The organism is Subsaximicrobium wynnwilliamsii (assembly GCF_007997225.1).
GTDB lineage: Bacteria > Bacteroidota > Bacteroidia > Flavobacteriales > Flavobacteriaceae > Psychroserpens > Psychroserpens wynnwilliamsii.
Genome location: NZ_VORM01000010.1, coordinates 1 through 57,671, shown reverse-complemented (window position 1 = coordinate 57,671; position 57,671 = coordinate 1). Strand labels below are relative to the sequence as shown.

Below are 57,671 nucleotides of genomic sequence, written 5' to 3'. Positions count from 1 at the left end.
CCTGGCCTCACGCGAGGAAATGGATACCCTTTTTAACAGAGAAGTGCCAGAAGACCCAACCGATTTTCAAACGGTTTTTGATTTGGTAACCCAAAAAGTCTTGCCAAACAGTAATATTGTCACGCATCCAAAATCCTACTCCTTTGTACCGGGTCCCAGTAATTATGTGAGCGTAATGGCCGATACTTTGGCGACTGGTTTCAACGTCTTTTCTGGAGGTTGGGCTGGCTCTCCCGCTGCCGCAGAATTGGAAATCGTAACAATGAACTGGCTGCTCAAACTTTTTAAATTTCCGAAGAAAAAAGGCGGCGGCATCTTTACCAGCGGTGGCTCCATGGCAAATTTGACTGCTTTAGTCACTGCAAGAGGCCAAAAACTGGGCGATGACTTTTCTAAAGCCGTTATATACATGTCAGACCAAGCGCACTCCTCAAACATTAAGGCCATACGCGTATTGGGCTTCAAAAAAGAACAGGTGCGCATCATCCCTACCGATATGGAATTCAAAATGGCCATCAATAAACTCAAAAGCGCCATAGCCATAGATAAATTGGAAGGTTTAGAACCCTTTTGCATCATCGCATCCGCGGGGACCACCAATACGGGTACGGTAGACCCTTTGTTGGAAATTGCGAAAATTTGTAAGAGCGAAGATTTATGGTACCACATAGACGGTGCTTATGGTGGAGCAGCAATTCTTTCAGAAAAAGGAAAACAAGAACTAAAAGGCATCGAAAAGGCCGATTCGCTTACCATAGATCCGCACAAATGGATGTTCCAACCTTATGAAATGGGCTGTCTTTTGGTACGTAACCACAAATGGCTCAGCGAGACCTTCAGCGAAAAACCCGAATATTTAAGAGATATTGAGGGCAATACCTCTGAAATCAACTTTTACGATCACGGCATTCAATTGACCCGACGTTTTAGGGCCTTGAAATTCTACATGTCGGTCAAGACTTTTGGTCTCAATGCCTTTAAGAGAGCGGTAAGCTACAATATAGAAATCACTGAACGTGTGGAAGATTTGCTGCGAACCAGTGCCAAATGGGAAGTCATTTCACCGGCGACGCTGGCCGTGATCAATTTTAGGTACAACCCGCTGGGCAAGAACTATTCTGAAAAAGAATTGGACCGCATCAACCAGCAGATTTCAGAAAAAGTCGTGGCCTCACGCGAAGCTTTGCTGGTCACTACCGTATTACAAAATCAAGTGGTTTTGAGAATGTGCCTCATCAACCCACGAACCACGATGGAAGATATCAAAGAAACCATCAATTTATGCGAGTCTTTTGCTGAAGATTTGTAGCTAAAAATAGCAGCAGCGTTAAAGCTGTTGTAAAGCCGCGGTATTTGAATGATTTTCGATTGAAAATACTATCTTTAGACCTGAAAAAAAAACCAAACTGCCATGAATAAAAGTGCCATTGTAAAAGACATCATGACCTCAAGAGTCATTACCCTACCGCTCAATAGTACTTTAGAGCAGGCGGAAACCGTGTTGAAAGAAAACAAGATCAAACACATCCCCATTGTTCATGAAAATAAAATTGTGGGAATTTTGAGCCATTCTGATATTTTGCGTATTAGCGTAGCCGATGCCATTGAAGATGAAAATGGCGATGCCCACGATATAGAAACAACGGTTTACGATATGTTCACCATCCACCAAGTCATGGCCAAAACTGTAGCGACCATCACTCCAGACACTACGGTAAAAGAAGTCGCAAAAATCCTGACTGCAAAAGAATTCAATGCATTACCCGTCATTGAAAATGATGAATTGGTGGGGATTGTAACCACTACCGATTTGATCAAATTTTTGCTAAATCAACTCTAGGCTTACCTAATAAATCTTAGATCAAAAAGGATAAAATTATTTGGAAATACATTTCGGATAAATTTGTCTTAATTAAGAACTTTGGTTATATTTGTACCACAAAACACACACTATGTTTTCTAAAGCTTGCGAATACGGCATCAAAGCCTCCATTTTTATTGCGATCAATTCGTATAATGACAACCGCGTGAGCCCCAAAGAGATTTCTGCGGAAATCAACTCACCACAAGCATTCACTGCAAAGATCTTGCAGGCGCTTGTCAAGCATAACATCGTGAATTCGGTAAAAGGCGCGTATGGCGGTTTTGAAATCAACAAAGAAGATATTGCCAAGATCAAACTTTCCCAAATTGTAACTGCCATAGATGGAGACCAATTGTTGCATGGCTGCGGTTTGGGCTTTAAGGTGTGTGATGAAGAACACCCATGCTCCTTACACGATCAATTTGTGTTCATTCGAAATGATTTAAGAAACATGCTAGAGAATACCACGCTTGAGTTACTGGCGAAGGATATTAAATCTGGTGTTTCCTTTTTGAAACTCTAGAAGCGCGCACGAAGCACTATCGAAAAAAAATTTGAACATAAAAAGGATAAATTTATCCGAAATAAAAACTGAGTACTAACATTTAAATTACCCAGAAAGATCCAAAATTAAAGACAGATCGGGACACATTATGGAAACCTTACAAAGAGACACCCAAAAACAGATTGGCCAATTCGTGGCTGAAGATTTTAGAACCGCAGCTGTATTCTCAAAACACAAGATTGACTTTTGCTGCAGAGGAAACCGAACGCTGGCTGAAGTCTGCGAGAAAAATGATATCGATTGCGACCAATTATTAGGGGAGCTTGATGCCAGCATGAACTCAAAATCAGACCAAAGCATTGACTACAAATCCTGGCCTTTGGATTTATTGGCGGAGTATATCGAGAAAAAACACCACCGCTACGTCGAGGAAAAAACACCGGTATTGCGACAGTTTTTAGATAAGTTGTGCAAAGTACACGGCGAACGCCATCCCGAGTTATTCAAAATCAACGAGCTTTTTACTGCATCTGCAGGAGAACTCGCAGCGCACATGAAAAAAGAGGAATTGATGTTATTCCCCTTCATCAAAAACATGGTCAAAGCCAAGTTGGCAAATACTGAAGTAAAAGCACCAGGATTCGGCACGGTCAAAAACCCGATTGCCACGATGATGCAAGATCATGATAATGAAGGTGTTCGATTTAGAGAGATTGCAGCCTTGAGCGACAATTATACGCCGCCTGCCGATGGATGCAACACCTATCAAGTGACTTTTGCCATGCTTGAGGAATTTGAAAAAGATTTGCAATTACACATTCATTTAGAAAACAACATCTTGTTCCCAGAAGCTGTGAAGCTCGAACAACAATTTGCTTAATTTTGTTTAGTTGAATGATCACTTCCCTTGGGATGCCTAACTGTATTACAAATGATTTTCGAGAGAAATCATCAAAAAACACAGCCAAAGCCATCGAGGGAAGTGATTTGTTTTTAACTTGTAAGCTCAAGCAGCAAATCGCTTTATAATGCCAAAAAGACTGGTCATTATCTGCCTTATCAATTTTCTTGTAGCCGCACTTATGGGGCTGGCTTTGCGCTATAGCTTTATTGCTCCCATTGGATTGAATTATCGTTTCTTGACCCACGCACATTCGCATGTGGCGATGTTGGGCTGGGTCTATTTGATGTTGTATTTGCTTATTGTACATTATTTCATACCCAATGAACTACCTCGATGCAAGCATACGAGGTATCAAATCCCAAAAAAAACAAATCCCAAATTCCAAAAAAAAAAGGAAAAACGATTCAAGCATCTGGGAATAAAACCCTGTGAGATTAATAAACCAGTTTTTACGCGCTTATTTTGGGTCACGCAATTGAGTGTGGTTGGGATGATGCTCAGCTTTCCGGTTCAAGGCTATGCGGCTATTTCAATCACATTTTCAACATTACATATTTTTTGCAGCTACTATTTTGTGTATTTAGTCTGGACACAGCAGCAAACCAAATCCAAAGCCACCCAATATTTACTTAAAGCAGCACTGTTGTTCATGGTCATTTCTACCATAGGCGTATGGTGCTTGGGACCTGCAGCCGCAATTTTAGGCCAAGCTTCGGCATTTTTTCAAATTGCCATACAGTTCTTTTTGCATTTTCAATTTAATGGTTGGTTTTTGATTGCGGTACTCGCCGTCTTTTTTCATCTTTTAGAAATCGAATATTCAACCGCTTTCAAAAGGTTTTTTGTGCTACTCATTAGCGCCACCGTACTTACTTTTGCGCTTCCGTTGCAGTGGTTTGCGCCTTTTGAAGGTCTCTTACTCCTCAATGCAATTGGCGTGATTTTACAGATGGCCACCTTGATCGCCTTCTTAAAATTGATTCGGCCCAAACTATATGCCTTTTTTCAGTTTAAACCACCCGTTATCACTAATCTCTATCGCTTTGCGTTGATTTGTGTGATTCTCAAAATTGTGTTGCCAGTGATTACCTTATTACCAAGTTTTGCGAACGTCCTTTTCTCCCATCGCAATTTCATCATTGGTTTCATCCATTTGGTCATGTTGGGGATCATCTCCAGCTTTCTGTTGGCATTTATTTCGCAGATGTATTTCCGGAAAATGGGCAAGACCCTGAATTTTGGGATTTACAGCTTTTTACTGGGTATTTTCCTAACCGAAATTCTTTTGGCGATTCAAGGGTATCAGTTTTATTTTGGTAAGGGAATCCTGTTAAATTACTATGCATTCTTATTCAGCTTTAGTATCTTATTGCCATTAGGGCTATTCCTATTCATTTACAAATTCATAAGCAGCAAAACCCATGAAAGACAAACCTCAAAAACGCCATAAAGCCTTACAACCTTTAAGTAGACAACACCATCACGGACTCCTTTTAAGCTGGAAAATACGTTCAGGATTCAACAAGGATGTCGCTCCAGCACGTATACGGGTCTATGCCGATTGGTTTTATGAAAACCATTTGATTCCGCATTTTGAAGTGGAAGAAAAATACATTTTCCCCATCATAGGCAACGATCATGAAAAGGTCAAAAGTGCTTTGGCCGATCACAGACGCATCAAGCGTTTATTTGCTGAAAAAAATGAGGATACTAAAACACTTAGTAAAATTGAAGAAGAGTTAGAGCAGCACATTCGCTTTGAAGAACGCGTGCTGTTCCCAGAGATCCAAAAGGTCGCCACTGAAGAACAATTGCGGTATATTGAAACCATTCATCAACCCGAAGACTTTGTGGATAAGAGCGACGATGAATTCTGGAAATAACCGTTCCCAACAAGTGAGATGATAAAAATCATTGTGTGCAATAGGAAGCTTGCTTATATTTAAACCGTATTTAAAACGCCTTCATCATGATAAAACCCTTAAACAAAAAACAGTGTGAGCTACTCTTGAACCAAAATTATATTGGCGATTTGAGTTATATCTATCAAAACAGACCCTTTGTGGTTCCAATTACCTATTTGTATAAGGATGACAGAATAATTTGTTATTCCGGCGAAGGCCATAAAATTACTGCCATGCGCTTGCATGAGCCAGTATCGATAGGCGTATCTGAAATCACATCAATCAAACAGTGGAAATCGGTCGTGGCGCACGGCAATTTCGAAGAACTGGAAGGGCCAGATGCCAAAGCCTTGCTGCACGAATTTTCGTTGGGTGTAAAAGATGCCATTCTTCAGGCAGAGCATAATGATCTCAACTTTATCAGTGAATTTTCTGCCAGGATTAAAGGCGACGACATCCCTATCGTCTTTGTCATCAATATCGACGAGCTTACTGGTAGAATGAGCAACGATTCTCAATAAACGAAACAGCATTTATGAGTGTTCACATTGAAGCGAAAAAAGGCGAGATTGCCGAAACCGTCTTGTTGCCAGGAGACCCATTAAGGGCTAAATGGATTGCCGAAACTTTTTTTGAAAACCCTATACTCTATAACGACGTTAGGGGCATGCTCGGGTACACGGGAACCTACAAGGGCAAAGCGGTTTCTGTGCAAGGTACTGGCATGGGCATTCCTTCGGCATTGATTTATTGTCATGAGCTCATCAATAACTTCGGTGCAAAGAACCTGATCAGGGTGGGCTCGGCAGGTTCTTATAATAAAGAAGTTAATATTCGCGATATTGTGATTGCCATGGCGGCTTCCTCTACTTCGGGCATCAATAACTCGCGGTTTTTCAATGCAGATTATGCACCAACCGCCAATTTTGAACTGTTTATGAAAGCTGCATCCTATGCCAAATCAAAACAGATTGAAATCAAGGCCGGTAATGTGCTGTCATCAGACGAGTTTTATGAAGATGATGTGAACACCTACAAAAAGTGGGCAAAATTTGGCGTGCTTTGCGTAGAGATGGAAACCGCCGGATTGTATACCATCGCCGCAAGACACCAAGTAAAAGCGCTCTCTATTTTAACCATTTCCGACTCTTTGGTCACTAAGGAAACCACCACTACTGAAGAAAGGGAATCTACCTTTGAAACCATGATTGAGATTGCCTTAAGTACATTGGAGTGATGTCACCTGCCACTAAAGGCATCTAAGTCTATAAATCAACTTTTTTAGGTTGAATTTTCAATTGTTGGCATCTGCAACTAAACGATCTCACTCAACCAGCTATTCTTTTTTACTGAAGCTGGTTTTAAACAAACTCGGATTCACGTTGATCATAAACCAGGCCCAATTATTAGTGGCATCGCTGTTGCCTCCCTTTAAGGTCTCCATACTTTCTGTAGCGAACAAATGCGAATAGCCTGCGTGAAAAGACAGGTCTTTTGTAAGGTGGTAGTCCAGGGTCAAATCAATTTCTGTGCCTAAATTATCGTCCACTTTTTGATTCGTGCTGTTGACAATAGTTGCTGCGGAAGAAAACAAATGTGGTACCAATTGTGCTGAAAATTTGGCGTTGTGATAGATTAATTTCGCATTCAAATCTATTAAACCCACAGAATTGATGTGGTTTCCCACGTAAAAATAATCCATCAACCCATTGAATTTGTGGTTGGTACCAAACAGCGGATTGAAAGATTCCAATTTACCGTTTGTTGCATCCATATCGGTACCAGAAATGTATTCCGCACCAAGACCTGCTGAAAATACTTTCGAAATGGAATAGGTTGCATTCAGTGATGCATTGTATGCACTTAAATCTGCATTGGCAAGCTGCCCAGTTTGATAATAAAGTGAGGCATCTGTTTTCATCCGATTTTTTCCGTAGTTGAGATGTGTGCCAAAAGTCTGAAAATAATCGATTTCCTGCTCGGCAGCATCATCTTCAAAAGCATAACCTGTATTGAGCGCGATTAAGCTAAGTTTGATGTTTTTGAGATTGGTGTGGTACCAAAGGTATTGCATTGATTTGTACTCATTGACCAGATACTCTTGTTCAAATATGCTTTCCCTTTCTGCGTTAATGGCGAGCCCCAAATCCAATTGATGCTTGGCACTTGGTTTAAAGCGAAACAACAATGCATCATGACTGCGGGCTTGTTGTGCCCAATCGACATTCCCAAAAAGACGCTCATCGTCGTACACCAATTCCTGGCGGCCAAATTTAAAAGCGATCTGGGAATTCAAATTGACCTCAGCCCAAGCTTCATGAACGGCGGTTCCGTTCACATCTGCAGTGGCCATGGTAGCCACTTCGCCCCAGATCCTCACATTTTGTAGGCTCAAATAGAGGTTTAATTTTTCAGTCGTATAGCCAAGATTCAAGCGGCTGCGTTGCGACACAAACACTGCCGCATCTTCGCTGTCTTGAAACAGGGTTTTAAAACCATGTCTGTACTCTAGACGTGGCCTTAACTGCGCCGAAATTTCAAAATTTTGGGCAAAGTTTTCCATGCCAAATCCTAAGCAAAGGATTATTGCGAGATATTTCATACTAAATCGTTTTTATGAGTTTAAGGCTTAGTAAGTCATTTTTCGACTTGAAATTTGTGAGACCAAACAGAATGGTCTGGAAAATAAACAGCATTGCATTCTACATTCTGCTTTCCGCCAGTTTGGTTCTCATTCTTAAGCACACGCCAATTAGGACTAGGCGTATTTAATTGGTAAGTTGCATAATGCTTTCAAGGGTTTCATCATTATTGACGCCCAAACCTTCCTGTTGGTGCACCAATTCCCCTCCTGGGTTAAAGACACTAATGATGTTGGAGTGTGAGAAATCTATTGGAGAAATTTCCTTGTATTTCATGGAAAGTACATTGGCAAATTCCCGCACACCACTCTCAGTACCTTGAAGGAAGGTCCATTGCTCATCATCCATATAATTTTCCTTGGCAAATGCTTTGAGACGTTCTGGCGTATCCACTTCAGGGTCGATACTTACCATCACAAACGCGATGTCCTTGATACGCACATCGGGAATTTTTTCTTCAATGGCGCGCATATCGGCCACCAATCTGAGGCAGGCTGCTTTGCAAGAGGTATAGATCATGACCATGACCAAGGTTTTTCCTTTTAAATCCTTTAGCTGAATTTCCTTGTCTTCTTCAGTATGCCATTGGGTAGTGAGGTTGAAAATGGATGCTTCGGAAATTTCAGTGGCAACTAGGGCTTTGGTTTCCAATTCTGAAACAGGAACCAAATCCATTTTACAAACCGGACAAGAGCCAGGTTCATCATAGGTTTTATCGCCTTCACAATGCATTGGGCATTCGTAAAGTGTTGCTTCCTCCTGCCCTTTTTTGGAGCTATTCGAGTTGCAAGACAGCATAGTGGCAATGATGATTATTGCGGTTATAACTAGTTTTATTGATTTCATTTTTTTAGGTTTTTACTGTGTTTTATGTCAAAATTGAAGTCTGTCGTACTACCAATTGATAACGACTTTGGGTTCAATGACTTTTACACAATTTTTAGGGTCAATTCCAAAAGCGACCTGTGAGAGCCTTTTAGAAGTAAGCGGTCTGGGTTCTTGTTTCTTAGTTGCCTATTGGTCAATAGCACTATCTTTCACACATCTAAACCCGAGGTTCTTCATGGCGTATTTGGCTTTCAGGCTTCCGCGAACGGCGTAGCGCATAAAGGCTGCATAGTTCATAAGGTCTGTGGCGTTGACTGCAGCACTTCCGCAGAACAAGTTATTGTCGAGATCCTTATCTTTTCTGGATTCGCCCGTGATCATTACCGAGTTGAAATCTTGGGTCCACTCCCACACCAAGCCATGGAGATCATAGACGCCATAAGCATTTTTTGGGGTTTGCCCAATGCTATTCTCATTAGATCTTGGCGCTTCGTACCAAGCTAAGATTTGTTCATTATAGGCCTTTTTTGATCGTGCATCTTTGGTTGTTTCATCGGCCATCCCTACATATTCCCATTCATCTACCGTTGGTAAACGCTTGTCTTGACAATCGCAATAGGCCTTGGCTGCAAACCAAGAAACAAAAGTCACCGGACTGTCAGCTCGTTCACTATGCTTGAGCTCCAGATCATTTTTCCAATTATTCAAATAGCTGTCATCGGCGAATAATTTGATGACTTTGGATTTGCGCCACTTTGGGTTATCCTTTACAAATTTTTCATAATCTGCATTAGTGACAGGATATTGGTCCATCAAAAAATCCTTGACCTCAACCACAGTGGAATCCCTCCCGTAGAGCGGCAAATACCGACTACCTTCAATGAAAACCATGCCATCAGACTGTGCAAAAAGCACGGTTTGAAACACCAATAAAACAAACACTATGCTGATGGCTTGGAACTTCATGTTTTTATTTTTGATTTTTAACTTTTAAGACCATTTCTTTCGTGACCACTGCACCAGAGTTGTCCCAACTGTTGTAAACGTAGGTCAATACATTGGCAATCTCATCTGGAGAAAGCATTTGCTTGGTCATGACGCTATTATAGGTATCACCATTAACAGTGATCTCACCGCTTAGACCGTGCAAGACAATGTCAATGGAGCGGTTGACATCGGCATTTAGGTAATCTGATTTTGCCAGAGGTGGGAAGGCATTAGCAATACCTTGTCCTTCCGCTTGGTGACAAGCCACACAGGTTTGATTGTAAGCTTGTTTTCCAAATTTCAACTGTTCTTCCAAGTTTTTTGCAGGAATCTCAGATTCAACGATCTCGTCGGTTGTTGGCATGGCTTGAATGGTTGGACCTTCAGGCAAATAAATGCCCTCCCGAATTTCGCCAGAATAGATTTTCTTTCTCTCTTCTCCTTCTACATTGAGCATCCCGAGTGCGCCTTTATTGAAGGCTCTAAAGATGGAGTGGTCCACCAAGATGAAAGATCCCGGCACGTCTACTTTGAACTCCACTATTGCAGCACCCCCAGCAGGTATTAATGTGGTTTGCACATTCTCATTGATCATATCTCCACCTTCAACATGCACCTTGTCAAAAATCTCCCCGATCACGTGAAAAGACGATACCAAATTTGGCCCACCGTTGCCTACGTACAATCGTATGGTCTCACCCACCTTGGCCGTAAGCGCATTATCTCCAGTTAGTGCATCCACACTACCATTGAACACTACGTAATCTGCATCTTCATCTATGGCTTTTTGCATATCAAACGGTTGAAGCCCACGCTCGCCATTTTTACCTTTGGTGTAGAAATCGCCTTGCATGATATAATATTCTTTATCCACTGGTGGCAAACCACCTTCTGGCTCTACCAAAATAAGACCGTACATGCCATTGGCAATGTGCATCCCCACGGGAGCGGTGGCACAATGGTACACATATAATCCTGGATTTAGCGTTTTGAAAGAGAAGGTCTTTTCATAGCCAGGCGCTACAAAAGAGGATTCTGCACCACCTCCAGGACCGTTCACTGCGTGTAAATCGATATTGTGAGGCAATTTGTTATCTGGGTGGTTTGACAATGTGAACTCAACCTCGTCACCTACTCTGGTCCTAATGAAACTTCCAGGAACGGTGCCTCCAAAGGTCCAATAGACATAGCTTACGCCATTTGTGATTTCACTTTCTTGTTCCAAAATCTCCATATTAACGATAAGTTTTTTGGCTTTGCGCTTACCTACTGGACGAGGGACATTTGGTGGTGAGGTTAACTCTGCCTGCATTTCCCTATTTACGGGGATCTCTTCAGCAGTTGCATATTCCTTTCCTTTGTTTTCCATGCAGCTAAACATAAATAGTGCTACAGTGAATGTGGTTAGTTTTAGTATCGTTTTCATTTTAATTTGTTTTAGTACGACAAAGATAAAAATAGGAATAGGAGAAAAATATGACATTTGTCATAATTAAGACAAATTTATCCGAATTATGATAAATGCAGGGTAAATTTCTTCGGAAAAATTTGCAGGTATCAATTAACCCTGCAATAGCCCATTTGATTTATTTTTATTAGCGCATTTATTGCAAGACTACCGATAAATTTGCATAAACATTTCGGCCTTGTCTGGGAATATTATTCCAATCGGCAAAAGTGCTATAATTGGTATCCAACACATTTTCAACACCATATTTAAAAACCACTTTATTGGTTTTCATATAAAACAGATTTCCAAAATTGAGATTTAGAACACCGTAGGCTGGCGTCTCGTCTTCTCCATAAAAACCACTGTAATTGCTTTGGTTCCCATTAGCTTCCAATTGAAGTGCTGCATTGAATTTTGGAGTGTTGTAGTTAAATTCAGCCATAAATGACAGGGGTTTGATCAAAGGCAAATTTTCATCGTTGCTTCCTCTACCCCGATTATACCCCAGGGTTGCGTTTACAGCTAATGCTTCAGAAAGTTTATAAGAGGAATTTAAATACACATCAAAAATTGAGGCATTTGATAAAGCCTTGTAAATCCTTACGCCAGTTGCTCCAATCGTCATTGGGCTAAGTGTTTCAGCAATATCACCAATAATATAATCCATAAGATGAAAGTAGGACGCCTCAAAGCCAATATGAAATCTATTCTTGTGATAATTGGCTTTTAGGTTCGCTTCAATGGCCTTTTCGTTTGCCAATGTGGGATTGCCTATGTAATCATAATTATCAAAACTATTGAAAAGAAAAAAGCCGTAGCCTTCACTTACTGAAGGCGCGCGTTCGCCATAGGCCAAGCCAAAAGACACATCATGTTGCGGTTTCTTAATAAGATAGTTTGCTGCAAAGCTGGAAAGCACTCTGGATTTAGAGGCCTTCAATTGCGGATAAAATATCTGAAGGCTTCCCAAACCGACCTCTTCGGCTATTTTGTTTCTATGGTATCCCAGCCGCGATGAAACGCTTAAAGTTTCGTTGTTGCTCATTTGAAAATCATCCTTAGCGTAGACACCGCTGTAAAGCGTTCTAATATCAGGCCAGGTGTACATAAACATGGCTGATTGATTGGGATCGTTTGGGTACATGGTCATTTCGGCCAAAGACCGGTTGTAAAAGCCATTCAAGTTAAGCGATATGTTATGTTTGTTTTCTTGAATGGAGGCTTTACTATAAAAACCATAGGTATCACTCCAACCAGGCATGTCCATACGAATTGGTACCTCAGGACGTTGAGAATCGTCCATGATGTGCGTGATGGTATTGAAGTAGAGTTTGGATTCTAAGCTTTTTATAAACGCTGAGTCTGCTTTAAAACTATGCGTGATGGATGTAATCAAAGCTTCAGCAAGCGACACATCCATAGGCAGCGCTGGATAGCCAACATTAGTGGCCTTGTCATAGATGGCATGTGCTTCTAAAGTTTGATGTTCAGAAAGCTTGTACCCTGTTTGCAAGGACAGATTGAATTTCTCAAATTGGGAATACAACACTTCCTTATCACCTCCGGCTTTATAGTTGTCTGATTTTCTATAGATACCGTCGAAATTGAGAAAAAATGCTTGGCCTGAATATTCAAGATCCATACCGCGTATTCTATAATTGCCGTTGGTTTCGTAACCCAAATCCACATTTGTTATTAAACCAGCGCCATGAAATTTAGATGCTGCAAGTTGCAGGTCGATGCCACCACCCACATTATGTCCATTTTCTGTGCCCGATTGCCCAGAGCCAATGGAGACTTTGTCTAGATTAGAGACATCTACATAGGAGGTAATGGGGTCCATTTTATCAGTACAAGCACCAAAAATTTGCATGCCATCAATGGTAATGTTCAAGCGTTCACTATTCATGTTGTTGAGTGCTGGTTCCCAAGCGTAACCGCCACGTTTGATCATGGTTACTTTATTTGATTTCTCTAAATAATCGTCAATACTGGATAATGTTTTTTCTTGTCGGTAATTGCTCAGTTTTCGTTGCCCAACCACAATAATCTCATTTAAAATCGTGGTGTCTTTTTTGACGTCGTTATTTTCCTGCTGCGCATAAACAAGGCCACAAAAAAACACGATAAAGCAACATAGAATGCCCTTTTTCATCTTTGAAAGTTTAGAACAGATCCACAAGATGTCTTGTGGATCTGTTTAAGTTATGGATTTTTTGGGTTTAGAATTCCAACTCCAGATAGAGTGAACTTTGCGTGTTTTCAACCGTGACATCCTTACCTTTCAGTAGTTCGCCTGCAGCATTGATCAATTTCAAATTCAAGACCCAATACCCAGTCATGGTCAGGGATAAATTGCCTTGATAACTGGCATCTGCCAATTGAAAAATCAAGTCGGTATTATTTGGCGAACTATGATTGCCCATACCGGGCATTCTTGGATCCAACTTAATGGTATAATCAGGTACTGCTGGAAATGCCATCATGCTTTCCATTTTATAAAGCCCCACTTCCATCGGGTTAATGCCTATAATTGGCTTCTCAGGGGCTATCAATGCCAGCACATAACGCATATCATCACTCCCCGTGAAGCTCGACACATTTTGACTTTCACTTTGAAATACGCTAATGGTATCACTAGCCATATAGTCCACCCCATCAAGGGTGTAATTTAAGTCAAGCGACCATCCAGAACCATCTGTATTGGTCATTTGGTAAATGATATTCCCTTGATAAAGAGTAGCCTTTCCCGCTACTTTGGAAATGGCAGATTTAGGACAAGAATGTTGCATGCTTGGCATCTGCATCATTGGCATCCACGAGATACTGGCTTCTTCAATGTAAGCATCTGTCACTTTATCCTTGAGTCTTAGACTGATGTCATTGAAGCCAGTCTCAAATAATCCGCTTTTATTGAAAAGTTCAATGGTATGGGTACTATTTGAGATTTCTTGGATTTTTATAAGACCTTCAACTTCATTGATCACTAGTGGCGCCTGATCATCGCTTGAGGAACAAGCCATGGTAAATAGCGCCAGCATAAGCACTGGCAATAGATTTGATAATTTCATTTTATTAATTTTTTTAGTTTGAAATAAAGTCAACCAACGCCTGCTCGCTTAGTATATTAAGCCAGAAACGGTTTGAAATCCTTAGGATTTTGTAATAAAAAAATTAAATGAAATTAGGTGGAGGCGTATCAATGTCTAGATACAGTTTGCAAAGTTTTGGTGTAGCTAATTTTATGTTTTCTTTTCTGGAGCGCAAGCAGAACACTTGCGAATCATGTAAGTTTTCTGAAAGATAGAACACGTCCAAGGTCAAGCGCTTATAGTCTTGGGCAGGAGCTTCAGGCTTGGAGGTTTGTGTGTTTTCCGATAGTTCTTTTCGCAATTGACATTTACCGTTACAGCCTTGCTGGTTTTCTTTCTGGACACACAAAGTTTTGGCAATAAGCGCTTGATTGACCATAAAATCGCCTACAATAAACAAAGTATTCACGTTTTGAAAGCACAACATGAACACTAAGATATAAGCGGTTATTTTATGAAACAATGCAAAGTTCATATTACGAATTTTAGGCGATTTTCTTATTTGAAGAACGAATAAAAGTGCAATAGCACTAAAAACTGAAATGTTTGAAATACTGCTGAATCAATTGTTCCAATCTCGAAACCGCAACATTGGAAGCCTCAGCATTGTTGCTTTCTTTTAAGATTGAGATTTCGTCCAGCATTGGCACCAACACCACATGCAATTGATCATGGGATTCCCCTTTCATTGAACATTTTTCAATGATGTAGCTGGTTTGTTTAGACAATTGCTTACCTAATTCAAGATAGTCCGTAGCATTGCTGTTCACAAATGCCTGCATGATAGAGTCCATGCTTTTAAGTCCTTCGTGGGTTTCGGTATTGGCGACCCATTTTTCGCCATTGTTCAATTTGAGCTCTAAATTATCTGCCATGGATAGTTCTTGTGCAGCACTATCTATTGGTGCTCGCTTTTTGTTTTCGGTCTTACAATTGAAGAGGAAAATTGAAAACATCATCATGACGATTATGCTGTATTGTGTTCTCATCATTAAAAGTCTTTTTTATTCGATTTAAATATAATTCTCAGCACGGGCAAAATTACCCAAACAGTGAGCATTGCAAAGGATACGATGAGGCCAAAACTGGTACCAAAAAATTGTTTGAACACGGCACCTGTATATCCCAACAAGGCCGATATATCCAGTTTTAAAAGAATGAGTGTTCGAGACAAATCGATTGGATTGAGCATCGTACCTATCAATGACAACTTATCTAAGGGATAATCTTCAAACATAATCAAGGTCATCAAAAACAAACCGTCGTAAATGACCGCGAGAAATAACCAGAGCAGAATGGCATAGCCAAAGCCTTTGATCTTATTTTCGTTTGATAAGGCGATATTAAAGGCCAGAGCCGTAAAAATCAAGGTTAAAAATGTGCCTGTAATCAGCAGCAATGAAAAGTCCCATATAGCACTACTCTCAAACAAGCCATAAAATACAAAGGGCAGTCCCAGTCCCAAGATCAAACTCATGGATAAGGAGATGGCTACACCTAAATACTGACCCATAAATATAGACGAACGCTTTAGTGGTTGCGCCAAGAGCAACTCTGTAAATTCTTTAGAATTATAATAGTACATCACGCCAAAAATGGTCCCGATCAAGGGCACCAAAACAATGATGACATTCATTAAGGTTATGACGGCTTTTGATAAATCGTTGTTCAAAAATAGCAGCACAATACCCAGCAAAAGGTAGAACGCAAAATAGACGTAACTCCAACGGCTGCGCATCAAATCGTAAAAACTGTATTTTAATATTTTAAGCATGGTTTTCGGTTAAGATGGACGCAATAGCATGTTCAAAATCTGGCTGATTGGTCTTGGTTTTCAATTCTAAAATACTGCCCTTGAAATAGATTTTTCCTTCTAGGATAAAAACAATTTCGTCGGAAACTTCTTCCACAAAACTCATGATGTGAGACGTGATCAAGATGGTTTTTCCTTTGGCTTTTTCTGCTTGGATCAAATCCTTCAGCCTAATGAGCGAAATAGGATCCAGACCAGAAGTGGGCTCATCCAGAATTACAATAGGGCTGTCAAACATAAAGGTCAACACCAGATTCACTTTTTGCTTGGTGCCACCAGAAAGCGTACCCAGTTTTTTGTCTAAAAAAGGGGTTAATCTGAAGAGCTCTATCAAACGCTCGTCTTCCTTGGTTGATTTACGCAAATCCTTGATCATCTTGATCAATTCCTTGACTTTCAAATTGCTCGGAAAATTGGCAATTTGAGGCAGATAATCGATTTTGTGTCGGTATTCGGAATTGACTTTGATGTTTTTGCCTAAAACCGAAATTTCGCCTTTATCGGGGATGACCATTCCTAAAATGGTCTTGATGAGTGTGGTTTTTCCAGAACCATTGGGGCCAAGAATGGCGAAAATGCCACCCTCGCTAATGCTCAAGTCCAATCCACTTAAGACCTGCTGCTTTCCAAATTTTTTATGTAAACCTTCTATTGTTACCATGTGACTTTTTTCATTAGGGGGTTATTGTCCAACAAATCATCTGGCGTGAACACAGGCGATACTTTTTCGGAAAAATCGATGATATCTATAAACATGCTTCGCAACAAAATAATGGTTTCTGGGGTGCGGTTCACGATATAGGTAAATAATTTAACCGGTCTATAAGGCACATCACCAACGCCGTCTTTATTCAAATCATAACCCGTGTAATTACTCCAATAATTGCGGTCAAAAGTATTGTCGTTGACGTTGCTGTTGTAAGCCATATCAAAAGAATTGTAAAGAAAATTATTTTCAGTATAGGTATTGGCATAACATGCGCCACGTACTTTGATGGCCCAACCGTTATTACTAAAATTGTTATGTTTATAGATGATCCTGTTAGAGCCTTCTATGTTGATACCTACGGTATTGTCCTCAAAGGTGTTTCCAATGATTTCAGAATCGTTTATTTCTTTTAGCAGCATGCCATAAGATGCACTTCCCCAGTTGTCTTTAAACAAATTATTGTACATCTTTATCCGTTTGGAAAACATGACCGCAACGCCAGCGCCATTATTCGAGAACTCATTGTCTTGATAGACATCGTCATTAGAGAACATAAAATGCAAGCCGTAGCGTACGTTTAAAGAACTGAGATTGTTTTTGATGGTGCAAAAATCGGAGAACTCCAAATAAATGCCGTCCCTAACGTGCTGAACGATATTGTCTTCAATGTCCACATGTTTACTATACCATAATTGAATGCCGTTACCGGAATTATATTCTTCCACCGCATCGCCAATGATCTTATTGTTGCGTATTTTTCCATGGTTTGATTTTTCGATATAAATTCCGAAGAACAATTTTTCAAGAATTAAATTCCGAATCACAAAATGCGCGCTGCTTTTAACACGAATTGCGGCATAATCTTCAGTATAACTAGTTCCAACATTAATAAGATGAAGCCCATCAACAGTAACACTATCTGAAACGATCGTGATAATTTCCCCTTTATTTTTACCATCAATCACAGGATGATTTTTTCCGATGATGGTAAGTGGTTTATCAATAACGACGTCATACTCATTATACCTGCCTTTTTTAACCACAACGGTATCAAAGGCCTTGGCCTTGGCTATGGCAGCTTTTAGCGATGAAATGGGACAGGTTGTGCAGACTTCCAAAGTTTGGGCAAGAGATGCACCCGTCATAAAAATGATCGTAAAAAAAACGACTAGCTTTTTCATGTTATTAATCTTTAAGATGCGCTAGTAATTCTTCCCATGAATAGAGGTCGCCACCTTTATCTGCTTGCATGTCTTCAGCCGCTGCTTTTTTCTCAAAAGCTGAAAGAAAGGCTCCCATAGGACTTGAAATGTTTTTGCTGATCAAAAATGTGGCCTTTTTAGCATCAATTAAAGTGCCTGGCTCTGAATAATCATTGGAGAGATACAGTTCAATTTCCGACGTGTCAAATTCATCCATAAAATTGATCATGCATTCTGTAGCATCAAATTTATAGACTTTATTTTTTTTGGTTACAATTTCTGCAGCGTGCGTTTTATCAACAATGGTCATACTGCAATACGCGCATCCATCATTGCCATAGTCAATGGGCTGTGGAGCTGCATTACACCCTAAGATTAAGGTCAATAATGCCAGAATTGATATGTGTTTTAGTGTTTTCATGATTTTAGTGTTTTTGTAAGTACAGCGTTTACTGTGTGGTCTTCTTTAAGCTCGCTCTTCTGCCTAACCAAAACGCAATAAGGGTCAAGATCATCCCAACAAACAGAAGGTAACCTCCTATATGAGGCCAAGAGTCCACATCAAAATTGAGGAGTTTTTGATAGCCGATTAAAGGCGGCTTGTAAGACATTGGTGAACCATCTGGATTAGTTACTTTGATAATGGCATTGGGGTCGAGGTTACTTCCGTAATCGGTCAACCAATTATTGAAGTCATACATTCCCAATACCCCTAAAACAGTCATTAATAAAAACCAACCTAAAAAGAACTTATAGTTTAGTTTTTTAAAAAACCCTAAAATTCCAATAATAACACCTAGAATGGCCATGCCCAGAATCACTTTAGGAAACACTGAAAACTCCCACATTTCTTCTGGTTTTGGTATGGTTTTCATACCGATATAGTGGTTTAAACCATCAATATTTTGGAGGTCAAATTCATCTACACCTTGAATGCCAGTAATATAAATATCCATTCCTAGAGGATCTGGATATTGAGGCGCTCCAAGCATGATGTTCCATAGCGGAAACTTGAAGAGTCCCAGTAAAAGCAATGAACCGATTATCATTATAATGCCAGCTGTTTTCATCGTATTAACTATTTAGAGATGATGTATTGAATGACGGTAATATTTACAAAGTGTTTAGTGATTATAAAAAAGAAAGGCGGGAGCGAAAAGACAACCCCCGCCTTATTTAGGAAAATAAACACTAAAACAAAACTTCCCTAATCTTAAATGTGTTTGAAACTATTCACCCAAAGACCATGAAAGATCTAGGTTGGAGTCTGCTGGAGACACACGCACATATCCTTGCATTTCTTGGTGTAATGCAGAACAGAAATCTGTACAATAAAACGGCCATACACCTACTTGTTTCGGCTCCCAAGTCAAGGTTCTGGTTTGACCTGGCATGACTAACAATTCAGCCGTATTAGCGCCAATTACCGCAAAACCGTGAGGGACATCAAAATCCTGCTCCAAGTTTGTTACGTGAAAAAACACTTTATCACCTACTTTGACACCTTCAATATTATCTGGTGAGAAGTGACTACGTATTGTGGTCATGTAAATATGTACATTCTTTCCTTCACGAACCACTTTTGTTTCTGATTCGTTGGTTGCTTTTCTAGGATGCTCGTTCTCGTCTAATCTGTAGATTTTTTTGACGTTATTCATGATGATTTCCGCTGGTATGGCAGCTGCATAATGCGGCTCACCGTGGGTTGGGAAATCTAAAAGCAATTCCATTTTATCTCCTGATATGTCATAGAGTTGGGCAGAGTGCTCCATTTCTGGTCCTACTGGCAAATAACGATCTTTTGTTATTTTATTCATGGCAAACATGTACTTACCAAAAGGTTCACGTGAGTTTCCACCAGGAATTGTTAAATGACCTACAGAATAGTAAGTTGGTTTTCTATCTAACACTTCCCAAGTGCCTAATTTCCATTTTACAACTTCAGAAGAGATAAAGAAGGTGGTATAGCCATTTCCTTTCCCATCAAACTCTGTATGTAATGGGCCTAATCCTGCTTGCTCTACAGAACCTGCCAAGACGTCTTCAAATTTTATGATTGGAATGCCATATGCATCACCATCAAATTCTTTGTTCTCAATAGCATCTATCATTTTAGTGAAGGAGTGTACTGTTAAGTTGGCCGATAACTTACCATTACCCACAATATATTCTCCAGATGGATCTACATCAACACCATGAGGTGATTTAGGCGTTGGCAGTAAATAAATAGCTCCAGGAACTTCAGAAGGATTTACCACACGTACTTCTTTTTTCATGGTAGATGTAGCCATATGCGTATCTTCGTCATATAAGTTGTGCGCATAATTAGCCGGCATCATCGTACCACCGCCATTATTGACGTATTCTTCAATTTTTTTCCAGTTGATCGCTGCAATAAAATCCTTATCATTTTGGGAGGCGTTTACCTCTAACAAACTGTTTGCTTCCTCTGTGTTATATGTTGTAAAGAAGAACCAACCGTGAGATTTACCACGTCCAGGGTGCGACAAGTCATAATTAAAGCCGGGCATTAGTATTTGGAATTTTATATCCATATGTCCTTCTTCTGGATCTACAGAAATAAAGGTTAATGCGCCTTTGAAGTTACCCTTATAGTCTTTGATAGGCATATCCCTTTGCGGCACTGGTACAGAAAAACGTGTTCCAGCTACAACATACTCGGTGTTTTCTGTAATGTATGAGGAACTGTGGTTTCCAGCACTATTTGGCACTTCAATAATCTCTTCCGTTTCAAAATTTGTCAAGCTGATGCGTGCAATACGCGGCGTGTTGTTTCCGTTGATAAAAATCCAACGCCCATCTAGCACTCCATCAGTTTGAGAAATGTCTGGATGGTGTGAGTCGTCCCAAGGCACAAAGCCATAAGAAGTTTCTAACATCGGTGTCGTTTCTTCTGTATACCCATAACCGTTTGTTGGGAATTGAGAGAATACCGGAATCTCTTTGAACATTCTTCCGGAAGGAAGTCCGTAAACGGTAAGGTTACCACTATAACCGCCCGACATAAATGCGTAATGCGAATCATACTCCCCTGGTGGGACGTACACTTTTTCTGCAACATTACTTGCCAATGCACCTGAGCCACCGTTAGATTTACCTGAGTTGTTACAACTTGTAAAACCTATCAAGATAGATACAAGAGCAACACTTGTTTTTAGTATATTTTTCATTGTTTATAAAATTTATGTTCGTGTCAATTATTATTCAGTTGGAGGCAACAATACTTTATCAATGACGTGCACAATTCCATTACCTGCAGGTACACTAGCAAGTATCTTGGCACCACCTACCATTGGCTCGCCATCCACAACTTCTACTTTCACATACCCGTTGTTGGCTTGTCCCAGTTTTTTGAATTTCATTAAAAATTCTTTAGAATAATTCCCAGGAGTTACATGGTACTTTAAGATATTGGCCAGCGCTTCTTTATTTTCTGGTTTCAATAAATTCTCGACTGTACCATCTGGTAAGGCCTCAAAAGCTGCATTGGTTGGCGCAAACACCATTAATGGCCCAGCGTTTACTAGTACATTCTCCAATTGCGCTGCTTGTACCGCTGCAACTAAAGTGGTATGGTCTTTTGAGTTCATTGCGATACTCAAAACCGTGGGCTTGCCTACGTCATCTTTAATAAAGGCCTGACCAGTACGTTCGCTGGATGTGTTTTCTGTTTCGGCAACAGGAGTTGCTGTGGTAGTTCCCTTGTCTTCTTCTTTACAGGCGCTTAACAAGGCAGCAAAGGCTAAGACGAAGCAGAATTTTTTGATTGTTTTCATTAGTTGTGGTTTTGATTGGCAGTGTTGTTTATAAGGTTCTAAAATATTCCAAGACTGATCTGGCTTCGGCTTCTGTCAAATTTTGATTGGCCATTGGCGATCCGTTAAACTCAATGAGCAATTCTCTTGCTAAAGGATCTTCCTTAACCATCCCTTCAGGATTTAAAATCATGTTCATAACCCACTCTGGAGTTCTGCGCTCTAATATTCCTGTTGGAGCGGGACCTATGAACTTTTTATCTGTTCTATGGCAGGCAGTACACATGTTCTTAAAAACCTCTGCGCCTTTTGCCGCCATGTCTTGGTCAATGGTTGAAGCTAAAGTCACTGATTTGATTGGACCAACGCCTTTGGTGGTAAGATCCACCCTTTTGGAAGGTTTTACCTCTTGAGTCTTTGCTGCTGTCTCGGTTTTTGCAGCTGGCGTTTGTGTCGCTTTTTCGGTTTTAGGACTGTTACTTTCAGAGCTTGAGTCTTTCTTCTTGTCTTCTTTGCCTCCGCAGCTCAATAAGACTGTGATACTTAAAACTGTAAATAATTTCAATAGTGTTTTCATAATAGTTTGTTTTAGCATTATAAATTAATTAACACAAATTTAAAGATTGAACCAAGTATAATCTATGACATTTATCATATTTAAGACAATTAAGTCCTATTTATAATTTACAAAAAAAAAGAAGCCAAACTTTTAAGTTTGACTTCCTTGAATGTCTAGTAATTAACTATTTGGTGGTGTATTTTATATTTTAAATGTAATTACCGGTAGGGATGAGTGGTTCGCAATATCCTCAGATATGCTGCCACTGAATAGATGTGCCAAACCCTTTCTACCGTGGGTTGGGATAGCAATCAAATCGGCGCCCACAAGATTGGAGAAATTGTGAATCCCTTTTTCAACGGAATAATCCGATACATAATGAATGTCATTGATTTTATCCAAATTGCCATCGGCCTTTTGAAGAAAATTTGCCAATCGTTTCTCTAATTCAGCAGAGCTTCTAAAGCCTTGACCGGGAACATTCACATTGAGCAAATGCACTTTAGAGCCGAAGCCTTGAAAGAGTTGGAGTACCTTTTGATAGGCCGAAACAGCTTCGTCGTTAAAATCTGATGCAAAAACCACCGTTTCAAAATTAAGTGTGCTGGGTTTTTGTTTGATGACCAACACTGGCGTTTTGGAGTTTCTAACTACTTTTTCGGTATTGGACCCTACAAACACTTCAGACAAACCACTTGCGCCATGGGATCCCATGACAATTAAATCGGCTTTATGTTCTTCTGCGACATTACTTATCTCACTAAACACCCTAAAATGCTTGACAATTGGCGTAACGCTTATCCCCTCTAGATAGTCTTTATCCAAAAAGCTGTGAAATCTTTTTTTTGCTAAACCCAGAAAGAAAATCATTTTTTCATTTTGCTCGTCGCTGGAATCTGTTAGTCGATCACTTTCCAGATCGAGCATGTGCAGCGCCAATAACTCTGCGTCGTAACGTTTTGCCAATAATGCTGCGCTTTGCAGGGCGTATTCGGAATGTTCTGAAAAATCAATCGGTACGATTATTTTGTTCATGGATATGGTTTTTTGGTTATTTAAGGTTTGTGCTTTCGAAATTAGAAGTCTCATAAAACGGATTAATTCATATTCCGTAGAAACCGACCTGATTTTTAGGTAACTAAGGCACTATTTAAATTCGAATTACAATTCATGCAAGCAATTTATAAAATTTCAGCGTTAAAAAATATGAAATAAGTCATGATTACTTTGAAATGCGCAAGACTTCTCCCAAAATATTAAATAAATTTGGGATAGCAGGAAAATAAACCAATTGATATAAGTAAATTACGGAAATCTAACTTTTTAAAACCAATTAAAATGAAGCATTTAAAATTATATGCAGCAGCATTAACACTAACGCTGGTCTTCGCATGTAAAACAGACAAAGAGAAAAACGAGATGGATGACGCATCCACCACCACTGAAACCGATATGGAAGACGGTATGATGGATGATGACGCAAACGCAATGAAGGACATTCGGTTCGCCCTAGTGCCAAAAAGTAACAGTAAGGTTACTGGCGAAGTGGTATTTACTGAAGATGAGGGTCATGTTACCATGACAGCGACACTTCAAGGGCTGTCAGAAGGTTCTCACGCCATCCACATCCATGAAAATGCAGATTGTTCTGCGGAAGATGGATCATCTGCTGGAGGCCATTGGAATCCAACGGCCCAACCACACGGTAAGTGGGGCGATGCAGCGGGCTATCACAAAGGCGACATTGGTAATTTTATCGCTGATGCCGATGGCAATGCCAAAGTGATCAAAACCACAAACGAATGGTGCCTTGGTTGTGATGATAAAAATAAGGACGTCTTGAGCAAATCAATAATCGTTCATGAAGGCCAAGATGATTTTGTATCGCAACCATCAGGTGATGCGGGAGGAAGAGTGAGTTGTGGCGGAATCATTCAATAAGCTTTTGAACTCAATATTTTAAATATAAAAGTTCCAGACAATACACATTATATTGTATATTGTCTGGAATTTTACTTTAATACCAACGCTTTAAATGCAATTAGACACTTTAGTATTAAATTTTCAGAATAAAGACGAAAAGGCTTTTGAAGAACTCTACAACATGTATTCTGAAAGTATGCATGGCGTGATCTACAATATTGTAAGGGATAATGACATAGCCGAAGAAGTGATGCAGGATATTTTCGTCAAGGCCTGGCAAAAATCCAACAGTTACGATGCCTCCAAAGGCCGTTTCTTTACCTGGATACTCAATATCGCCCGAAATGCAGCCATAGATAAAGTAAGATCCAAGGACTTCAAGAATGCCAAGAAAAACCTCAACTCCGATTTTTTCGTAGATATTTTAGAGACCAGTGAAAGTTTGAATGATCAAACCGATGCCATTGGAATCAAAAAATACGTGGATATTCTTCAAGAAAAATGTAAAAAAATAATCGAGTTTCTCTATTTTAAGGGCTACACGCAAAAAGAAACCTCAGAAGAATTAGACATCCCGTTGGGCACCATAAAAACCAGAAACCGAAATTGCATCAATGAACTCAGAAAAATGCTAGTGGAATAGAATGGATTTAAAAACTTACATAGAATCTGGAATTTTGGAACTTTACGTTGCCGGACAATTGAGTGATCAAGAAAATCGCGAAGTTTACGACCAAATGCGCAAGCATCCAGAAGTGCTGCAAGAAGTATTGGAGATTGAAGCAGCAGTGATCAAATTGACCGCAGCGGTATCTCCAAAACCAAGTGCCTATATTTTTGAGCATATCAAAAAACATTTGGGACTAAATGAAGAGGAAACCAAAGTGGTGTCCATTACAAGGCCAAAACACAATTGGCTAACCTATGCATCTGTTGCTGCTGCTGTGCTATTAGGGGTGGGTCTTTTCTGGTCCATCAATCAAAATAATGCATTGGAGAAGCAAATCTCTGATGCAGAAGTGGAGAACTCCTATCTGGAAGTTCAAATGGAAGATACCCGTAAAGAATTGGCTGCCACAGAAAACATTCTGAAAGCCATTCGTGGCAAAGACGTTATTGCGATACCCCTTGGTGGGCAGGGCGATTTTGCCAGCACCTATGCCAAAGTATATTGGAACAAAAAGGAAAACCTCATTTATTTAGATGCACAAGGTTTGCCCGAAGCTCCAGAAGGCAAAGTTTATCAAGTATGGTCCTTAACACTCAACCCATTGACACCAACTAGTTTGGGCACTATCGACGACTTTAACAGTGATGACACCAAGATATTCAACATCAAAAATACCAATGAAAGTCAGGCCTTTGGTATCACCTTAGAACCTGCAGGCGGTAGCGAAATACCTACATTGGAGCAACTTTACACACTTGGGATAGTTTCTACCACCTAATAAAGATTTACCCTACTTCATTGAAAAAGCGCCAGACATGTGTCGGCGCTTTTTTTGTTTGTTTTTTAGAAAACAATTAGAATTCATTTTCCTGACTAAACCACTGTGGACTTCAAGTCCATAGGTTTTTTTAAACAGACTGAAAGTCGGTTTAATTCGTGAAATGAATAGTATCTCATTGTGTGCGTTTTTGGATAACAAACGGTTTTGTGAAAACCTGCCTACTGGACAGGCAGGTTTGTGAAATTCGTGGCAAAACATTTTTAGAAGCTAATGCGAAGTGCACTAAAGTGCATAGTTTTAACTCTATTTGAGACCAATAAAACCCAAAATCTCCTCGTAGCGATCACTCCAAGGCCAAAAGAATTGCGTCACCATCGGCACATGTTTCTTTTTTAAGTAGATGGGCGACACCTTGGGTTGAAATTTGTTTAAGCGTTCTAAAAATGCGGCATTCTGGATCTTGATACTCTGGTAGGTCTTGGTGCCCACATAAATAAAAAATGGAGGCGCGGCTTCAGACAGAAAATAAATGGGCGAAGCAGCTTTCCATTGTTCGGGATCTTCAGTCCAAGTGGTTTTATAATTATTTTCGCTCTTTGGCGGTTGCTGCTGTAAATGACTATACATATCGAGACCCGCAGCATCGTCTAAAATAACGCCTTTGATGGCCTTAGTCGTTTCCAAATATTTTGGGTTGGTGCTAATCAAGGCAATCAAATGCCCGCCTGCGGAATGCCCCATCAAGTAAATTTGATTGGGATCACCTCCATAATCGGCAATGTGTGCTTCAGTCCACTGTAAAGCTTCTGCAATTTGTTTGGCCATGGTATCAAAGTTCGCTTTGGGACTCAACGTATAGCTTGGAATGACAGTAACAACATCACGTTTGGCGAAATTTCGGCCTATAAGCCCGTAAGTGTCTTTATCACCAGTATTCCAATTGCCACCGTGCACGAAGATTATGACCGGTAATTTTTCTGCGGAAGGCTGCCTAGGTTCAAATACATTTAATTTTAAGGAGTCGGTTTTGCTTATTCCCTTGGTGTACGGCACATCTTTGAATTTACGGGACGCGCAGTTAAAGAAGGGAAGCATGAGCAAAATGAGGAGATATTGGTTTATTTTCATGTTGGAATATAGGTTAAAAAAAGAAGCGTTTTTATATTTCTATAAAAACGCTTCTTAAATCGGTTACCAGATTCTACCAGTTATCGATTTCTTTTTTTACATCTTCTTTGGACTTGCCGTATTTCTCTTGCATTTTTCCTGCAAGTTTGTCCATGTCTCCTTCAGCTTCTTTGTATTCATCATCAGTGATTTTTCCGTATTTCTTTTTGAAATCACCTTTGATTTGCTTCCATTTTCCTTCAAATTGATCGTTATTCATAATATTGAGTTTTTTAAATTAATAATACTACAAATTACATTTAAACTGAATCCCGGTTTAGTGCAATCCATTTTCATTTTGACGCGATTGAGTTGCTTTAAAAATTTCCTTCGGTGCTTTTTTCGAAAATAGATTTATCAAACTGCACAAAATGAATGTATTGCGACCTTAAAAAGTTTATACAATCGCATTCTTACTTATCTCTTCAACCACTTCCGGGTTCAAAAGCGTGCTGGTATCGCCCAAATCGTCGAACTCACCTTGCGCAATTTTTCTTAGAATGCGTCTCATGATCTTGCCACTTCTGGTTTTTGGCAAGGCGTTTGTAAATTGGATCTTTTCCAATTTTGCGATTGGGCCAATTTGCTCGGTAATGATCTGGTTGATTTCCTTACGCAAGTTATTATGATCCCTACTTTCGCCTGAATCCTTTAAGGTCACATAGCCGTATAGAGCATTTCCTTTGATATCGTGTGGGAAACCAACAATCGCACTTTCAGAAACTGCTGGATGTTCATTGATGGCATCTTCAATGGGTGCTGTGCCCAGATTATGTCCAGATACAATGATCACATCATCCACACGCCCCGTGATGCGGTAATAGCCAACCTCATCCCGAAGTGCGCCATCACCCGTAAAATACATGCCTTTATAAGCGCTAAAGTAGGTGTCCTTAAAACGCTCATGATTACGCCAAATGGTACGCAACATACCAGGCCATGGGAATTTGATGCAAAGGCGACCATCCACTTGATTGCCTTTGATCTCTTCGCCTTGTTCATCCATCAACGCTGGTTGTATCCCAATAAATGGCAGGGTCGCATAAGTGGGTTTGGTTGGCGTCACAAACGGGATTGGCGAAATCATGATGCCACCAGTTTCGGTTTGCCACCAAGTATCCACAATGGGTGCTTTGCGTTTGCCCACATTATCATCATACCAGTGCCAGGCTTCTTCATTTATAGGTTCTCCAACGCTACCCAAGACCTTGATACTGCTTAGATCCCTGTTCTGTAAATGGGCCACGCCTTCTTTTGCCAAGGCCCTAATGGCTGTTGGTGCCGTGTAAAATTGGGTCACTTTGTGCTTTTCCACGATGTCCCAAAAGCGGCCGTAATCTGGATAACTAGGCACACCTTCAAACATCACGGTGGTAGCACCATTGCACAACGGGCCATAAACAATATAGCTGTGCCCTGTGATCCAGCCTATATCTGCTGTGCACCAAAACACATCATTTTCGCGGTATTGAAAAATATTTTTAAACGTATAGGCCGTATACACCATATAACCAGCCGTGGTATGCACGATGCCTTTCGGTTTTCCTGTGGAGCCGGAAGTGTATAGAATGAAAAGAGGGTCTTCCGCAGCCATCACTTCTGCCTGACATTCGGCAGAGGCTTCGTCTAAAAGCGGCTGTAACCAATGGTCCATTCCATCTTTCATTTGTACCTCTGATGCGATTCGATTTACCACCAATACGGCCTCTATGCCAGGGCAATCTTCTAAAGCGTTGTCCACGATGCCCTTGAGGTCAATGGTTTTTTCCCCGCGGAAGGAACCATCACTGGTAACCACCAATTTACAATCGGAATCATTGATACGTGATGCCAGTGCATTTGCTGAAAAACCTGCGAACACTACCGAATGAATCGCACCTATACGAGCACATGCCAAAACGGAAACTGCCAATTCCGGAATCATGGGCAAATAAATACACACTCTGTCGCCCTTGGTCACACCTTTGGCTTTTAGCACGTTCGCCATTTTGTTGACGCGTTCAGATAATTCTTGGAACGTGATGTGCTGCGCAGCTTCAGTTGGGTCGTTGGGCTCAAATAGCAAGGCGGTTTTGTTGCCTCGCGTGGCCAAATGCCGGTCAATGCAATTTTCAGTGATATTGAGTTGAGCACCCTCAAACCATTTGATTTCTGGAGTTTCAAAATTCCAATCCAACACCTTGTCCCATTTTTTACGCCATAGAAAATGCTCCTCAGCAATCTCCTCCCAAAAAATCTCCGGATTCCTTACCGATTTGCGATAGACTTGGTAATATTCCTCTAAGTGCTTGATGTGGTAGTGACTCATAATTTATGATTAGTTAACTATTATCTTCAAAAAACAAGACCGATTGACGCTTCTCAATCATGGGGAACTATTTTTATTTACTTGTCCGCCAGCCAAAATCTCTAATCTCCAATCGTCAATCGTAAATCGTAAATCGTAAATCGTAAATCGTAAATCGTCTTGTGCCTTAAAATTAACCAATATTACCACATACATGAAGTTTCGTGCGAAAAAGCGCAATAATTTTAAGCATCGTTTAATTCGAAACGCTATTTTAGCAGTCTTAACCTCATGATTATGAATTATCCTAAGCTACTTTTAGTTTTACTCATTTCAACGTCTGCCTTCAGCCAAGGAAAAGTAGAACCCACACCCGAGGATCTCGAAATCGCAAACGTATTGAAGACTGAGTTTCCCGATGATGAGGTGGCGCTTATTTCTAGTGTGGACCTAATAACGTTTGACTTCGACAAAAAAAATATGCAGGTTACCGTCAAACAAATCACAGATGAGGAGATGATCAACCTCGACTCCCGTGCCGATATCCAAAAATATTGCTTTTACGATGGCGAATCTGAAATAACCGAATTCGAGATTAGCTACATAAACGGAAAAAAAGCTGGGTTTCAAATTAACGATGAAGCTTATAAAAGCGATGATTTGTTCCATAATGACAGCAGGGTGCAATATGCCGATATGGATTTTCCGCTCAATGCCTATCGCTACCTTACCCATGTCAAAAAAGAATATAAAGATGTCAAATATTTTACGAGTCTGTATTTTAACGACGATTACCCTATCCAAAAGAAAACCATTAGTGTTACAATTCCCGATTGGCTCAATTTAGAGCTCAAAGAAATGAATTTTGAAGGCCACGACATTGAAAAAACGCTAACCACCGAAGCCGAAAATCACACCAAAACCCACACGTACACGCTCAACAATGTACCGGCCATGTATCAAGAAAGCAATGCACCTGGCCCCTCTTATATCTACCCGCATTTATTGATCTTGGCTAAATCCTATACTCGAGATGATACCAGCGTGACGCTTTTTGATGCCACCAAAGATCTTTATGGTTGGTACATATCACTGGTCAACAGTTTGCAGAATGACAATAGTGCCCTTCAGGCTAAGGTGAACGAGCTTACTGAAAGCGCCAAAACCGATGACGAGAAAATCAAGAACATCTACTATTGGGTACAGGATAATATTCGCTATATCGCTTTCTTGGATGGCATTGCGGGTTTTAAGCCAGACGAGGCGGCCAACGTGTTCAATAAACGTTATGGCGACTGCAAAGGCATGGCAAACCTTACCAAGCAAATGCTGCTGGAGGCCGGTTTTGATGCACGACTTACGTGGATAGGAACCAAACATATTGCCTACGATTATTCCACACCAAACCTCGCCATAGATAATCACATGATTTGCACCCTATTCAAAGATGGCAACACGCTATTTTTGGATGCTACTGAAAAATTCAACGCCCTTGGCGAATATGCCGATCGCATACAAGGCAAGCAGGTGCTTATAGAAAATGGCGAAGATTTCATCTTGCAATATGTGCCACAGGCGAAAGCCAGCTTCAACAAGGAGACCTTGAGCTACAACTTAACCCTCGAAGAAGATCACATTATTGGCTCTGTAGATAGACATTACAATGGCGAGAGCAGGTCACAATTGCTTCAAAATTTTCACACGCTCAAAACCGAAAATAAAGCCGAATTTTTAGAATTTTACCTCAACCAAGGAAATAGCAATATCGCAGTATCCAACATTGACACCACCAATTTACTCAATCGCGACCAAAACATTGATATTGCTTATGATGTGGCCATCAAGAATGCGGTGTCCTCTTTTGACGGTCAAATTTATATCGACCTCGATTTTGACAAGGAACTGGCCACCCACAAGATGGAAAAACGCAAAACGGACTTCATCTTCAGTTCCAAGAAAGATTTGGAGTCGGTTACCCGATTGCAGATTCCTTCCGGCTATAAAGTGTCTCATGTGCCAGCAAATATTTCCATTTCAAGTGACAATTACGACATGCAGGTCATGTTCAAGAAAGAAGATCGCGCTTTGGTGTATAAAAAGCAATTCCGCATAAAAAACGCCAAGGTCGCAACCAGCGATTTTGAACAGTGGAACCAGTTCATAGACCAACTCAATGCCCTTTACAACGACCAAATCATCCTAAGCAAAGATTAACCAGTCCAAGACCATGACCAAAAAACTACTCGCGCTATTACTACTCTTCCAATCCCTGAGCGTGCTTTCCCAATCTAAAGAAGCCTTGGAGGCCAAAAACTTTTTCTGGGGAGAAGCGGATAAATCAAGAACAGTAAGTGATATTCCTGCAAACCTGCAAAATGAATCGGCAGTGATTCTCTATAAAAACGAGAACTACGACTTTCACAAATACGGGAAAAATGTGACTTACACCAGCTCCATTAGAAAGCGAATTAAGTTACTGGATCAGGCTGCGGTTGATGAGTTTTCAGAATTTTCGTTCCAGGAGCGCTTCTACTCCTCCAAAGGTCAGTTCAATTGGTTTAGAAAAGGCAGCACCACGGTTGGCATCAAGATTATAAAACCAGATGGCAGCGAGACCGAAATAGACGTCGAGGCGGAAGCCATTGAAGTGGATGGCGAGAATAAATTGGCCATTGCCAATCTCGAAGTTGGCGATATCATAGACTATTACTACTTCACTAAGGAGCCTTTTAAAAGCACTTATGCCTTCGGTTTTGAACCCGTTGAGAAACCCTTGGCCGAAGAATATCCCATCCTGGAGTACAAATTATTCTTTGAGACCGAAAATGATTTTTTCATCAACTTCAATTCCTACAATGGCGCGCCAAAACTTAGCGAAATCCCTACGGAAAAACGCAACATGCGACGCTACGAACTCACGGAAATCAACATCCCGAAAGGCGACTTTACCCGTTGGTTCTATCCTTTGGTCGAATTGCCATCCTATAAATTCCAAGTCTATTTTGCCCGCTCGGGGAAGTTTGAGGATCTCGCTTTAGCCTTTCTCCCAAAAAATGAAGCCACCATCAAGACCTCTGTGAGCCAACAGGAAGTCTTGGAGCTTTATGAAAACCGATTTAGGCCCGATGGTGACTTAGGCGATGTCAAAGATTACTTCAAGGGCAAAACCTTTGAAGACGATGCCCATAAGGTTACAGCTGCCTATTATTACATGCGGCATTATTACCTTACTCGCTTTATGGAGGCCTTTTATGCCAAAGATGCCAATATTTCGCCCTATCCATTTATGGTCTATGGCAACAATGTGGTCTTTATTCAAAGTCAAAAACAGTTTATCAGGCATTTTACTGAATATTTGAGACGCCAAAAAATCGCTTATGAAATTGTGGTTGCTAAAAACCGTTTTGATGGTACGCTAGACGATTTGCTTATCGAGAACAATATTGAAATCCTAGTAAAGATCAATACTGAAAAGCCACTCTACGCCTCCTTCTTTGGACCACATACCAACATCAACGAATTTTCCCCATTACTCGAAGGCACTGAGGTGTATTTGCTATCTGCGTCACGGTATCGCATAGATCAAATCAATAAAGGCAAATTACCAAGTTCAACCTATGCCGATAATGAGACTAAAAAGAACATTACGCTGTCCTTAAATGAGGCCATGGACGGCTTTAAACTCACTGCAGTCAATAGCTATAAGGGCCATGAGAAAAGTGACCAGCAATACGACCGTTTTCTCTATACCGATTATGTGAGCGAAGACTACAAAAAATATGAGACCGAAACATGGGTCGACATGGTACGACGGGAAAAAGACCAAGAAAAATATCAAAAAGAATTGGATGCCTTGACCGAAAAATTGAGAAGCACACAAAAAGAACGTTTCGAAGACAGTGCTAAAGCCGAATATTTTGCCGATGCCCTTGAAGATTACACCTACCAAATCAATGCCAACGGACGCTATAGTCTGGATTCGTATTTTATTTTCACTGAAGGCTTTACCACCAAAAACACGCTCATCAAGAAAGCGGGGCCAAATCACATCATCGAAATCGGTAAACTCATTGGCGGCCAAATTGACTTGACCAAAAAGGAGCGCGAGCGCAGTGAAAACATCTACTTACCCTACCCTAGAAGCTACAATTACCAAATCAACATGAAGATCCCTGATGGTTATTCGGTTTCAGGCTTGGAAAAGCTCAACACCTCGGTCGACAATGCAACAGGCGCCTTCATCAGCACTGCTAAAATAGAAGATGGTGTTTTGATCATCAATACCTTTAAACGCTATAAAAACTACTTCGAACCCAACAGCAATTGGGAACAGATGATTGCGTTTTTGGATGCCGCCAATCAATTTACAAATGAAAAGATTCTGCTGAAAAAGGAATGAATGAAGAGGAAGATGAAGATGAAGATGGAGATGAAGATGAAGACGAAAATGAACTTGAACTTGAACTTGAACTTGAACTTGACGCCGACTTGAAAGTGCTCATAAAGCGATATTGATTGGAAGTTCGCATTTGAATGTTTTAATTGTAAGAGGAAGAGGAAGATGAAGATGAAGATGAAGACGAAATTGAAATTGAACTTGAACTTGAACTTGACGCCGACTTGAAAGTTCTCATAAAGCAATATTGATTAGAAGTTCGCATTTGAATGTTTTAATTATGAGCGAAGGCGGAAGACGAAGACGAAGATGAAGATGAAGACGAAAATGAAATTGAACTTGAACTTGACGCCGACTTGAAAGTTCTCATAAAGCGATATTGATTAGAAGTTCGCATTTGAATGTTTTAATTATAAGAGAATGAGGAAGAGGAAGAGAATGAGGAAGATGAAGATGAAGACGAACTTGAACTTGAACTTGAACTTGACGCCGACTTGAAAGTTCTCATAAAGCGATATTGATTAGAAGTTCGCATTTGAATGTTTTAATTATAAAAGGAAGAGGAAGAGGAAGAGGAAGATGAAGACGAAATTGAACTTGAACTTGAACTTGAACTTGACGCCGACTTGAAAGTTCTCATAAAGCGATATTGATTAGAAGTTCGCATTTGAATGTTTTAATTATAAGAGAATGAGGAAGAGGAAGAGGAAGATGAAGATGAAGACGAAATTGAACTTGAACTTGAACTTGACGCCGACTTGAAAGTTCTCACAAAGCGATATTGATTAGAAGTTCGCATTTGAATGTTTTAATTATAAGAGGAAGAAGAAGAGGAAGAGGAAGATGAAGATGAAGATGAAGATGAAGATGAAGATGAAGACGAAATTGAAATTGAACTTGAACTTGACACCGCCGTGAAAGTTCTCATCAGCGATATTGATTGGAAGTTCACAAATGAATGTTTTAATTATGAGCGAAGGCGGAAGACGAAGACGAAAATGAAATTGAACTTGAACTTGAACTTGAACCTTGAACCTTGAACTTTGAACCTAAAATATCAAACCTGAAAACGCTTCCTATAGGCCTTAATTTCCTTGACTACCCTTGGCGCCATAATTAAGGTTGCGGTCATGGTTGGGATCGCCATTAAGGCAAATACGCCGTCAATGAGATTGATCATGGTTCTAAAATCTGTGGTCGCTGCCAGAATAATGCTCAAAATGTAAAAGTAGTTATAGATGTGTTTGTGCTTCGTACCAAATAAGAAGGACATGCATTTACTGCCGTAGTAAGAATAGGAAAACAGTGAAGAAATACTAAATACAAACACACAGACCATCAATGCATAAGCGCCAATACCCGGCATGGCGTCTTCAAAGGCAGATGCTGTAAGTGTCACACCATTATCTGAAGTGCTTTGCCAAACACCAGTTACCAAAATTGCCAAAGCAGTTAATGTACATACCACCAAGGTATCAATGGCAGGCCCCAACATAGCGACCAAGCCTTCACGCACCGGCTCCTTGGTTTTTGCGGCCCCGTGAGCCATTGGCGCTGTACCAATACCTGCTTCGTTGGAAAACGCACCCCGGCGAATGCCCAGCAAAATCAAGGCACCCAACATACCACCAAGAAATGCATCGCCTTTTATGAAATTTGCCTCAAAGGCATCGGTCACAATAAGTAGTAGATATTTGGGAACTTCAGTATAGTTCATCCCCAAAATAATCAACACCAAAATAAAATAGAGCAGTACCATGGAGGGCACCAGCTTTGAAGCAATATTACTAATGCGTTTAATGCCTCCCAAAATCACTATGGAGGTCACAACTACAAGAATCGCAGCAATCAGCAAATCGGAATAGACATTGACCTCAACACCATTGGGGATCAATAAAATATCGTTCACAGCCTGCTTGAGTTGATTGACATTGACCACCGGCAGTGCACCCAACATACCAAACGCACTGAACATAACGGCCAAGGGTTTCCAGCGTTTGCCCAAGCCTTCCACGATGAAATACATGGGGCCACCTTGAAGGTCGCCATTACTGTCCTTACCCCTGTACATAACTGCCAAGGTGCAGGTGAAAAATTTAGTGCTCATACCCACGATGGCACTTACCCACATCCAAAACATCGCTCCAGGCCCACCAACCGCTATTGCCAAAGCGACACCAGCAATATTGCCCATCCCAATGGTTGAGGATAGTGCGGTAGTCAATGCCTTGAAATGACTGATTTCCCCAGGATCATTGGGATCGTCGTATTTGCCTCGCAACACTTTCAAGGCATGTGAGAATAGTGTAAAGGGTATGAATTGGGAGCGAATCAATAGGTATATTCCGCCACCTATCAACAAAATCAACAAGGGTAAGCCCCAAGCTAAAGAAGAAAAGCTGGCGACAATCTGATCTAGTTTTTCCATAATTTTTGCTGTAAGGCCTTCCGAAGATATTACTTTCGCACAAAGCGGCCTTAAAAATTTAAATTATATTTAGGCCAAATTTGACCTAGCTTGAAATCTGACAGATTATTTTTTATCGATGCCGTAAGAGCCTTTGCCATTTTAATGATGCTTCAAGGTCATTTTATCGATACGCTGCTCAATCCAATCTATCGCGATGAAAGCAACATGGCGTATTTGGTTTGGTCCTATTTTAGAGGCATTACCGCTCCAACCTTCTTCACTATTTCTGGTTTGGTGTTCTTGTATTTATTGCTAAAAGCCAAGGCTGCTCAAAAAGATAAAAAACGCATCAAAAAAGGGATCTATCGCGGCTTGTTGCTTATTGCCATAGGTTATACGCTTCGAGCAGATGTATTTGGTTGGTTTCAAGGAAAGTTCCAGGATTATGTGCTAGTGGTAGATGTATTGCAATGCATAGGCCTGTCCCTAATACTATTGATTGGATGCTATGCACTGTTGCGCAATCAACTTATGATCTTATCGGTTATGCTACTGAGTTTAGGAATACTAAGTTTTTTGACTGAACCACTCTATCGTGGTTTGGATTTGACTTTTATTCCAAAGGTTTTCGCAAACTACATGACCAAAGCCAATGGCTCCATATTTACGATTTTGCCATGGTTTGGCTTCACGGCCTTGGGTGGATTTCTGGCCACCGTTTTCTTCGCGCAAGTTCACAAGCCACGCTTTAGATTGTTTACCGTTATTTTATTTTTTGCTTTAGGGCTGTTTTTAATCCATTATTCCTCGTGGTGTTTGATGCAGGTTTACCGTTGGAGCGATGTACAAGTGTTCAAGGATGTCGCCTATTATAATTATTTATTTACACGCTTCGGAAATGTCTTGGTCTTATTTGGCGTTTTTTATGCTGCGGAACCTTTATTGAAGCAGTCCATCATTTCAAAAATCGGACAGAAAACCCTTTCCATTTACGTGATTCACTTCGTTATTATCTTCGGAAGCTTTACCGGATTGGGTCTGAAGCATTTCTTTAGCGAGAGCCTAACGCCAACTGAAGCCATTGTTGGCGCTATCTTATTCATGTTTCTGGTTTGTCTCATTTCATTTCACTACGTAAAGACCAACGCCTTTCTATACAAAAGCGTTCGCCAACTCATAAAACGCATTCGAACAAAAGATTAGGATTAATATTCAGCTGCTCCTCTAAAATTACGATCATGTTTCATTACTAATCGAACAATTGATCTATATTTATCGCAGCAAAAACCACCATGAAACGCACCCTAGTAAAATTTAGAAATAGTGATTTTCGACAATTCATAACAAGACATCAAAAATATGCGCCCATCCTTTTTTTTATAGGTGGGTTTATTTTTGATACGCTCACATTGGGTCGCATAGATCGCATTTATGACATTAGTGTGTTGTGTTTGCACATGACCTCGCTCACCATTACCCTTTACCTCTTCAACATCATGGAAGATGGCAAACTGAGAAACACCATCTTTGAGCGCTTCGAACCTTATTTCCCATTGGCCATACAGTTTTTCTTTGGTGGTCTTTCAAGTGCCTATGTGGTCTATTTCTCGAGAAGTGTCTCACTCTCAAAAACAATCACCTTTTTTATCATATTGGTACTATTGCTTTTTGCGAATGAGTTGCTCAAAAAACGGATTTCCAATAAATACTTACAATTTACCGTCTATTTTTTCATCAGCTTTACCTTTTTCACATTCATGCTTCCAGTATTGTTCAAAGAAATGAATACTGCTATGTTCATCATCTCAGGTTTGGTAAGTTTGGGCAGCACCTTGACCTTGATCATTTTTATCTATAGCAGGAGTCAAAGTACCCGCTTAGAAATTAACTTAGCCAAGCTTTTGGGCATGGTCTTTATAATCTATGGCACAATAAACGTGTTTTATTTTTTCAATATGATTCCGCCAGTGCCTTTAGCTATGGAAACCGGTCTCGTCGCACACAGCATCGAGATCAAAAACAACAAATATGAAGTGAGTTACGAGCGCGACGAGTGGTATGTTTTTTGGAGGCAACACAACTCCGTATTTACCCATCACCCAGGCGAAAATGTGTATGTCTTTTCTTCCATTTTTGCGCCAACCGATTTAAAAAAAGCCATCTCCCATCGTTGGGGCTGGTTGAATCCAGATACTAATACTTGGGAAATCTTTGACGATATTGGTTTTGAGATGACTGGTGGAAGGGATAACGGTTTTAGAGGCTATACCTTTAAAAACAATGTGAAGGATGGCACTTGGAAGGTCGAGGTAATCACTGAGGAAGGACTTGTACTGGGCGTTATAGATTTTGAAATCAAAACCAGTGCTTCTGACCCACCAATCCGGATGATCACACGCAAGTTTTAGTGTGGTATCATCTAAAATTCTTGAGCAATCAAGAACTTATGCATCTTAAGCAAAAGCTAAAAGAAACTGCCTGATAAAAAATAGTTATTCTGAATTAGATACGCGCTTTAGCCTTTTTGTTGGCAACAATAAAAGAAGTGTCATAACCTGCGAACTTCTTCATGTAATGACCTACTGTTGTACCGTAAGCATCGGAAAAATTATAACTACCAGAGCTTCTCAAGTATTTCTTAACCGTTCCAGCACCTGCTAAATGTGCTGCGGCCAAAATCCCAGACTCTGTTATTTTAACCCCTCCAATGGTTTTCCCAACAGAACGCTTGATGTCTTTTCTCAAAATCCATTTGTTGCGCGCAGCATTTGCCAAAAACGCCTTTTCCTGTAATTTCGGATTGTACAAAAACTGGTTCGGATTGTAAATACCAATCAATTTGAGCGTTTCTGAACCAAATTGGTATTTTCCCAAATAGCCCAAGGTATTTACCGAAAAGTAATTGCCTCTGGATTCCTTAAAAGCAAGTGCTTCCTTGAAACCATTATAAGACTTACCCAAATAAGGAAAATATGCGTGATGCTCGTGAAAGGGTGCGGCGAGTTCGTTGGACTCGGTGTTCATTGCCAATTCATGCGATGTGGTATAATCAAATTCCATACCTTCGGTAGAATAAAGACTCATATCCAGTTTTGGACCTGGTTTGAGAGCCATAAACAATAAAGAAAAAATAGCTAGAGGGATAGCAAAATAATGACTTACTTTATTAATCATAACAGCTAACTTTTTGTAGGACTAAAATCTGTTTTCAGACCTTACAATTTGCGCGTGCAAAGATACACCTATTTTCAACTTATTGAAAATTAAAGGTTAAAGTGTTGTTAAAAGTAGACAGCGTGTAGCTTAATGCCATTTTTGCCGTTGAACTCAAGGGTTGGAAAAGGAACCTTAATGAGGTTGAAAACATCAAAAAGTGTTTTTAAAATGTAGGAATTTGTTTTTATCCGGGTTAAGTCCACATCTAGGCTTAGGTAAAATTGACGCTGGCGATTTTGCTGGGCAAATACCCCGGTTTGTGTCTCGTTTGTTCCAGTGAGCATCCCCTCGGCACCATAACCAATGGCCACATTGATCCACTTCGGAATTTTAGAGGTTTTAAAAAACGAATGCACATTGGCACTCAACCAATAGGTTTGACCGTTGTAATCCTTCAGCAGTTCTTCTAATAAGCCGTCACCCAATTTATCTGGGCGTTGTTTGGCAAAATCAGTTTGATGGAAGGAATACTTTAAATTTATGCGCTGCTCCTTCCAAAGCAATTCTTGGCCAACATATAAACCAGTGCCTGTTGCATTAGCTGCCATATCACTCCATGAAAATCCCCATTCTTCAGAAAAACCGTCAAAAACCTCAACCGCAGTCAAAAAGCCAAAACCTAAAGTGGCACCATAAATCAACTGGTCTCTTTTGCTAACTCCAGACCAATTTAAGACGTTTGCACCTGTTTTTCCAAGTTGGTACGCAGAGAAAACATGACCCAGCTTATCCATTTGCAACCATTCATCAGCATCATCGATGGTCTTAAAACTGCTCTGGGGATAATCGGCATACCAAAGTTGATTCAAACCAATAAGTGTGATTGAGGCTAAGGTTGCTTCAGAAATAACAACCGCATTTCTACGTGAGGTGTCTAGGGAGTCACTGGGTTTTAAAAAACTTTCAAATCTGGATTGAGAATGTGCAGAAAGTGAAGCAAGAGCTATCAACATGACATATACCAATCCTTTTTTCATGTTATTTATTGATGCCTTGATTAGAAAGGTAACGCTGGTACTCTCTCGCATTTACATTGTGTTGCGCTAGGGTCTTAGCGAATTTATGAAAGCCCATTTTATTCGCATTTGCTGCAAAATAAAGATAAGAGTGCTTTTCAAAATTCAAGACGGCATCAATGGCAGTGATGTCTGGCATGGCAATGAGTCCTGGAGGCAAACCGCGATTCATATAGGTATTGTAAGGCGACTCAATGTCTTTATGAACATTGAGCACGCGCTTGATAACCGTGTTTTGATATTTGGGTAATTGATAGGCAGCATATTTTAAGGTGGGATCTGCTTGAAGTGGCATCCCAATCCGGATTCGGTTCATATAAACGCCTGCAATACGAGGTTGCTCGCTGGCTTGTTTGGATTCTTCGTGCACGATGGACGCTAAAGTAAGCACTTGATCTCTTGTCAAACCGATGCTTTCGGCTTTTGCTTTTCTGGCATCATTCCAAAAGCGATTGTATTCCTTCAACATACGATTGCGAAAGGTTTCTGCAGAACTATTCCAGAAAAACTCGTAACTGTTGGGAATATACATCCCCAAAGCTGTTTGTTTATTGAAACCACTGGCTTTGAGAAATTCGGGATCGGTCATCGCACTAATGAGCGATAAACTATCGGCCTCAATTTGACCGGAGATGCGACCTGCCAATTTCGCCAAATTTTCTTGATTGTTAAAGGCTATTGTGATGGGCAAATTTTTACTTCTTATGCTATTGATGATGTCATTATTGCTCATCCCTTTTTTAATGACGAAACGTCCAGACTTGAGATTAGTGGTATATTTTTTCTGTTTTGCAACGGCATCAAAACTGCCAATATCTTTTAGAAGTGGTTGCAATTGCTCCCTAACCTCGGCATAATTGGCATCGGTTGGCACAAAAATATAGGCATCCTCATTGTCGAAGGCGGTGTTGGGAGACAACATGGCATTGTAGATATAGTAAGCGAAAATACCGGCACCTACCAAGCCTATGATGGCGATGACCCAAAGAATTTTTTTAATATACATTAGCTGAAGATTCGTTGTAGAAGATATTCGTTTTTATAGTTGCCCTTGATAAAATTCCAGTCTTTTTTGAGACCTACGATTTCAAAACCTTGATTTTGGAAAAGGCGAATGCTTTGCGTGTTCTCTTCGGAAATATTACAATACAATTGATGCATGTCCAAATGAGAAGCACAGTAATTGATCAGGAGCTGTAAGGCTTCCTTCCCGAAACCGCGCGCTCTGTGCTGGGCATCCTTGATCAACACACCAATGCCTGCGCGTTTATGTTTCACATCAAAATCAAAAATATCAATAAGTCCCAAAGTCTCATTCTCATAATTACAAATGACCAATCGCAATTGCTTGACGTCGTATATATCTCGGTGCGCATTCTCTAAATATTGCTGCAGAATGAATTTCGAGTATGGCGTGTTGGTATGACTAATATCCCAAACCGATTCATCATTCTCAATCTCATGGAGAAAGCCTAAATCTTCTGGTTCCAGAGCCCTCAAAAAAATTTTCGCTCCTTTTAATGTTACCATACGATTGCCCCTTTAAAAACTTGGGTGGCTGCCCCAATGAGCCAAATATCTTGATAGCCAGTTTCAGTTTTCTCAAAAGAAACCTCCAATGCTCCGCCGGGTGTGAGTAATTTAATGCGATTTTTATCGGTTTCGCCGGTGTAATTCATGGCAAGCGCCACAGCGGTCACACCAGTTCCGCAGGAATAAGTTTCATCTTCCACGCCTCTTTCATAAGTTCTTACTGAAAAACTATCAGCAGCATTTTTAGTTACAAAATCAACGTTGGTTCCAGCTTCATTGTAAGGAGCTCCATACCTAATACTCGCACCTCTGGATTTGACATCCAATCGATTTAAATCGGAAACCAGCTCCACATGATGCGGCGAGCCAGTATCTAAAAACGTATGCGTTTTATGGGTTTCGATGCCCTTGACATCCTGCATTTGCAAACTTACTTTGTCGCCTTCAATGTTGGCGCTATGTGCTCCATCAATGGCCTCAAAGGTGGCTTGCGTTTCAATAAGACCTAAAAATCTTGCAAAGGCCACGATACATCTACCGCCATTTCCGCACATGGAGCTTTGATTGCCATCTGCATTGAAATAAACCATCTTAAAATCCATTGTATCATGGGATTCCAATAAGATCAGTCCGTCTGCACCTATGCCAAAACGTCTGTCACACAAATGTGATATTTTTTGGGATTCGTAATTTGCAATGATCTTCTGACGATTATCTATCATCACAAAATCGTTGCCTGTGCCTTGGTATTTATAAAATTCGAGTATCATAGTGCTTGCAAATATAGCAATAAAGACGAGAAAAATCGGCTGTTAAATGTGTCTTAAGAACCTGGTTAAAGTGCGTTAAAGTTAAAATTGAAATTCAATAAATAATTATCTTTGGTCGTTATCAAAGAAAGCCGCTTGAAGGCTTTATTTCAGCAACATACACTATTTTCAAAATTTTCAAACAAACGATACTTATATGAAAAAGTTTTTAATTCTGGTTTTTGTTTCCATGCTAGGCGGCATCATCGCATTATCTGCCTATCTATTTTTCTTTAATGCCACAGCTCCACAGGCAGAGCAAGTCTCTACTGCTGATCAACCCTACTTTGTACCGGCAAATTACAATGGGGATGCCAAGACCAATGCTTTGATACATGCTGAATCCCCGAATTTCGTGGAAGCTGCGGAAAACAGTATTCATGCAGTGGTTCACGTAAAAAACACGTCAATCGTATCCAATCCAGCCACCTTTCAGGATTTATTCTACGGAAGGCAATCCCAGCCTAGAACACAAGTAGGAACTGGCAGTGGTGTGATCATTTCGCCAGATGGACATATCATCACCAATAATCACGTGATTGCTGGATCCGATAAAATCTCAATTACTTTAAATGACAATCGGGTGTATGAAGCCCGCCTTGTTGGTACTGACGAAAAAACCGATATAGCCCTTTTAAAGATCGATGCAGACGAACCCTTGCCATCCATTCAGTTTGGCGATTCAGATACTATAAAGGTTGGCGAATGGGTTTTGGCAGTTGGCAACCCGTTTAACCTTACTTCTACCGTTACTGCTGGTATAATTAGCGCTAAGGCAAGAGATCTTTCTGGCAGAAACTCACAAAGTTTCCTACAAACCGACGCTGCAGTGAATCCAGGAAACTCAGGAGGTGCTTTGGTAAATGCCAGAGGCCAATTGATTGGTATCAATACCGCAATTTCATCTCAAACAGGTTCTTATATTGGATACTCGTTTGCGGTGCCAAGTAACATTGCCAGAAAAGTGGTGGAAGATATTATTGAATTTGGTGACGTTCAAAACGGAATCTTAGGCGTTTCAATCTTAAATCGCAATTCAAAAGAAGCCATTGATAAGGGTATCAATCAAATTGATGGGGTTTATGTAAGTAATGTAGAGGACAAATCTGGTGCTAAGAAAGCGGGTATCAAAGAAGGCGATATCATTAAAAAATTAGATGAAATCACCATTTCCAAATTTTCAGATTTAAGTGGTTATCTCAAAACAAAGCGCCCTAATGATGTGGTAAATGTTGAAGTGTTACGTGATGGAACTCTTAAGACCATTTCAGTAAAACTATCTAAGACCGATATTGTAAGTGTCGATTTCATAGATATGAAACTGCAAAACTTGCCAGATTTGGTCAAGAAAAAATACAACATCAAAAACGGAGTCATGGTAACCGACACCGAAAATGCCTTTTTGTACAAGCGCCTAGGGATTACGCGTGGCACGGTAATTACGGGCATCAATGATATGGCCATCAATAACATCGAGGATTTAGCACATTTCAAAGCGCAGTATGGCGATGATGTGATTGACAATATTGAAAAATTGAAATATATTGACGGTAGTCTCAAAGAAAAGGAAGTGTATTTCACTGAAAATAGATAAGCCTTTTTTCAACACTATCGAAACTAATCAAAACCCTTCTGGAATTAAATTTCTGAAGGGTTTTTATTTTAATCAAATCGTTACGATAACGTTTGAAATATAGTATTTTTGCAAGCTAAAATCAAAACACAACCTTTAATTTAAAGACATCATGCCTTTACAGGGAACTTACGAACAAGAACTTGCTTTTCAAGCAGACCGCCGACGGGCAACCGTAGAATTCATTAAAATCATCAGTGACCTTTGGTACGACAAGTCCATTGAATTGGTGCTTTTTAGAAACCAGCTCATCGATCGCAACGTGAGCGAAATCTTAAATCTTCATGAGTATGCTGGTGCGTTTGTAAAGAAACCCATTTCCATTTTTGATTCGGTTGAAATTGCCCAAGCCATCAAAGACTTAAATTTACCACCGGCAAAATTGGACATTGGCAAACTGACCTATGAGTTCCATTTGGACGACCAAAAGTACAGCAATGCCACTGGTTTCGTTGCCGAAAAGCTTAAAAACGCAAAGAAAAACAAAGTCAATCCACCTAAGGATGTGGTCTTGTATGGCTTCGGAAGGATTGGTCGTTTGGTCGCAAGGGAGTTGATGACCAAAACAGGAAAAGGCAGTCAAATGCGTTTGAGAGCGATTGTAACCCGCGGAAAAATAGACGCAACTGTTTTAGAGAAACGGGCCTCTTTATTGAGAAATGATTCCGTGCACGGTAATTTTTCCGGCACCGTTAATATTGATGTCAAAAACTCAGCCTTGATTATCAATGGCACGACCGTAAACGTGATTTCAGCGAACCATCCAGAAGACATCGATTACACAGCCTTTGGCATCAAAAACGCCCTAGTGATAGACAATACAGGCGCTTTTAGAGACAAAGACGCACTAGGCAGACACCTCAAATCCAAAGGAGTTTCAAAAGTATTGCTAACAGCTCCAGGCAAAGGCATTCCAAACATTGTACATGGTGTTAACCATTTGGAATACGATCCTGATAAAGTGAATATATTTTCAGCAGCGTCTTGCACAACAAATGCCATTACCCCTATTCTTAAAGCCGTTCAAGATGCTTTTGGCGTTGTGAGCGGACATTTGGAAACCATCCACGCCTACACCAACGACCAAAACTTGGTAGACAATTTCCACAGCAAATACCGTCGCGGCCGGGCAGCAGGGCTCAACATGGTCATTACTGAAACCGGAGCAGGACAAGCGGTCACAAAAGCATTGCCTTCCTTCGAAGGAAAATTGACCTCAAATGCCATTAGAGTTCCAGTTCCTAATGGTTCTTTAGCAATTCTAAACCTGGATTTGGAAACAGAAGTTTCCGTAGAAGACATCAATACGGTCATGAAAAACAATGCTCTGGAAGGCTGCTTGGTAGAACAGATCAAATATGAAATGAGCGATGAGCTGGTATCGAGCGATATTGTTGGAAGCTCTGCTCCTTCCATTTACGATAGTAAGGCAACGATTGTGAGAAAAGATGGCAAAAATGCCATCCTATATATATGGTATGATAATGAGTATGGTTACAGTCATCAAGTTATTAGATTAGCCAAATACATTTCCAAAGTAAGACGCTTTACGTATTATTAATGAATTAAACATCTAAAATTTATTAAGCAGCGTATATTATTTAACCTCGCAATTTGTGAGGCTAAATAATATACCATAATTCAACAAATACTCATAAATTTAGTATATTGTCGGCTCAAAATCAAACTCTTAAATTGAATCCAACCAGAATGAACTTTTTCAAAACGCTCTCACTTACAATACTTTGCTCATTTTGTCTTTTGAACAGTAATGCACAAGATGATGACAAGGATAAGCTCTCGCTCAACGAAGGCACCATAGACAACCAATTTGAATACCTTATACAACGGTCAAATGATTATCAAGATTATAAGGTCGTCAAAAAAACCTGGTTATACACCTTAAAAGAGCATACCATGGATTCGCTCAATGCGGTGCGAAATGATCTCACTGATACTAAACAGGTTGTTGAAAGACAAACCAAAGAGATTTCAGATTTAAAGAAGAATTTAAACAGCACCGAAACTGACCTTGACAATACCATCGCTGAGAAGGACAATATGGCTTTGTTTGGCATCCCAATGAGCAAGGGCAATTACAGCATGCTTATGTGGATCATCATTGCGGTATTGATTGTGTTGCTTCTGTTTTTTATCTATAGATTCAAGAACAGCAATACTGTGACCAAACAAGCGCAACTGTCACTTTCTGAGACTGAAGATGAATTTGAGGAACACCGCAGAATAGCTCTCGAGCGCGAGCAAAAAGTGAGACGCCAACTACAGGATGAATTGAACAAGCATAAGAATAACTGATCTTTTAGCTGATATTTCTTCGGAAGTATTTGTCTACCAACCAATATTTAGAACATCTGTAAGCCCGCTGAATCGATTTTGGTAAGTTTACAGATGTTTTGTTTCATGTCAAATCGAAATTTATGAAATTCAAACACCTCTACCTCCTACTCGCCATTATAGGCCTGATTTACACATGGTATTTTAATATTCAGTTCTATCAGACAGCAACAGACACCTCCATTCTTAATTTTATAGATTTGACCAAAACCACGATTCCAGCGCAATCCATAGTTGCCGACATCACGGTAGTGGGCATCACTTTTCTGGTCTGGATGGTTCATGAATCGCTAAAGCTCAAAATCAAGTATTGGTGGCTGATAATCCCTCTTAGCTTTTTGGTTGCGTTGGCATTTAGTTTTCCGTTGTTTCTATATATGCGAGCAAATCGATTGGAAAAAATTGGAACGTTGGAAGCACGAAGCTAAACTATCAATCCAAAAGCGAAAGCAGATTAAAAACGAAACACTCCAATACAGGGAGAAAAGACCGGAGACTGAAAACTGGAGACTGAAGACCGGAGACCAAAGACCGAAGACTCCAAACTGAATACTGGAGACTGAAGACTGCAAACTGCAAACTGAAAATAACTACATTTAAATTACCTTTGCAATCATATTTTAAAATCATGCGCATAGATATCATTACCGTTTTACCCGAGTTGTTGAAGAGTCCGTTTGAGGCCTCCATTTTAAAACGTGCCATCGAGGCCGACTTGGTTAGTGTGCATTTTCACAACTTACGCGATTATGCCACTGGAGGTTACAAAGCCATAGACGATACCCAGTTTGGAGGTGGCGCAGGGATGGTAATGATGATTGAGCCCATAGACAAATGCATCACTCAACTCCAAAGCGAACGTGAGTATGACGAGATCATTTATATGACGCCAGACGGCGAGCGTCTCAATCAGAGCATAGCCAATCAAGTATCCTTAAAGGAAAACATCATCATCCTTTGTGGTCATTACAAAGGTGTGGATCAAAGAGTTCGCGATAAATTCATCACTCGAGAGATTTCAATTGGTGACTATGTGCTTTCGGGAGGCGAGCTGGGTGCAGCAGTCTTGTGTGACGCCATTATTAGATTGATTCCAGGAGTCTTGGGCAATGAGACTTCAGCATTGACCGATTCATTTCAAGACGGACTTCTTGCACCTCCAATTTACACCAAACCACGCGAGTATGACGGCATGAAAGTGCCCGAAGTGTTGTTTAGTGGCAACTTCCCGAAAATAGAAACATGGCGTGAAGAGCAAGCCTATTTGAGAACCAAGGCAAGACGTCCTGATCTATTGGATTAAAAAAATAAGAATTCGGGAAGCATTTTCAGCGCGGCTATGCACCAAAAGTCAAAAGATTCATTAAGAATTATCGTGTCGAGGCTCTCAAGCTAACCCTAATTGTTCTTCTGCTAAGAGACTAGCATTTTCATAGTGAACGGGCTCAAAACGTTCAACGTTAAAATAGACCTTCAGCTTGAACTTTGAACTTATTCAGTTTGGAAATTAAATAAAAAGAGTATCTTTGCAGCCAGTTTTGGATTAACCTCTGGCGAAATACGTGAATGTTGCTTCGAACAAACCATTATAAATATAAAGAGATGAGTTCTTTAGTAGATTTTGTACAAGACGAATTTGTAACAAGAAAAGAGTTTCCAGCATTTGGAGCAGGTGATACCATCACCGTTTATTACGAAATTAGAGAAGGTGAAAAAGTACGTACCCAGTTTTTTAGAGGTGTTGTGCTACAACGTAAGGGCACCGGGACCACTGAAACCTTTACCATCAGAAAAATGTCAGGAACCATAGGTGTAGAGCGTATCTTCCCTATCAATTTGCCTGCACTTCAAAAAATTGAAGTCAATAAGAAAGGTAAAGTTAGAAGAGCAAGAATATTCTACTTTAGAGGTCTTACTGGTAAGAAAGCGAGAATCAAGGAAGTTAGAAGATAAGCTTTCCAAACCACATCATATAAATCCCTTTGACCGTTTAAATTGGCAAAGGGATTTTTTTATGAACTATTGTTAATAAGCCTAGTTAATAAGATGTGGATATATCTTTCACGGTTTAACTTGCAAAACACACTTTAATTTATTACTTTAGTAACGCAGTAGATAACAAACCTTGTTTGTTTTTGAATTATTTCAAATTTCAGTCTGTTGCCATAGGATGTAAAAATTCTATGTAATTGTTTTTTGAGATCGTCAAACCAATTTTGGTTTGTGATCATGAAGCTATGTCAGTGTTATCGATGTTCACGCAGCGGTAGATTGAGTAGTGAAAAGTTCTAAAAGAGTAGCAGAATCGAAAGTGCACGTGAAGATGAGGAACAATAGTATTAATGCGAGGTCATTTATTTGACATTAAAAGTATTTAATACTATCAAGAAAAACAGTTAAAATCGAAACTTAATTGTAACATGTCAATACATTTTGAAAGTTACTTAAAGTTTCATTGGTTTAGTGCATTTTGTAACGTTTGTGAGGTTTTAGAACACCAGTTCAAAATCTTACTTTTTAACCTAAGAGTTGAACTCGTTCGCGATGAACTAAATCAAAAAAAGCCATATCAGTGTAGTTTTACTACTGTGATATGGCTTTTATCGTTTATAAACTGTGCTGCTTCATTTCCATTCCAGCCCTCCTTTTACCCACTTAATCCGCTACGTTTAACGTTCCTAATTTTGTATATTTGCAGCACTAAAAATAATTTAGTTTTATTCCAATCCATTAAACTTTAAACCTCCTATGGCAAAAACACCTAGTATAATCTATACAAAAACTGACGAAGCACCTGCATTGGCAACGCATTCATTACTACCAATCATTCAGGCCTTTACCAAGTCATCAAATATAAATGTAGAATCACGTGATATCTCTCTAGCCGCACGTATTTTGGCTAATTTTCCAGATTTTCTCACAGATGAGCAAAAGGTTCATGATGCGCTGGCAGAACTAGGCGATCTCGCCAAAAGAAAAGAGGCCAATATCATTAAATTACCAAACATCAGTGCTTCCATCCCACAGTTAAAGGACGCCTTGCTAGAATTACAATCAAAGGGTTATAAATTGCCCAACTATCCTGATGAGCCTAAAAACGAAGCAGAGAAAAGCATTAAATCGCGTTACGATAAAATAAAAGGCAGTGCTGTAAATCCAGTGCTTCGCGAAGGAAACTCAGACAGACGCGCCCCAAAAGCGGTCAAGAATTTTGCGAAAAGACATCCGCATTCCATGGGTAAATGGGCTGCAGATTCAAAAACCCATGTGGCGACCATGTCCCACGGCGATTTCGCACATAATGAAATATCCATTACCCTGCCAGAAGCCACCTCGGTAAACATAGTACATACAGATGCCTCTGGAAACACCACAGTGCTAAAGGAGAATCTCAATTTGCTCAAGGGCGAAATTATTGATGCCACCGTTATGAGCAAAAAAGCATTGATAGAATTTTTAAAAGCAGAGGTAAAGGATGCTAAAGATAAAAACGTGTTGTTTTCCTTGCATCTAAAAGCCACCATGATGAAAGTCTCTGATCCAATCATTTTCGGCCATGCCGTGCGGGTTTACTTTCAGGATCTTTTCAAAAAATACGATACACTCTTCGATGAAATCAGCTTCGATCCCAACAATGGCTTCGCAAATTTAATCGATAAGTTAGACCAGCTTCCATCTGAAAAACGCAAGCAACTAGAAAAAGATATTGAAGCATCCTTTGAAAATGCACCTTCAGTAGCTATGGTAAATTCCGATAAGGGAATTACCAATCTACATGTCCCAAGTGATGTGATTGTAGATGCCTCCATGCCGGCAATGATTCGTACTTCAGGAAAAATGTGGAATGCGCAGGGCAAGCTGCAAGATACAAAAGCAGTCATCCCAGATAGTAGCTATGCGGGCGTTTTTAGCGCCACCATTGATTTCTGCAAAAAGCACGGTGCTTTTGATCCCACCACCATGGGTACAGTGCCCAATGTTGGTTTGATGGCCCAAAAGGCTGAGGAGTACGGTTCTCACGATAAAACTTTTGAAATTGCTTCCGATGGTAAAGTGGAAGTCATGGATGCAAATGGTGAAATTTTGACCAAGCATGATGTTGAACAAGGTGATATTTGGAGAATGTGCCAGGTTAAAGATGCACCAATCGAGGACTGGATAACACTAGCGGTCTCTCGAGCAAGAGCCTCAAAAATTCCTGCAGTTTTTTGGTTGGATGATGAAAGAGCGCACGATGTAGAATTGATAAAAAAACTAAATATATATTTACCCAAATTAGACACCTCTGGTCTTGAGATTAAAATACTCTCGCCAGTTGAAGCTACAAACTATACTTTAGAACGAGTAAAGGCTGGTCTTGACACAATTTCCGTATCAGGTAACGTGCTAAGAGATTATTTAACCGATTTATTCCCGATTTTAGAATTGGGAACCAGTGCCAAAATGCTCTCCATAGTCCCATTGATGAATGGTGGTGGTTTATTTGAAACAGGGGCTGGCGGATCGGCACCTAAGCACGTGCAGCAATTTTTGGAGGAAAACCATTTGAGATGGGATTCTTTGGGTGAGTTTTTAGCTTTGGCAATGTCCTTAGAGCATTTTGGAAATGTGAATGACAATGAGAAAGCCATCATTCTTTCTGAAACATTAGACGCTGCAACCGAAAAGCTTTTGCTCGACGGTAAGTCTCCTTCTAGAGTGGTCAATGAAATTGACAATAGAGGCAGCCATTTCTATTTGGCCATGTTCTGGGCAGAAGCTTTGGCTAATCAAACAAAAAATGAAGCACTTAAACATGAATTTGCTCAAGTCTTTAGGGATCTCCAAGCGCATGAAGCTAAAATTTCAGAAGAATTGATTGTGGTACAAGGAAAATCATTGAACATTGGCGGTTATTATGAACCAACAGAAGACTTGGTTTCTCAAGCCATGAGACCTAGTGATACATTCAATAAAATCATCAACGGTTAATAACGGTTTAATTTTTTAATTTAGTTAAGCTTCATTCTTAAATGGAGCTTTTCCTATTTTTGGTAAATTTTTTTAATGACAACAAAATCCTTTATTGTAATAATTTTTGTTTTAATTGTTTCTACTGTTTTTGCCCAGGCACAAGACAAGTTTACATTAAGCGGCATCATTACCGATGCAAGTACCAATGAGACTTTGATTGGGGTCAACATCATTTTTCCAGATGAGCAAACAGGTACCAATACCAACGAATATGGTTTTTATTCCATTACCTTACCAAAAGGTGAATACACACTCAGTGTTAGTTATCTCGGTTACAAACCGGTCCAAGAAATCATAGTTCTGGACGCTGACAAAAACATGAACTACAAGCTCAATGCATCTTCAGAAAGTCTTGATGAAATTGTGATTACAAGGGATGTTGAAAGACTCAACATACGCAAACCCCAAATGAGTATGAATGCACTTTCCATAAACACAATCAAACAAATGCCAGTGGTTTTGGGCGAAGTGGATGTGATCAAGTCCATCACGCTCTTACCTGGCGTTACAAATGCGGGTGAGGGGGCTTCAGGGTTCAATGTGCGAGGTGGCGCAGTAGACCAAAATTTAATACTTTTGGATGAAGCCACTATATTTAATTCTTCACATCTTTTCGGCTTTTTCTCTGTTTTCAATCCAGATGCGATAAAGGATATTAAACTTTACAAAGGAGGTATCCCCGCAAAATATGGGGGTAGGGTGTCTTCTGTTTTGGATATTTACCAAAAAGACGGCAACAGTAATAAATTTCAAATGAATGGCGGTATTGGGATCGTTTCGAGCAGGTTACTAGTTGAGGGTCCAATAAAGAAAGAAGTCGGGTCTTTCCTATTAGCAGGAAGAAGCAGTTATGCCCATTTATTCCTTCCGCTTTTTGATTTAGATAGCAAAGCCTATTTCTATGATCTCAACACAAAATTGAGCTATCGCTTGGATGATAAAAATAGTATATTTCTTTCGGGTTACTTCGGTAGGGACGTCTTTAATATTTCAGATTCCTTTGAAAACACCTATGGCAATACCGTTGTCAATTTTAGATGGAACCATTTATTTTCAGACAAGCTCTTTTCAAATTTTTCTGCTATTTATTCTGATTACTTCTACGGTCTCAATCTTAATTTTGTTGAATTTAATTGGGATTCGGGAATTTCAAATTTCAATTTGAAATACGACCTCAAAAACTATATCAGCACTGATTTCAAACTTGAATATGGTATCAACAGCATCTACTATAAATTTAATCCGGGAGATATCAAGCCTTCCACTGCAACTTCGGGGATCAACCCTTTTAAACTGACAGATAAGTACGCTTTTGAAAATGCCATATACATTGATGCCGAACATCAAGTGACCAATAAACTAGCGCTTTCTTATGGGCTTCGGCTGAGTACGTTTCTAAGGTTGGGACAAGACCAGCTCAACCAATATGAAAATGACAACCCCATTGAATTTAATGAACAGTTACAAATCTATGAAAAAGCAGTTCCTATTGGTTCCAGCAGCTTCCGAAGAAGTGAAGTACTCAAATCCTTCATGAATTTTGAACCTAGATTATCTTTAGCTTATCAATTAAACGACTATTCTTCAGTTAAAGGAAGCTACAACAGGATGAGCCAATATTTACACCTGCTCTCAAACACCAATTCGCCTACACCTTTAGATATTTGGACGCCAAGTGGTACCTTTGTAAAACCTCAAATTTTGGATCAAGTCGCCATTGGCTATTTTCGATCATTTAACAATAATGCCTACAGTCTTGAGGTGGAAAGCTTCTATAAAAAAATCAAAAATCGTATCGATTATGTGGACGGTGCTGATTTGATTGCCAACAATGCCATTGAGCAAATTATTTTAAACGGAAGGTCTAGAGCTTATGGTCTGGAAGTGCTTTTTAGAAAAAATGAAGGTAGATTCACGGGCTGGCTATCCTATACACTATCAAAGTCTGAACAACAAACCGAAGGCAGAACACCTGAAGAAATTGGAATCAATAATGGCGACTGGTATTACACCCCTTATGATAAAACCCATGATATTTCCCTAACCGGAAATTATGAACTCAACAAAAGATGGAATTTTAGCAGTAATTTTATATTCACAACGGGACAACCATCCACATTTCCAAATGGTCAATATGAATACAACGGAATTATCGTCCCAAACTTTGAAGCACGAAATTCTAGCCGGCTCCCCGCTTACAACCGCTTGGATCTTGCGGCCACCTATAATCCAAAACCCAATAGTGCAAAGCGGTGGAAAGGCGAATGGGTTTTTAGCATATACAACGTATATAATAGAAGAAACGCAGCCTCGATTACCTTCGGCCAAAATCGAAGTACGGGTGTAAATGAGGCCACACGGTTGGCGATTTTTGGGATCATCCCTTCTGTCTCCTATAATTTTAAGTTTTAGATCATGAAAAAATACATAGCCATACTCCTTACATTGCTATTCGTTTCCTGTGAAGATGTGATTGACGTTGACCTTAATGAAGCGGCACCAAAATTGGTCATTGATGCTTCTATCGACTGGTATAAAGACAGCATGGGTCTAGACCAACAGATCAAATTGACGCTATTGACGCCTTTTTTTAACCCAGAAATAGCACCTGCAACCGGTGCCGTGGTATCAATTACAAAAGATAATAATGAAAGCTTTGAGTTTCTAGAAGAAGGGGAATCTGGTATTTACACCAATAACACCTTTATTACAGAGCTCAACGCCACTTACACACTTTCCATTTTGTATGATGGCGATACTTATTTTGCTACCGAAACCTTGATGCCTGTAGTAAACATTGATTACGTAGAACAGAATGATGAAGGCGGTTTTAGTGGAGAAGACATCGAGTTGAAAGCATTTTACACCGATCCTGCCAATGAAGAAAACTATTATTTTTTCGAATTCATAACCGATATTGTTGAAATTCCCAACCTTGAAGTTTACGAGGATCGTTTTACAGATGGCAATCAAATTTTCGGCTTCTATAGCGAAGAAGACTTGGCGTCTGGAGATATAGTAACCATTAGAAACCATGGTATATCAAAAAGATTCTATGAGTACATGTTCATTTTATTGCAACAGAGCTCAGAAGGAGGCGGTGGTCCATTTGAAACTCAACCTGCAACAGTAAGAGGAAATTGCATCAACCAAACCAATCCAGATCATTTTCCGCTTGGGTATTTTCGGTTGTCTGAGGTAGCTGAACTTATATATACCGTACAATAATTTGGGCGTTACCCACTTGCTCTAAGGAGCAAGTGAGCCGTGCTATCCGTTATATCTTTATGCAAATCGAAACTATTTTAATATTAGACATTTGAGGCTTATCGCATGAGAGTTTATAACAAGCTTTTCAATTTGCATAAAGGATGCCACTTCTATCACTAACGCTTAAAAAAATGGCTATTTTTACATTATGACATTCATAAAAACAACTGAACAGGCATCCAATTACGATCATCTGGAAAAAATGACTGTTAATGAACTCTTGGGTCATATCAACAAAGAAGATCAGTGCGTTCCTATAGCGGTGGAAAAAGCACTACCACAAATTAAAGCTTTGGTGGCACAAATTGTGAACAAATTGAAAAATGCAGGCAGACTCTTCTATATTGGTGCAGGTACTAGCGGGCGCCTGGGAATTCTCGACGCATCAGAGTGTCCACCAACCTTTGGGGTAGCTCCAGAAATGGTTATAGGCATTATTGCCGGTGGCGATCTTGCCATAAGAAATGCGGTAGAATTTGCAGAAGATTCAACAACTCAAGGGTGGCTCGATTTACAATTTCACAAAATAACAGCTAAAGATGTTGTTATTGGCTTAGCGGCATCGGGCACTACGCCTTATGTGGTTTCAGCTTTAGAAGCTTGCAATCAACATGATATTATTACAGGATGCGTCACTTGCAATCAAGATAGCCCATTAGCCAAAACCTCCAATTTTCCAATAGAGGTCATAGTTGGGCCAGAATTTGTAAGCGGAAGTTCCAGGATGAAAGCTGGTACCGCTCAAAAGCTCGTACTCAATATGATTTCAACCTCAGTAATGATTCAGCTGGGTAGAGTAAAAGGCAATCGTATGGTAGATATGCAACTCAGCAACACTAAATTGGTGGAGCGAGCTGTCACCATGTTGATGCAAGAACTCAATATTGAAAAAGAGGAAGCGCAAACATTAATAAAGCGGCACAAGAATGTAAGAACCGCGCTAATGAACTATAAAGATGGAAGAGACAAATAGAACCGATAAAGATATTTTAGTCAAAGGCGTAAAAACAATGGCTCTATCTGCCGCCTTGATGTTCTTGGGCCCCACCTTACTTTACATCGCGTTGAGTAATAAAGAAAAACCATTATATATCCCAATTTTAATAGTAGCCTTAATAGCTTGTGGTTCAGCTATTTACTTTGGATTTAAGGGATTAAAGACCATCATGGATAGTATGTTTAAGAAACGCCAATGAAATTGAAAATACTTATAAACACAATTCATTCAATAAATATCACTGGAATTCAAAGAACAAACGCTTAGACTACACGTAGCATTTTTTAAAAGATTGCAATTAACTATCATAATACTACCATTATAGTTTCTGCAACGGAAAAAAAAATCAAAATCTTCCTATATTTAAAAGCGAAACGTTACTAAGCACACCAAACCTAAAAGGCACCTACAGAAAAGTATCATAAAGCCCCGGTAACTTGACCCTACATAATCTTCACTCTTCCTATCTAATTTAATCGATGCTAATAGCAGAGCATAGAATCCTATTAAACTTTTAAGCAGGCACCAATAAAATATTACAGTGTCAATACGAAGATGGTCTAAGTTAAGGTTAAAAATCAGCAACCTACAAAAACGCTTCAAAGTGATACATCTTTTATAAATTTTGGGTTAACTCATTCCCGCTCATAAACAAGTACTAAAAAAGGGCAAAAGCTCTGCTACGAACGACGCCCTCATTTGGCATATTTCAGACTCCGAAAAAAGATTAGGTAAACAATGTTCCCAACATCTACACGGGTGTTTATGCAGATTACAAGCAAAAAACCAGCTATTCAAAGCGCTCTCAGGTATAAAAATGTAACTGAGAACAGACTAAATAGGCTCAAACGTATAAATAGATTACATAAGAAGACTTAGTAGTGATACGTTTGCGAGTTTTAAGTATTGCTCAAGATCAGGACCAGCAGCATTTAACAAGGATAATTTATTTTTTGACTTGATTTTAGTTTCGATTGACCTAGAACTTATGAAAAACACAAGCAGATGCTAAGTCGTTAAAAAACAATATTTTAACGTTAGTTCAGATGGCGAATTTTTCACAAATCCTTCTGAAAATTTGTTGAAGAGATAAACGCATCAGCACTAAAGGAAACTGATAAATTGTTACTCCTAAAGAATTAGCAATTTGGATTCGAGGAGGAAGTCATAGACAAGAAGTGAGTATTTAATCGATTAAATGCCGGAAATTGCATCGAAAAATACTTCAGTATTGCTAAAATAGTATTCAATGAAAGGGTGGCCTCAAATTATATGGGTTTTAGAAACGTAGAATTCTTCCTGTATAGATTAACAACAATTTTTGCATGATCTTAAAGTCCCACAACTTTATGACTTGATTCCAAGGAGCAGATATCTACTCTATAAGTACAAGTAGTAAATGGACTGAAAATCAATCTAAAAGAGCGGAAATACTTTTTGAACGCTATCCCGATCTGGAAAAAGCATATAGATTATGCCAGAACCTATCTTGGATTTTTAATAATACAAAGGACAAGACCTCTGCACTGATAAGATTGGCAAAGTGGGATGAGAAAGTTAGACAGGCGAAATTTAAAAGCTTTAACACCATATCCAGAACAATGTCAATCCATTATCAAAATATACTGAACTACTTTGACAACAGAAGCACCAACGCTTCTGCAGAATCGTTCAATGCAAAAATAAAAGCTTTTAGAGCGCAGTTCAGGGGTGTTAGAAATGTAGAACTCTTCCTATATAGACTAACAACAATTTTTGCTTGATCGTAGAATCCCACAACTTTTTGACTTGATCCTTCAAATTGCCGTTTCCGTTCATTTTCAGAAACAGCCCCAAACAAAAAAAGTCCCCAACACGTATGTGTTGGGGACTTCAAGGAAGGCGGCGACCTACTCTCCCACGAGATGCAGTACCATCGGCGCAAACGGGCTTAACTTCTCTGTTCGGAATGGTAAGAGGT

53 protein-coding genes and 1 rRNA gene (1 of these 54 running past the window's edge) are annotated in these 57,671 nt (G+C 39.9%); 27 read left to right on the top strand and 27 right to left on the bottom strand.

Translation table 11 applies throughout. From position 1 onward, the window contains the following. The 8 genes from ESY88_RS10320 to deoD all read left to right on the top strand — a co-directional run. Window positions 1–1,309, top strand: the 3' portion of a protein-coding gene (locus tag ESY88_RS10320; protein WP_147086691.1) for a pyridoxal phosphate-dependent decarboxylase family protein. It extends 128 nt beyond the left edge of the window; only the last 1,309 of its 1,437 coding nucleotides appear in the window; its start codon lies off the left edge, out of view; the stop codon is at window positions 1,307–1,309. Between the two features lie 102 nt (window positions 1,310–1,411). After that, entirely contained in the window at window positions 1,412–1,840 is a 429-nt protein-coding gene (locus ESY88_RS10315) for a CBS domain-containing protein (protein WP_147086690.1), read from the top strand. A 112-nt stretch (window positions 1,841–1,952) separates the two neighbouring features. Further along, window positions 1,953–2,387 (top strand): RrF2 family transcriptional regulator, encoded by a 435-nt coding sequence (locus ESY88_RS10310; RefSeq protein WP_147086689.1) that lies wholly within the window; start codon window positions 1,953–1,955, stop codon window positions 2,385–2,387. A gap of 130 nt (window positions 2,388–2,517) precedes the next feature. Then, window positions 2,518–3,249, top strand: coding sequence for an iron-sulfur cluster repair di-iron protein (ric, locus tag ESY88_RS10305; RefSeq protein WP_147086688.1), 732 nt, complete (start codon window positions 2,518–2,520; stop codon window positions 3,247–3,249). Window positions 3,250–3,397: 148 nt separating this feature from the next. Next, the gene (locus ESY88_RS10300) at window positions 3,398–4,723 is read left to right on the top strand and encodes a hypothetical protein (protein ID WP_147086687.1); all 1,326 of its coding nucleotides are present in this window, start codon (window positions 3,398–3,400) and stop codon (window positions 4,721–4,723) included. Next, complete coding sequence (locus ESY88_RS10295) at window positions 4,695–5,156, top strand: hemerythrin domain-containing protein (protein WP_147086686.1); 462 nt, start codon at window positions 4,695–4,697, stop codon at window positions 5,154–5,156. Before ESY88_RS10300 ends, ESY88_RS10295 begins: the two co-directional genes overlap by 29 nt. Before the next feature lie 86 nt (window positions 5,157–5,242). Further along, the gene (locus ESY88_RS10290) at window positions 5,243–5,698 is read left to right on the top strand and encodes a pyridoxamine 5'-phosphate oxidase family protein (RefSeq protein WP_147086685.1); all 456 of its coding nucleotides are present in this window, start codon (window positions 5,243–5,245) and stop codon (window positions 5,696–5,698) included. 14 nt (window positions 5,699–5,712) lie between these two features. Next, window positions 5,713–6,414, top strand: a complete 702-nt coding sequence (deoD, locus tag ESY88_RS10285; RefSeq protein ID WP_147086684.1) for a purine-nucleoside phosphorylase — start codon at window positions 5,713–5,715, stop codon at window positions 6,412–6,414. A 99-nt stretch (window positions 6,415–6,513) separates the two neighbouring features. Here deoD and ESY88_RS10280 read toward each other — a convergent pair whose 3' ends face one another. The 17 genes from ESY88_RS10280 to ESY88_RS10200 form a co-directional block, all read right to left on the bottom strand. Next, window positions 6,514–7,779, bottom strand: a complete 1,266-nt coding sequence (locus tag ESY88_RS10280) for an alginate export family protein (protein ID WP_147086683.1) — start codon at window positions 7,777–7,779, stop codon at window positions 6,514–6,516. 166 nt (window positions 7,780–7,945) lie between these two features. Further along, a complete protein-coding gene (locus ESY88_RS10275; RefSeq protein ID WP_147086682.1) occupies window positions 7,946–8,665 on the bottom strand; it encodes an SCO family protein in 720 nt (239 codons plus the stop codon). 168 nt (window positions 8,666–8,833) lie between these two features. Then, window positions 8,834–9,613, bottom strand: coding sequence for a formylglycine-generating enzyme family protein (locus ESY88_RS10270; RefSeq protein ID WP_147086681.1), 780 nt, complete (start codon window positions 9,611–9,613; stop codon window positions 8,834–8,836). A 4-nt stretch (window positions 9,614–9,617) separates the two neighbouring features. After that, a complete protein-coding gene (gene nirK, locus ESY88_RS10265) occupies window positions 9,618–11,015 on the bottom strand; it encodes a copper-containing nitrite reductase (protein WP_394343955.1) in 1,398 nt (465 codons plus the stop codon). A 223-nt stretch (window positions 11,016–11,238) separates the two neighbouring features. Further along, a complete protein-coding gene (locus tag ESY88_RS10260) occupies window positions 11,239–13,239 on the bottom strand; it encodes a TonB-dependent receptor plug domain-containing protein (protein WP_147086679.1) in 2,001 nt (666 codons plus the stop codon). A 67-nt stretch (window positions 13,240–13,306) separates the two neighbouring features. After that, the gene (locus ESY88_RS10255) at window positions 13,307–14,155 is read right to left on the bottom strand and encodes a hypothetical protein (protein ID WP_147086678.1); all 849 of its coding nucleotides are present in this window, start codon (window positions 14,153–14,155) and stop codon (window positions 13,307–13,309) included. A gap of 103 nt (window positions 14,156–14,258) precedes the next feature. Then, window positions 14,259–14,651: a hypothetical protein gene (locus tag ESY88_RS10250; protein ID WP_147086677.1), complete on the bottom strand. Its 393-nt coding sequence runs from the start codon at window positions 14,649–14,651 to the stop codon at window positions 14,259–14,261. Window positions 14,652–14,706: 55 nt separating this feature from the next. After that, entirely contained in the window at window positions 14,707–15,168 is a 462-nt protein-coding gene (locus ESY88_RS10245; protein ID WP_147086676.1) for a hypothetical protein, read from the bottom strand. Further along, the gene (locus ESY88_RS10240) at window positions 15,168–15,950 is read right to left on the bottom strand and encodes an ABC transporter permease (RefSeq protein WP_147086675.1); all 783 of its coding nucleotides are present in this window, start codon (window positions 15,948–15,950) and stop codon (window positions 15,168–15,170) included. The genes ESY88_RS10245 and ESY88_RS10240 overlap by 1 nt, the downstream gene beginning before the upstream one ends. Next, window positions 15,943–16,650: an ABC transporter ATP-binding protein gene (locus ESY88_RS10235; RefSeq protein WP_147086674.1), complete on the bottom strand. Its 708-nt coding sequence runs from the start codon at window positions 16,648–16,650 to the stop codon at window positions 15,943–15,945. The genes ESY88_RS10240 and ESY88_RS10235 overlap by 8 nt, the downstream gene beginning before the upstream one ends. After that, window positions 16,644–17,879 carry a nitrous oxide reductase family maturation protein NosD gene (locus ESY88_RS10230; protein ID WP_147086673.1) on the bottom strand — a complete coding sequence of 412 codons (1,236 nt, stop codon included), beginning with the start codon at window positions 17,877–17,879 and terminating at the stop codon, window positions 16,644–16,646. The genes ESY88_RS10235 and ESY88_RS10230 overlap by 7 nt, the downstream gene beginning before the upstream one ends. Before the next feature lie 4 nt (window positions 17,880–17,883). Beyond that, on the bottom strand, window positions 17,884–18,321 hold the full coding sequence (locus ESY88_RS10225; RefSeq protein WP_147086672.1) for a nitrous oxide reductase accessory protein NosL: 438 nt from the start codon (window positions 18,319–18,321) through the stop codon (window positions 17,884–17,886). A gap of 28 nt (window positions 18,322–18,349) precedes the next feature. Next, window positions 18,350–18,970, bottom strand: a complete 621-nt coding sequence (locus ESY88_RS10220; RefSeq protein WP_147086671.1) for a hypothetical protein — start codon at window positions 18,968–18,970, stop codon at window positions 18,350–18,352. A 159-nt stretch (window positions 18,971–19,129) separates the two neighbouring features. Continuing rightward, window positions 19,130–21,091, bottom strand: coding sequence for a Sec-dependent nitrous-oxide reductase (gene nosZ / locus ESY88_RS10215; RefSeq protein ID WP_147086670.1), 1,962 nt, complete (start codon window positions 21,089–21,091; stop codon window positions 19,130–19,132). 30 nt (window positions 21,092–21,121) lie between these two features. Continuing rightward, complete coding sequence (locus ESY88_RS10210; RefSeq protein WP_147086669.1) at window positions 21,122–21,697, bottom strand: fasciclin domain-containing protein; 576 nt, start codon at window positions 21,695–21,697, stop codon at window positions 21,122–21,124. A gap of 28 nt (window positions 21,698–21,725) precedes the next feature. Continuing rightward, complete coding sequence (locus tag ESY88_RS10205) at window positions 21,726–22,253, bottom strand: c-type cytochrome (protein WP_147086668.1); 528 nt, start codon at window positions 22,251–22,253, stop codon at window positions 21,726–21,728. Between the two features lie 183 nt (window positions 22,254–22,436). After that, complete coding sequence (locus ESY88_RS10200) at window positions 22,437–23,270, bottom strand: universal stress protein (RefSeq protein WP_147086667.1); 834 nt, start codon at window positions 23,268–23,270, stop codon at window positions 22,437–22,439. A 303-nt stretch (window positions 23,271–23,573) separates the two neighbouring features. On the opposite strand from ESY88_RS10200, the gene ESY88_RS10195 reads away from it, so the two are divergent. The 3 genes from ESY88_RS10195 (at window position 23,574) to ESY88_RS10185 (ending at window position 25,606) form a co-directional block, all read left to right on the top strand. Then, window positions 23,574–24,176 (top strand): superoxide dismutase family protein, encoded by a 603-nt coding sequence (locus tag ESY88_RS10195; protein ID WP_147086666.1) that lies wholly within the window; start codon window positions 23,574–23,576, stop codon window positions 24,174–24,176. Between the two features lie 94 nt (window positions 24,177–24,270). Then, window positions 24,271–24,801, top strand: a complete 531-nt coding sequence (locus ESY88_RS10190; RefSeq protein ID WP_147086665.1) for an RNA polymerase sigma factor — start codon at window positions 24,271–24,273, stop codon at window positions 24,799–24,801. A gap of 1 nt (window position 24,802) precedes the next feature. Then, on the top strand, window positions 24,803–25,606 hold the full coding sequence (locus ESY88_RS10185) for an anti-sigma factor (protein WP_147086664.1): 804 nt from the start codon (window positions 24,803–24,805) through the stop codon (window positions 25,604–25,606). A gap of 306 nt (window positions 25,607–25,912) precedes the next feature. On the opposite strand, the gene ESY88_RS10180 is transcribed toward ESY88_RS10185, so the two are convergent. The 3 genes from ESY88_RS10180 to acs form a co-directional block, all read right to left on the bottom strand. Continuing rightward, a complete protein-coding gene (locus tag ESY88_RS10180; RefSeq protein WP_147086663.1) occupies window positions 25,913–26,737 on the bottom strand; it encodes an alpha/beta hydrolase in 825 nt (274 codons plus the stop codon). A gap of 73 nt (window positions 26,738–26,810) precedes the next feature. Beyond that, window positions 26,811–26,996, bottom strand: a complete 186-nt coding sequence (locus ESY88_RS10175) for a CsbD family protein (RefSeq protein ID WP_147086662.1) — start codon at window positions 26,994–26,996, stop codon at window positions 26,811–26,813. Between the two features lie 177 nt (window positions 26,997–27,173). Then, on the bottom strand, window positions 27,174–29,084 hold the full coding sequence (gene acs, locus ESY88_RS10170) for an acetate--CoA ligase (protein WP_147086661.1): 1,911 nt from the start codon (window positions 29,082–29,084) through the stop codon (window positions 27,174–27,176). 276 nt (window positions 29,085–29,360) lie between these two features. On the opposite strand from acs, the gene ESY88_RS10165 reads away from it, so the two are divergent. Next, window positions 29,361–31,277: a transglutaminase-like domain-containing protein gene (locus tag ESY88_RS10165; RefSeq protein ID WP_147086660.1), complete on the top strand. Its 1,917-nt coding sequence runs from the start codon at window positions 29,361–29,363 to the stop codon at window positions 31,275–31,277. A 13-nt stretch (window positions 31,278–31,290) separates the two neighbouring features. After that, complete coding sequence (locus ESY88_RS10160; protein ID WP_147086659.1) at window positions 31,291–33,462, top strand: DUF3857 domain-containing protein; 2,172 nt, start codon at window positions 31,291–31,293, stop codon at window positions 33,460–33,462. 1,054 nt (window positions 33,463–34,516) lie between these two features. On the opposite strand, the gene ESY88_RS10140 is transcribed toward ESY88_RS10160, so the two are convergent. Then, window positions 34,517–35,887, bottom strand: coding sequence for an alanine/glycine:cation symporter family protein (locus ESY88_RS10140; RefSeq protein WP_147086658.1), 1,371 nt, complete (start codon window positions 35,885–35,887; stop codon window positions 34,517–34,519). Window positions 35,888–35,977: 90 nt separating this feature from the next. Here ESY88_RS10140 and ESY88_RS10135 point away from each other — a divergent pair, with 90 nt between their 5' ends. Next, window positions 35,978–37,072, top strand: coding sequence for a heparan-alpha-glucosaminide N-acetyltransferase domain-containing protein (locus ESY88_RS10135; protein WP_147086657.1), 1,095 nt, complete (start codon window positions 35,978–35,980; stop codon window positions 37,070–37,072). 89 nt (window positions 37,073–37,161) lie between these two features. Beyond that, window positions 37,162–38,277, top strand: coding sequence for a DUF2914 domain-containing protein (locus tag ESY88_RS10130; RefSeq protein WP_147086656.1), 1,116 nt, complete (start codon window positions 37,162–37,164; stop codon window positions 38,275–38,277). Window positions 38,278–38,371: 94 nt separating this feature from the next. On the opposite strand, the gene ESY88_RS10125 is transcribed toward ESY88_RS10130, so the two are convergent. The 5 genes from ESY88_RS10125 to dapF form a co-directional block, all read right to left on the bottom strand. After that, window positions 38,372–39,043, bottom strand: coding sequence for a peptidoglycan-binding protein LysM (locus ESY88_RS10125; RefSeq protein ID WP_147086655.1), 672 nt, complete (start codon window positions 39,041–39,043; stop codon window positions 38,372–38,374). A gap of 107 nt (window positions 39,044–39,150) precedes the next feature. Further along, window positions 39,151–40,062, bottom strand: coding sequence for a DUF2279 domain-containing protein (locus tag ESY88_RS10120; RefSeq protein ID WP_147086654.1), 912 nt, complete (start codon window positions 40,060–40,062; stop codon window positions 39,151–39,153). 1 nt (window position 40,063) lies between these two features. After that, complete coding sequence (gene mltG / locus ESY88_RS10115) at window positions 40,064–41,107, bottom strand: endolytic transglycosylase MltG (RefSeq protein ID WP_147086653.1); 1,044 nt, start codon at window positions 41,105–41,107, stop codon at window positions 40,064–40,066. Beyond that, on the bottom strand, window positions 41,107–41,631 hold the full coding sequence (locus tag ESY88_RS10110) for a GNAT family N-acetyltransferase (RefSeq protein ID WP_147086652.1): 525 nt from the start codon (window positions 41,629–41,631) through the stop codon (window positions 41,107–41,109). The genes mltG and ESY88_RS10110 overlap by 1 nt, the downstream gene beginning before the upstream one ends. Beyond that, window positions 41,625–42,404 carry a diaminopimelate epimerase gene (gene dapF / locus ESY88_RS10105; RefSeq protein WP_147086651.1) on the bottom strand — a complete coding sequence of 260 codons (780 nt, stop codon included), beginning with the start codon at window positions 42,402–42,404 and terminating at the stop codon, window positions 41,625–41,627. Before dapF ends, ESY88_RS10110 begins: the two co-directional genes overlap by 7 nt. A gap of 196 nt (window positions 42,405–42,600) precedes the next feature. On the opposite strand from dapF, the gene ESY88_RS10100 reads away from it, so the two are divergent. The 12 genes from ESY88_RS10100 to ESY88_RS10045 all read left to right on the top strand — a co-directional run bounded on the left by ESY88_RS10100 (window position 42,601) and on the right by ESY88_RS10045 (window position 57,474). Beyond that, window positions 42,601–44,037, top strand: coding sequence for a trypsin-like peptidase domain-containing protein (locus tag ESY88_RS10100; RefSeq protein ID WP_147086650.1), 1,437 nt, complete (start codon window positions 42,601–42,603; stop codon window positions 44,035–44,037). Between the two features lie 151 nt (window positions 44,038–44,188). Next, entirely contained in the window at window positions 44,189–45,637 is a 1,449-nt protein-coding gene (locus ESY88_RS10095; RefSeq protein ID WP_147086649.1) for a glyceraldehyde-3-phosphate dehydrogenase, read from the top strand. A 149-nt stretch (window positions 45,638–45,786) separates the two neighbouring features. Next, window positions 45,787–46,392 (top strand): tRNA (guanine-N1)-methyltransferase, encoded by a 606-nt coding sequence (locus ESY88_RS10090; RefSeq protein ID WP_147086648.1) that lies wholly within the window; start codon window positions 45,787–45,789, stop codon window positions 46,390–46,392. A 122-nt stretch (window positions 46,393–46,514) separates the two neighbouring features. Further along, window positions 46,515–46,859 carry a DUF2834 domain-containing protein gene (locus tag ESY88_RS10085; RefSeq protein ID WP_147086647.1) on the top strand — a complete coding sequence of 115 codons (345 nt, stop codon included), beginning with the start codon at window positions 46,515–46,517 and terminating at the stop codon, window positions 46,857–46,859. A 200-nt stretch (window positions 46,860–47,059) separates the two neighbouring features. Beyond that, entirely contained in the window at window positions 47,060–47,734 is a 675-nt protein-coding gene (gene trmD / locus ESY88_RS10080) for a tRNA (guanosine(37)-N1)-methyltransferase TrmD (protein ID WP_147086646.1), read from the top strand. Window positions 47,735–48,033: 299 nt separating this feature from the next. Then, the gene (gene rplS / locus ESY88_RS10075) at window positions 48,034–48,384 is read left to right on the top strand and encodes a 50S ribosomal protein L19 (RefSeq protein ID WP_147086645.1); all 351 of its coding nucleotides are present in this window, start codon (window positions 48,034–48,036) and stop codon (window positions 48,382–48,384) included. Window positions 48,385–49,179: 795 nt separating this feature from the next. Further along, a complete protein-coding gene (locus ESY88_RS10070; RefSeq protein ID WP_147086644.1) occupies window positions 49,180–51,402 on the top strand; it encodes an NADP-dependent isocitrate dehydrogenase in 2,223 nt (740 codons plus the stop codon). Between the two features lie 75 nt (window positions 51,403–51,477). Next, window positions 51,478–53,856, top strand: a complete 2,379-nt coding sequence (locus ESY88_RS10065) for a TonB-dependent receptor (protein WP_147086643.1) — start codon at window positions 51,478–51,480, stop codon at window positions 53,854–53,856. A gap of 3 nt (window positions 53,857–53,859) precedes the next feature. Beyond that, window positions 53,860–54,672 carry a DUF4249 family protein gene (locus ESY88_RS10060; RefSeq protein WP_147086642.1) on the top strand — a complete coding sequence of 271 codons (813 nt, stop codon included), beginning with the start codon at window positions 53,860–53,862 and terminating at the stop codon, window positions 54,670–54,672. Window positions 54,673–54,862: 190 nt separating this feature from the next. Then, window positions 54,863–55,687, top strand: a complete 825-nt coding sequence (gene murQ / locus ESY88_RS10055; protein WP_147086641.1) for an N-acetylmuramic acid 6-phosphate etherase — start codon at window positions 54,863–54,865, stop codon at window positions 55,685–55,687. After that, window positions 55,671–55,910, top strand: coding sequence for a DUF6095 family protein (locus ESY88_RS10050; RefSeq protein WP_147086640.1), 240 nt, complete (start codon window positions 55,671–55,673; stop codon window positions 55,908–55,910). Before murQ ends, ESY88_RS10050 begins: the two co-directional genes overlap by 17 nt. A 1,174-nt stretch (window positions 55,911–57,084) precedes the next feature. Next, complete coding sequence (locus ESY88_RS10045) at window positions 57,085–57,474, top strand: transposase (RefSeq protein ID WP_317128680.1); 390 nt, start codon at window positions 57,085–57,087, stop codon at window positions 57,472–57,474. A 113-nt stretch (window positions 57,475–57,587) separates the two neighbouring features. Here ESY88_RS10045 and rrf read toward each other — a convergent pair. After that, window positions 57,588–57,671: ribosomal RNA gene (rrf, locus tag ESY88_RS10040) — 5S ribosomal RNA — on the bottom strand; the annotation flags it as partial.

What these genes read in the sequence shown, in the direction of transcription:
- ESY88_RS10315 (WP_147086690.1), top strand. Translation starts at nt 1,412, where the DNA reads ATGAATAAAAGTGCCATTGTAAAAGACATCATGACCTCAAGAGTCATT.
- ESY88_RS10310 (WP_147086689.1), top strand. Translation starts at nt 1,953, where the DNA reads ATGTTTTCTAAAGCTTGCGAATACGGCATCAAAGCCTCCATTTTTATT.
- ric (WP_147086688.1), top strand. Translation starts at nt 2,518, where the DNA reads ATGGAAACCTTACAAAGAGACACCCAAAAACAGATTGGCCAATTCGTG.
- ESY88_RS10300 (WP_147086687.1), top strand. Translation starts at nt 3,398, where the DNA reads ATGCCAAAAAGACTGGTCATTATCTGCCTTATCAATTTTCTTGTAGCC.
- ESY88_RS10295 (WP_147086686.1), top strand. Translation starts at nt 4,695, where the DNA reads ATGAAAGACAAACCTCAAAAACGCCATAAAGCCTTACAACCTTTAAGT.
- ESY88_RS10290 (WP_147086685.1), top strand. Translation starts at nt 5,243, where the DNA reads ATGATAAAACCCTTAAACAAAAAACAGTGTGAGCTACTCTTGAACCAA.
- deoD (WP_147086684.1), top strand. Translation starts at nt 5,713, where the DNA reads ATGAGTGTTCACATTGAAGCGAAAAAAGGCGAGATTGCCGAAACCGTC.
- ESY88_RS10280 (WP_147086683.1), bottom strand. Translation starts at nt 7,779, where the DNA reads ATGAAATATCTCGCAATAATCCTTTGCTTAGGATTTGGCATGGAAAAC.
- ESY88_RS10275 (WP_147086682.1), bottom strand. Translation starts at nt 8,665, where the DNA reads ATGAAATCAATAAAACTAGTTATAACCGCAATAATCATCATTGCCACT.
- ESY88_RS10270 (WP_147086681.1), bottom strand. Translation starts at nt 9,613, where the DNA reads ATGAAGTTCCAAGCCATCAGCATAGTGTTTGTTTTATTGGTGTTTCAA.
- nirK (WP_394343955.1), bottom strand. Translation starts at nt 11,015, where the DNA reads ATGTTTAGCTGCATGGAAAACAAAGGAAAGGAATATGCAACTGCTGAA.
- ESY88_RS10260 (WP_147086679.1), bottom strand. Translation starts at nt 13,239, where the DNA reads ATGAAAAAGGGCATTCTATGTTGCTTTATCGTGTTTTTTTGTGGCCTT.
- ESY88_RS10255 (WP_147086678.1), bottom strand. Translation starts at nt 14,155, where the DNA reads ATGAAATTATCAAATCTATTGCCAGTGCTTATGCTGGCGCTATTTACC.
- ESY88_RS10250 (WP_147086677.1), bottom strand. Translation starts at nt 14,651, where the DNA reads ATGAACTTTGCATTGTTTCATAAAATAACCGCTTATATCTTAGTGTTC.
- ESY88_RS10245 (WP_147086676.1), bottom strand. Translation starts at nt 15,168, where the DNA reads ATGATGAGAACACAATACAGCATAATCGTCATGATGATGTTTTCAATT.
- ESY88_RS10240 (WP_147086675.1), bottom strand. Translation starts at nt 15,950, where the DNA reads ATGCTTAAAATATTAAAATACAGTTTTTACGATTTGATGCGCAGCCGT.
- ESY88_RS10235 (WP_147086674.1), bottom strand. Translation starts at nt 16,650, where the DNA reads ATGGTAACAATAGAAGGTTTACATAAAAAATTTGGAAAGCAGCAGGTC.
- ESY88_RS10230 (WP_147086673.1), bottom strand. Translation starts at nt 17,879, where the DNA reads ATGAAAAAGCTAGTCGTTTTTTTTACGATCATTTTTATGACGGGTGCA.
- ESY88_RS10225 (WP_147086672.1), bottom strand. Translation starts at nt 18,321, where the DNA reads ATGAAAACACTAAAACACATATCAATTCTGGCATTATTGACCTTAATC.
- ESY88_RS10220 (WP_147086671.1), bottom strand. Translation starts at nt 18,970, where the DNA reads ATGAAAACAGCTGGCATTATAATGATAATCGGTTCATTGCTTTTACTG.
- nosZ (WP_147086670.1), bottom strand. Translation starts at nt 21,091, where the DNA reads ATGAAAAATATACTAAAAACAAGTGTTGCTCTTGTATCTATCTTGATA.
- ESY88_RS10210 (WP_147086669.1), bottom strand. Translation starts at nt 21,697, where the DNA reads ATGAAAACAATCAAAAAATTCTGCTTCGTCTTAGCCTTTGCTGCCTTG.
- ESY88_RS10205 (WP_147086668.1), bottom strand. Translation starts at nt 22,253, where the DNA reads ATGAAAACACTATTGAAATTATTTACAGTTTTAAGTATCACAGTCTTA.
- ESY88_RS10200 (WP_147086667.1), bottom strand. Translation starts at nt 23,270, where the DNA reads ATGAACAAAATAATCGTACCGATTGATTTTTCAGAACATTCCGAATAC.
- ESY88_RS10195 (WP_147086666.1), top strand. Translation starts at nt 23,574, where the DNA reads ATGAAGCATTTAAAATTATATGCAGCAGCATTAACACTAACGCTGGTC.
- ESY88_RS10190 (WP_147086665.1), top strand. Translation starts at nt 24,271, where the DNA reads ATGCAATTAGACACTTTAGTATTAAATTTTCAGAATAAAGACGAAAAG.
- ESY88_RS10185 (WP_147086664.1), top strand. Translation starts at nt 24,803, where the DNA reads ATGGATTTAAAAACTTACATAGAATCTGGAATTTTGGAACTTTACGTT.
- ESY88_RS10180 (WP_147086663.1), bottom strand. Translation starts at nt 26,737, where the DNA reads ATGAAAATAAACCAATATCTCCTCATTTTGCTCATGCTTCCCTTCTTT.
- ESY88_RS10175 (WP_147086662.1), bottom strand. Translation starts at nt 26,996, where the DNA reads ATGAATAACGATCAATTTGAAGGAAAATGGAAGCAAATCAAAGGTGAT.
- acs (WP_147086661.1), bottom strand. Translation starts at nt 29,084, where the DNA reads ATGAGTCACTACCACATCAAGCACTTAGAGGAATATTACCAAGTCTAT.
- ESY88_RS10165 (WP_147086660.1), top strand. Translation starts at nt 29,361, where the DNA reads ATGAATTATCCTAAGCTACTTTTAGTTTTACTCATTTCAACGTCTGCC.
- ESY88_RS10160 (WP_147086659.1), top strand. Translation starts at nt 31,291, where the DNA reads ATGACCAAAAAACTACTCGCGCTATTACTACTCTTCCAATCCCTGAGC.
- ESY88_RS10140 (WP_147086658.1), bottom strand. Translation starts at nt 35,887, where the DNA reads ATGGAAAAACTAGATCAGATTGTCGCCAGCTTTTCTTCTTTAGCTTGG.
- ESY88_RS10130 (WP_147086656.1), top strand. Translation starts at nt 37,162, where the DNA reads ATGAAACGCACCCTAGTAAAATTTAGAAATAGTGATTTTCGACAATTC.
- ESY88_RS10125 (WP_147086655.1), bottom strand. Translation starts at nt 39,043, where the DNA reads ATGATTAATAAAGTAAGTCATTATTTTGCTATCCCTCTAGCTATTTTT.
- ESY88_RS10120 (WP_147086654.1), bottom strand. Translation starts at nt 40,062, where the DNA reads ATGAAAAAAGGATTGGTATATGTCATGTTGATAGCTCTTGCTTCACTT.
- mltG (WP_147086653.1), bottom strand. Translation starts at nt 41,107, where the DNA reads ATGTATATTAAAAAAATTCTTTGGGTCATCGCCATCATAGGCTTGGTA.
- ESY88_RS10110 (WP_147086652.1), bottom strand. Translation starts at nt 41,631, where the DNA reads ATGGTAACATTAAAAGGAGCGAAAATTTTTTTGAGGGCTCTGGAACCA.
- dapF (WP_147086651.1), bottom strand. Translation starts at nt 42,404, where the DNA reads ATGATACTCGAATTTTATAAATACCAAGGCACAGGCAACGATTTTGTG.
- ESY88_RS10100 (WP_147086650.1), top strand. Translation starts at nt 42,601, where the DNA reads ATGAAAAAGTTTTTAATTCTGGTTTTTGTTTCCATGCTAGGCGGCATC.
- ESY88_RS10095 (WP_147086649.1), top strand. Translation starts at nt 44,189, where the DNA reads ATGCCTTTACAGGGAACTTACGAACAAGAACTTGCTTTTCAAGCAGAC.
- ESY88_RS10090 (WP_147086648.1), top strand. Translation starts at nt 45,787, where the DNA reads ATGAACTTTTTCAAAACGCTCTCACTTACAATACTTTGCTCATTTTGT.
- ESY88_RS10085 (WP_147086647.1), top strand. Translation starts at nt 46,515, where the DNA reads ATGAAATTCAAACACCTCTACCTCCTACTCGCCATTATAGGCCTGATT.
- trmD (WP_147086646.1), top strand. Translation starts at nt 47,060, where the DNA reads ATGCGCATAGATATCATTACCGTTTTACCCGAGTTGTTGAAGAGTCCG.
- rplS (WP_147086645.1), top strand. Translation starts at nt 48,034, where the DNA reads ATGAGTTCTTTAGTAGATTTTGTACAAGACGAATTTGTAACAAGAAAA.
- ESY88_RS10070 (WP_147086644.1), top strand. Translation starts at nt 49,180, where the DNA reads ATGGCAAAAACACCTAGTATAATCTATACAAAAACTGACGAAGCACCT.
- ESY88_RS10065 (WP_147086643.1), top strand. Translation starts at nt 51,478, where the DNA reads ATGACAACAAAATCCTTTATTGTAATAATTTTTGTTTTAATTGTTTCT.
- ESY88_RS10060 (WP_147086642.1), top strand. Translation starts at nt 53,860, where the DNA reads ATGAAAAAATACATAGCCATACTCCTTACATTGCTATTCGTTTCCTGT.
- murQ (WP_147086641.1), top strand. Translation starts at nt 54,863, where the DNA reads ATGACATTCATAAAAACAACTGAACAGGCATCCAATTACGATCATCTG.
- ESY88_RS10050 (WP_147086640.1), top strand. Translation starts at nt 55,671, where the DNA reads ATGGAAGAGACAAATAGAACCGATAAAGATATTTTAGTCAAAGGCGTA.